At 38.2% G+C, this 57,671-nt stretch carries 58 protein-coding genes (2 of these 58 cut by a window edge); 39 read left to right on the plus strand and 19 right to left on the minus strand.

What is annotated here, in order from left to right; all coding sequences use genetic code 11:
• The 4 genes from IRQ78_RS04155 to htpX all read left to right on the plus strand — a co-directional run.
• A protein-coding gene (locus IRQ78_RS04155; protein ID WP_194441438.1) for an aminotransferase class I/II-fold pyridoxal phosphate-dependent enzyme crosses the window boundary here: on the plus strand, nucleotides 1–279 show its final stretch. The gene continues 855 nt to the left of window position 1, outside the view; only the last 279 of its 1,134 coding nucleotides appear in the window; its start codon lies beyond the left edge, outside the window; it ends in the stop codon at nucleotides 277–279.
• The gene (locus tag IRQ78_RS04160) at nucleotides 276–1,067 is read left to right on the plus strand and encodes a methyltransferase domain-containing protein (protein WP_194441439.1); all 792 of its coding nucleotides are present in this window, start codon (nucleotides 276–278) and stop codon (nucleotides 1,065–1,067) included. Before IRQ78_RS04155 ends, IRQ78_RS04160 begins: the two co-directional genes overlap by 4 nt.
• A gap of 13 nt (nucleotides 1,068–1,080) precedes the next feature.
• The gene (gene bioD, locus IRQ78_RS04165) at nucleotides 1,081–1,764 is read left to right on the plus strand and encodes a dethiobiotin synthase (RefSeq protein WP_194441440.1); all 684 of its coding nucleotides are present in this window, start codon (nucleotides 1,081–1,083) and stop codon (nucleotides 1,762–1,764) included.
• A gap of 174 nt (nucleotides 1,765–1,938) precedes the next feature.
• The gene (htpX, locus tag IRQ78_RS04170) at nucleotides 1,939–2,799 is read left to right on the plus strand and encodes a protease HtpX (RefSeq protein ID WP_054561446.1); all 861 of its coding nucleotides are present in this window, start codon (nucleotides 1,939–1,941) and stop codon (nucleotides 2,797–2,799) included.
• A 37-nt stretch (nucleotides 2,800–2,836) separates the two neighbouring features.
• Here the strand turns inward: htpX and IRQ78_RS04175 are convergent, their stop codons facing one another.
• Nucleotides 2,837–3,040, minus strand: coding sequence for a hypothetical protein (locus tag IRQ78_RS04175; protein WP_054561447.1), 204 nt, complete (start codon nucleotides 3,038–3,040; stop codon nucleotides 2,837–2,839).
• Between the two features lie 80 nt (nucleotides 3,041–3,120).
• Between IRQ78_RS04175 and IRQ78_RS04180 the strand changes: the two genes are divergently transcribed.
• The 9 genes from IRQ78_RS04180 (at nucleotide 3,121) to IRQ78_RS04220 (ending at nucleotide 8,917) form a co-directional block, all read left to right on the plus strand.
• The gene (locus IRQ78_RS04180) at nucleotides 3,121–3,600 is read left to right on the plus strand and encodes a GNAT family N-acetyltransferase (RefSeq protein WP_166340085.1); all 480 of its coding nucleotides are present in this window, start codon (nucleotides 3,121–3,123) and stop codon (nucleotides 3,598–3,600) included.
• A gap of 82 nt (nucleotides 3,601–3,682) precedes the next feature.
• The gene (locus IRQ78_RS04185) at nucleotides 3,683–4,114 is read left to right on the plus strand and encodes a DUF3859 domain-containing protein (RefSeq protein WP_138616765.1); all 432 of its coding nucleotides are present in this window, start codon (nucleotides 3,683–3,685) and stop codon (nucleotides 4,112–4,114) included.
• Nucleotides 4,115–4,135: 21 nt separating this feature from the next.
• Nucleotides 4,136–4,546 (plus strand): GFA family protein, encoded by a 411-nt coding sequence (locus IRQ78_RS04190; protein ID WP_194441441.1) that lies wholly within the window; start codon nucleotides 4,136–4,138, stop codon nucleotides 4,544–4,546.
• Between the two features lie 5 nt (nucleotides 4,547–4,551).
• Nucleotides 4,552–4,863 (plus strand): antibiotic biosynthesis monooxygenase family protein, encoded by a 312-nt coding sequence (locus tag IRQ78_RS04195; RefSeq protein ID WP_194441442.1) that lies wholly within the window; start codon nucleotides 4,552–4,554, stop codon nucleotides 4,861–4,863.
• 286 nt (nucleotides 4,864–5,149) lie between these two features.
• Nucleotides 5,150–5,509: a group I truncated hemoglobin gene (locus IRQ78_RS04200; RefSeq protein ID WP_054553893.1), complete on the plus strand. Its 360-nt coding sequence runs from the start codon at nucleotides 5,150–5,152 to the stop codon at nucleotides 5,507–5,509.
• Complete coding sequence (locus tag IRQ78_RS04205) at nucleotides 5,500–6,384, plus strand: GGDEF domain-containing protein (protein WP_194441443.1); 885 nt, start codon at nucleotides 5,500–5,502, stop codon at nucleotides 6,382–6,384. Before IRQ78_RS04200 ends, IRQ78_RS04205 begins: the two co-directional genes overlap by 10 nt.
• A gap of 502 nt (nucleotides 6,385–6,886) precedes the next feature.
• Nucleotides 6,887–7,066 carry a hypothetical protein gene (locus IRQ78_RS04210; RefSeq protein ID WP_194441444.1) on the plus strand — a complete coding sequence of 60 codons (180 nt, stop codon included), beginning with the start codon at nucleotides 6,887–6,889 and terminating at the stop codon, nucleotides 7,064–7,066.
• Nucleotides 7,067–7,259: 193 nt separating this feature from the next.
• Nucleotides 7,260–7,775, plus strand: a complete 516-nt coding sequence (locus IRQ78_RS04215) for a hypothetical protein (RefSeq protein WP_194441445.1) — start codon at nucleotides 7,260–7,262, stop codon at nucleotides 7,773–7,775.
• A 758-nt stretch (nucleotides 7,776–8,533) separates the two neighbouring features.
• Complete coding sequence (locus IRQ78_RS04220) at nucleotides 8,534–8,917, plus strand: nuclear transport factor 2 family protein (protein WP_138616756.1); 384 nt, start codon at nucleotides 8,534–8,536, stop codon at nucleotides 8,915–8,917.
• Between the two features lie 65 nt (nucleotides 8,918–8,982).
• Here the strand turns inward: IRQ78_RS04220 and IRQ78_RS04225 are convergent, their stop codons facing one another.
• Both IRQ78_RS04225 and IRQ78_RS04230 read right to left on the minus strand, forming a co-directional pair.
• Nucleotides 8,983–10,191 carry a porin gene (locus IRQ78_RS04225; protein ID WP_194441446.1) on the minus strand — a complete coding sequence of 403 codons (1,209 nt, stop codon included), beginning with the start codon at nucleotides 10,189–10,191 and terminating at the stop codon, nucleotides 8,983–8,985.
• Nucleotides 10,192–10,362: 171 nt separating this feature from the next.
• The gene (locus IRQ78_RS04230) at nucleotides 10,363–10,884 is read right to left on the minus strand and encodes a TetR/AcrR family transcriptional regulator (RefSeq protein ID WP_054553889.1); all 522 of its coding nucleotides are present in this window, start codon (nucleotides 10,882–10,884) and stop codon (nucleotides 10,363–10,365) included.
• A 204-nt stretch (nucleotides 10,885–11,088) separates the two neighbouring features.
• Between IRQ78_RS04230 and IRQ78_RS04235 the strand changes: the two genes are divergently transcribed.
• The 7 genes from IRQ78_RS04235 (at nucleotide 11,089) to IRQ78_RS04265 (ending at nucleotide 19,779) form a co-directional block, all read left to right on the plus strand.
• Nucleotides 11,089–12,675, plus strand: coding sequence for an ABC-F family ATPase (locus IRQ78_RS04235; protein ID WP_082389293.1), 1,587 nt, complete (start codon nucleotides 11,089–11,091; stop codon nucleotides 12,673–12,675).
• A 409-nt stretch (nucleotides 12,676–13,084) separates the two neighbouring features.
• Nucleotides 13,085–13,567 (plus strand): 5-(carboxyamino)imidazole ribonucleotide mutase, encoded by a 483-nt coding sequence (gene purE / locus IRQ78_RS04240; RefSeq protein ID WP_054561454.1) that lies wholly within the window; start codon nucleotides 13,085–13,087, stop codon nucleotides 13,565–13,567.
• Between the two features lies 1 nt (nucleotide 13,568).
• Nucleotides 13,569–14,717, plus strand: coding sequence for a 5-(carboxyamino)imidazole ribonucleotide synthase (locus tag IRQ78_RS04245; RefSeq protein ID WP_194441447.1), 1,149 nt, complete (start codon nucleotides 13,569–13,571; stop codon nucleotides 14,715–14,717).
• Nucleotides 14,718–14,903: 186 nt separating this feature from the next.
• Nucleotides 14,904–15,092, plus strand: a complete 189-nt coding sequence (locus IRQ78_RS04250; protein WP_228482543.1) for a DUF2798 domain-containing protein — start codon at nucleotides 14,904–14,906, stop codon at nucleotides 15,090–15,092.
• Nucleotides 15,089–16,021 carry a YeiH family protein gene (locus IRQ78_RS04255; RefSeq protein WP_194441448.1) on the plus strand — a complete coding sequence of 311 codons (933 nt, stop codon included), beginning with the start codon at nucleotides 15,089–15,091 and terminating at the stop codon, nucleotides 16,019–16,021. The genes IRQ78_RS04250 and IRQ78_RS04255 overlap by 4 nt, the downstream gene beginning before the upstream one ends.
• Before the next feature lie 35 nt (nucleotides 16,022–16,056).
• Nucleotides 16,057–17,181, plus strand: coding sequence for an endonuclease/exonuclease/phosphatase family protein (locus IRQ78_RS04260; protein ID WP_407681612.1), 1,125 nt, complete (start codon nucleotides 16,057–16,059; stop codon nucleotides 17,179–17,181).
• A gap of 105 nt (nucleotides 17,182–17,286) precedes the next feature.
• Nucleotides 17,287–19,779 carry a prolyl oligopeptidase family serine peptidase gene (locus tag IRQ78_RS04265; RefSeq protein ID WP_194441450.1) on the plus strand — a complete coding sequence of 831 codons (2,493 nt, stop codon included), beginning with the start codon at nucleotides 17,287–17,289 and terminating at the stop codon, nucleotides 19,777–19,779.
• Nucleotides 19,780–19,852: 73 nt separating this feature from the next.
• On the opposite strand, the gene IRQ78_RS04270 is transcribed toward IRQ78_RS04265, so the two are convergent.
• Nucleotides 19,853–20,446: a hypothetical protein gene (locus tag IRQ78_RS04270; protein WP_194441451.1), complete on the minus strand. Its 594-nt coding sequence runs from the start codon at nucleotides 20,444–20,446 to the stop codon at nucleotides 19,853–19,855.
• 51 nt (nucleotides 20,447–20,497) lie between these two features.
• Nucleotides 20,498–21,082 (minus strand): rhombosortase, encoded by a 585-nt coding sequence (rrtA, locus tag IRQ78_RS04275; RefSeq protein WP_194441452.1) that lies wholly within the window; start codon nucleotides 21,080–21,082, stop codon nucleotides 20,498–20,500.
• 85 nt (nucleotides 21,083–21,167) lie between these two features.
• Between rrtA and ggt the strand changes: the two genes are divergently transcribed.
• From ggt to IRQ78_RS04290, 3 genes are all read left to right on the plus strand, one after another.
• Complete coding sequence (gene ggt / locus IRQ78_RS04280) at nucleotides 21,168–22,925, plus strand: gamma-glutamyltransferase (protein WP_194441453.1); 1,758 nt, start codon at nucleotides 21,168–21,170, stop codon at nucleotides 22,923–22,925.
• A 174-nt stretch (nucleotides 22,926–23,099) separates the two neighbouring features.
• Nucleotides 23,100–24,794, plus strand: coding sequence for an NAD-dependent malic enzyme (locus IRQ78_RS04285; protein ID WP_054553942.1), 1,695 nt, complete (start codon nucleotides 23,100–23,102; stop codon nucleotides 24,792–24,794).
• A gap of 133 nt (nucleotides 24,795–24,927) precedes the next feature.
• Nucleotides 24,928–25,644, plus strand: coding sequence for an SIMPL domain-containing protein (locus IRQ78_RS04290; RefSeq protein WP_194441454.1), 717 nt, complete (start codon nucleotides 24,928–24,930; stop codon nucleotides 25,642–25,644).
• A 6-nt stretch (nucleotides 25,645–25,650) separates the two neighbouring features.
• Here IRQ78_RS04290 and IRQ78_RS04295 read toward each other — a convergent pair whose 3' ends face one another.
• Nucleotides 25,651–27,003, minus strand: coding sequence for a DUF2254 domain-containing protein (locus tag IRQ78_RS04295; protein ID WP_194441455.1), 1,353 nt, complete (start codon nucleotides 27,001–27,003; stop codon nucleotides 25,651–25,653).
• Between the two features lie 119 nt (nucleotides 27,004–27,122).
• On the opposite strand from IRQ78_RS04295, the gene IRQ78_RS04300 reads away from it, so the two are divergent.
• The 5 genes from IRQ78_RS04300 (at nucleotide 27,123) to IRQ78_RS04320 (ending at nucleotide 30,219) form a co-directional block, all read left to right on the plus strand.
• On the plus strand, nucleotides 27,123–27,497 hold the full coding sequence (locus tag IRQ78_RS04300; protein ID WP_166340113.1) for an MAPEG family protein: 375 nt from the start codon (nucleotides 27,123–27,125) through the stop codon (nucleotides 27,495–27,497).
• A gap of 1 nt (nucleotide 27,498) precedes the next feature.
• A complete protein-coding gene (locus tag IRQ78_RS04305) occupies nucleotides 27,499–28,404 on the plus strand; it encodes a substrate-binding periplasmic protein (protein ID WP_194441456.1) in 906 nt (301 codons plus the stop codon).
• Complete coding sequence (locus IRQ78_RS04310; RefSeq protein WP_194441457.1) at nucleotides 28,401–29,033, plus strand: sulfotransferase; 633 nt, start codon at nucleotides 28,401–28,403, stop codon at nucleotides 29,031–29,033. The genes IRQ78_RS04305 and IRQ78_RS04310 overlap by 4 nt, the downstream gene beginning before the upstream one ends.
• 45 nt (nucleotides 29,034–29,078) lie before the next feature.
• Nucleotides 29,079–29,651 carry a tRNA-(ms[2]io[6]A)-hydroxylase gene (miaE, locus tag IRQ78_RS04315; RefSeq protein WP_054553873.1) on the plus strand — a complete coding sequence of 191 codons (573 nt, stop codon included), beginning with the start codon at nucleotides 29,079–29,081 and terminating at the stop codon, nucleotides 29,649–29,651.
• A gap of 196 nt (nucleotides 29,652–29,847) precedes the next feature.
• A complete protein-coding gene (locus tag IRQ78_RS04320; protein WP_187489592.1) occupies nucleotides 29,848–30,219 on the plus strand; it encodes a hypothetical protein in 372 nt (123 codons plus the stop codon).
• Here IRQ78_RS04320 and IRQ78_RS04325 read toward each other — a convergent pair.
• A complete protein-coding gene (locus tag IRQ78_RS04325) occupies nucleotides 30,211–30,918 on the minus strand; it encodes a metallophosphoesterase (RefSeq protein WP_228482519.1) in 708 nt (235 codons plus the stop codon). The two genes, IRQ78_RS04320 and IRQ78_RS04325, sit on opposite strands and share 9 nt — an antisense overlap.
• 245 nt (nucleotides 30,919–31,163) lie before the next feature.
• Between IRQ78_RS04325 and IRQ78_RS04330 the strand changes: the two genes are divergently transcribed.
• Together IRQ78_RS04330 and IRQ78_RS04335 are read left to right on the plus strand one after the other, a co-directional pair.
• Nucleotides 31,164–32,741: an ATP-binding cassette domain-containing protein gene (locus IRQ78_RS04330; RefSeq protein ID WP_194441458.1), complete on the plus strand. Its 1,578-nt coding sequence runs from the start codon at nucleotides 31,164–31,166 to the stop codon at nucleotides 32,739–32,741.
• A 59-nt stretch (nucleotides 32,742–32,800) separates the two neighbouring features.
• Nucleotides 32,801–33,172 carry a hypothetical protein gene (locus tag IRQ78_RS04335; protein WP_194441459.1) on the plus strand — a complete coding sequence of 124 codons (372 nt, stop codon included), beginning with the start codon at nucleotides 32,801–32,803 and terminating at the stop codon, nucleotides 33,170–33,172.
• 391 nt (nucleotides 33,173–33,563) lie between these two features.
• On the opposite strand, the gene IRQ78_RS04340 is transcribed toward IRQ78_RS04335, so the two are convergent.
• On the minus strand, nucleotides 33,564–34,391 hold the full coding sequence (locus tag IRQ78_RS04340; protein ID WP_194441460.1) for a hypothetical protein: 828 nt from the start codon (nucleotides 34,389–34,391) through the stop codon (nucleotides 33,564–33,566).
• Between the two features lie 368 nt (nucleotides 34,392–34,759).
• On the opposite strand from IRQ78_RS04340, the gene IRQ78_RS04345 reads away from it, so the two are divergent.
• From IRQ78_RS04345 to IRQ78_RS04375, 7 genes are all read left to right on the plus strand, one after another.
• Complete coding sequence (locus tag IRQ78_RS04345; protein WP_194441461.1) at nucleotides 34,760–34,921, plus strand: hypothetical protein; 162 nt, start codon at nucleotides 34,760–34,762, stop codon at nucleotides 34,919–34,921.
• A gap of 174 nt (nucleotides 34,922–35,095) precedes the next feature.
• A complete protein-coding gene (locus IRQ78_RS04350) occupies nucleotides 35,096–35,602 on the plus strand; it encodes a hypothetical protein (RefSeq protein ID WP_228482521.1) in 507 nt (168 codons plus the stop codon).
• 698 nt (nucleotides 35,603–36,300) lie between these two features.
• Entirely contained in the window at nucleotides 36,301–36,696 is a 396-nt protein-coding gene (locus IRQ78_RS04355) for a response regulator (RefSeq protein ID WP_194441462.1), read from the plus strand.
• 7 nt (nucleotides 36,697–36,703) lie between these two features.
• Nucleotides 36,704–37,597: an AAA family ATPase gene (locus IRQ78_RS04360; RefSeq protein WP_194441463.1), complete on the plus strand. Its 894-nt coding sequence runs from the start codon at nucleotides 36,704–36,706 to the stop codon at nucleotides 37,595–37,597.
• A 3-nt stretch (nucleotides 37,598–37,600) separates the two neighbouring features.
• Complete coding sequence (locus IRQ78_RS04365; protein ID WP_194441464.1) at nucleotides 37,601–38,560, plus strand: DUF58 domain-containing protein; 960 nt, start codon at nucleotides 37,601–37,603, stop codon at nucleotides 38,558–38,560.
• A gap of 2 nt (nucleotides 38,561–38,562) precedes the next feature.
• A complete protein-coding gene (locus IRQ78_RS04370; RefSeq protein ID WP_194441465.1) occupies nucleotides 38,563–40,503 on the plus strand; it encodes a transglutaminase family protein in 1,941 nt (646 codons plus the stop codon).
• Nucleotides 40,504–40,511: 8 nt separating this feature from the next.
• On the plus strand, nucleotides 40,512–41,834 hold the full coding sequence (locus IRQ78_RS04375; RefSeq protein WP_166340133.1) for a Na+/H+ antiporter family protein: 1,323 nt from the start codon (nucleotides 40,512–40,514) through the stop codon (nucleotides 41,832–41,834).
• Nucleotides 41,835–41,875: 41 nt separating this feature from the next.
• Here IRQ78_RS04375 and IRQ78_RS04380 read toward each other — a convergent pair whose 3' ends face one another.
• A complete protein-coding gene (locus IRQ78_RS04380; protein ID WP_194441466.1) occupies nucleotides 41,876–43,849 on the minus strand; it encodes a response regulator in 1,974 nt (657 codons plus the stop codon).
• Nucleotides 43,850–44,015: 166 nt separating this feature from the next.
• Here IRQ78_RS04380 and IRQ78_RS04385 point away from each other — a divergent pair, with 166 nt between their 5' ends.
• Complete coding sequence (locus IRQ78_RS04385; RefSeq protein WP_138602262.1) at nucleotides 44,016–44,921, plus strand: gluconeogenesis factor YvcK family protein; 906 nt, start codon at nucleotides 44,016–44,018, stop codon at nucleotides 44,919–44,921.
• Here the strand turns inward: IRQ78_RS04385 and IRQ78_RS04390 are convergent.
• Nucleotides 44,886–45,218 (minus strand): Hpt domain-containing protein, encoded by a 333-nt coding sequence (locus IRQ78_RS04390; RefSeq protein WP_054553841.1) that lies wholly within the window; start codon nucleotides 45,216–45,218, stop codon nucleotides 44,886–44,888. The two genes, IRQ78_RS04385 and IRQ78_RS04390, sit on opposite strands and share 36 nt — an antisense overlap.
• Before the next feature lie 20 nt (nucleotides 45,219–45,238).
• On the opposite strand from IRQ78_RS04390, the gene IRQ78_RS04395 reads away from it, so the two are divergent.
• Nucleotides 45,239–46,273: a glycosyltransferase family 4 protein gene (locus IRQ78_RS04395; protein ID WP_194441467.1), complete on the plus strand. Its 1,035-nt coding sequence runs from the start codon at nucleotides 45,239–45,241 to the stop codon at nucleotides 46,271–46,273.
• Here the strand turns inward: IRQ78_RS04395 and IRQ78_RS04400 are convergent.
• From IRQ78_RS04400 to IRQ78_RS04440, 9 genes are all read right to left on the minus strand, one after another.
• Complete coding sequence (locus IRQ78_RS04400) at nucleotides 46,242–47,690, minus strand: sigma-54-dependent transcriptional regulator (RefSeq protein ID WP_194441468.1); 1,449 nt, start codon at nucleotides 47,688–47,690, stop codon at nucleotides 46,242–46,244. The genes IRQ78_RS04395 and IRQ78_RS04400 overlap by 32 nt on opposite strands.
• Nucleotides 47,691–47,790: 100 nt before the next feature.
• Nucleotides 47,791–49,248 (minus strand): SpoIIE family protein phosphatase, encoded by a 1,458-nt coding sequence (locus IRQ78_RS04405; protein WP_054553838.1) that lies wholly within the window; start codon nucleotides 49,246–49,248, stop codon nucleotides 47,791–47,793.
• A gap of 7 nt (nucleotides 49,249–49,255) precedes the next feature.
• Nucleotides 49,256–49,960, minus strand: coding sequence for an AAA family ATPase (locus tag IRQ78_RS04410; RefSeq protein ID WP_054553837.1), 705 nt, complete (start codon nucleotides 49,958–49,960; stop codon nucleotides 49,256–49,258).
• Nucleotides 49,957–52,023, minus strand: a complete 2,067-nt coding sequence (locus tag IRQ78_RS04415) for an SLBB domain-containing protein (RefSeq protein WP_194441469.1) — start codon at nucleotides 52,021–52,023, stop codon at nucleotides 49,957–49,959. The genes IRQ78_RS04410 and IRQ78_RS04415 overlap by 4 nt, the downstream gene beginning before the upstream one ends.
• 1 nt (nucleotide 52,024) lies before the next feature.
• Nucleotides 52,025–52,882, minus strand: a complete 858-nt coding sequence (locus IRQ78_RS04420; protein ID WP_138602250.1) for an OmpA family protein — start codon at nucleotides 52,880–52,882, stop codon at nucleotides 52,025–52,027.
• An 8-nt stretch (nucleotides 52,883–52,890) separates the two neighbouring features.
• On the minus strand, nucleotides 52,891–53,211 hold the full coding sequence (locus tag IRQ78_RS04425) for an STAS domain-containing protein (protein ID WP_138602248.1): 321 nt from the start codon (nucleotides 53,209–53,211) through the stop codon (nucleotides 52,891–52,893).
• A gap of 158 nt (nucleotides 53,212–53,369) precedes the next feature.
• Nucleotides 53,370–55,205, minus strand: a complete 1,836-nt coding sequence (locus IRQ78_RS04430) for a sugar transferase (RefSeq protein ID WP_323741529.1) — start codon at nucleotides 55,203–55,205, stop codon at nucleotides 53,370–53,372.
• A gap of 9 nt (nucleotides 55,206–55,214) precedes the next feature.
• Nucleotides 55,215–56,291, minus strand: coding sequence for a glycosyltransferase (locus IRQ78_RS04435; protein ID WP_138602246.1), 1,077 nt, complete (start codon nucleotides 56,289–56,291; stop codon nucleotides 55,215–55,217).
• Nucleotides 56,288–57,671, minus strand: partial view of a GumC family protein gene (locus IRQ78_RS04440; RefSeq protein WP_054553831.1) — the 3' portion only. Its footprint extends 92 nt past the window's final position; 1,384 of the gene's 1,476 nt are visible here — the last part of the coding sequence; the start codon falls outside the window, past its right edge; the stop codon is at nucleotides 56,288–56,290. Before IRQ78_RS04440 ends, IRQ78_RS04435 begins: the two co-directional genes overlap by 4 nt.

Here is a 57,671-nt window from a genome sequence, read left to right on the forward strand (position 1 = left end):
GCTCAGCTTTCAGAGAATATTGCCTACTTTAGAGCGCTTACCAAAGAGCATAACTTAGCATTGATGGAATCAACAACGGCTATTCAGCCTTTGGTATTGGGCGATGCAGAACACACGCTTGCCGTTGCTAATAAGCTTAAAGGTAAAGGCGTGTGGTTAACCGCTATTCGACCACCCACGGTTCCTTTTAATACGGCACGACTAAGAGTAACCATAAGTAGCGCACATCAAGCAGACGATATAAAACAGCTGGTTGATTCGCTAGTGGAGTGTTTATGAGTGTTCAACTGCAAGCGCCTTTAAGCTTTCAACACAGTAATAAGCTAACAACACAAACTAAGTTCTCTAAAGCAGCTGCAAATTACGCGAGCCATGCTAATGTTCAAAAACAAGCGGCTGCGCACTTATTTAAAATGATGGCAAGTAAACATCAGCAGGGTACTTGCCTTGATTTAGGGGCTGGGCCTTTAGTTAACACAGCAATGCTTAAAACACATTTTGATACTGTATTAGCAATGGATTTAAGTCATTCCATGCTAAGCACAGAGCAAAACCCGCGTTGTTTAAAAGTGTGTGCTGATATGGATAACCTACCATTACAGCAAAACTCCCTTGATTGTGTGTTTAGTAATTTTGCAATGCAATGGTCTGCTGACTTAGAGGCACTATTTAAAAATCTTTTTTCTGCATTAAAAGCGGGCGGTAAGGTTTATTTAAGCTGCGTGGTAGATGGATCGCTCAAAGAGATCAAACAGGCTTTTGCTTGTTTAGACGAGCAAAACCATATTAATCAGTTTCATAGTGCTAGTCACATTATTGAGTATGCAAAATTGGCGGGGTTTAAACTGAATTTTGCAGCCGATAGATGTTATATAGATGCCTATAACTCTCCCTTAGAAGCACTGCGCTCGATAAAAGCGATTGGTGCTACTTCATTGCAAACTAAGCAAAAGCGCCAAGGGTTATTAACAAGGCAGGCACTTAATAGTGTTTGTAAGGCATACCCTCTGGTTGATGGGGATGCTAGAGTGAGCTATCAAGTTGTCCTTTTAGAACTAGAAAAATAGAATTAACTGAAAAATGAAAGAATTTTTTATCACGGGTACAGACACCGATGCCGGAAAAACCCATGTCACCAGTTTATTATTAAAGTTACTAGCACAACATAAACAGCGTGCGGTTGGATTTAAACCCATTGCAGCAGGTGCCGAAGAAGCATTTGGGCAGCTAGTCAATGATGATGCATTAACCTTAATGGAAAGCTCATCAATTGGTGTTAAATACAACACAGTTAACCCCTTTACCTATGAGCCACCCATTGCACCGCATATTGCAGCTGCCCAAGTAGGCGACAGACTGACATTTGACAAGCTCGATGCTGCTTATGCGAATGTAAAAGCACTCAATACCGATTATATTCTTACAGAAGGTGCAGGCGGTTGGTGTTTACCTATCAACGAAACTGATTTGCTCAGTGATTGGGTTAAATCACAGCAGCTTGATGTGATTTTAGTCGTGGGTATGAAACTAGGATGCCTAAATCATGCTTTACTGACAGCAGCTCATTTTAAAGCGCTCGGTGTAAATTGTGTGGGTTGGATTGCAAATCATGTAGACCCAAATATGCGTGAACAAGACGCCAATTTAGAAACCTTAAAAACCGCATTACCTTTCCCACTTTTGGCGATTAGTCCGTATACAGACGGCACCCCAAAATTAAAAATTTACAAAACCTTACTTGAAATTTTATCTATCAACCCATAATAATTGAGTTGTTACTTTTGACATACTCTGTCACAATTGGTTGCAATTAGTTCCTTGCAACCAATTGCATAAGCCCTAAACTAAGTTGGTAGAACACCCAGATAATTTTATTAACTAACGATTTTTAACCATGTCGTTAGTTAATACAATTGGTATGTTTATTCTGAGGTTTTTATGAAGCGTGTATTTTTGTTTCTACTGACTAACTTAGCGGTAATGCTAGTGTTAGGTATTGTGTTGTCTATTGTGATGAGCGTACTGGGTATTAGCCATCGCAGTTTAGGCGGCATTTTAGTTATTTCAACGGTGTTTGGTTTTGGTGGCTCGTTTATTTCGTTATTTATGTCGAAATGGATGGCAAAAAAATCAACCGGTGCACATGTTATTGAACAGCCTCGTTCTGAAACAGAACAATGGTTAGTTTCGACGGTAGCAGCGCAAGCGAAAAAAGCAGGTATCGCGATGCCAGAAGTGGCTATTTACGATAGCCCTGAAATGAACGCATTTGCGACCGGCCCAAGCAAGAACAACTCGCTGGTGGCTGTGAGCACAGGTTTATTACATAACATGAATCAAGATCAAGCTGAGGCGGTATTGGCTCATGAGGTGTCACACATTGCAAATGGTGACATGGTAACGCTGACACTTATCCAAGGTGTAGTGAATACCTTTGTTATCTTTATGGCGAAAGTATTGGCAGGTATTGTTGATAACTTCCTTAATAGTGATGAAGAAGAGGGCGGGAGTAGCTGGACATACTTCTTGTTCGATATGATTTTCCAAATGTTATTTGGTGTTCTAGCAAGTGTGATTGTTGCTTACTATAGCCGTAAACGCGAATTCTCTGCGGATGCCGGTGCAGCAAAACTAGTAGGTGCAGATAAAATGCGCAGCGCCCTTGAGCGTTTAAAACAAAACCACCCATCACAACTTGAAGGTTCAATGATGGCATTTGGTATTGCAAGCGGTAAAGGTGTTGCTGAATTATTCTCATCGCACCCACCACTTGATGAGCGTATTAACGCATTACGTTAATTTAAACACGAAAAAGCCAGCTTGATGCTGGCTTTTTTTATTGTTGGTTTTTCTCTCGCTCGAGTTGTTGTGGCAATAAAACCTCAACAATTTCACGGGCCGGTAAGGTATACCTTACGCCATCAAACATCACAGAAGTATGTTCATCAATACTTGTGATCCCTGTTAAGGTCCAGCCTTCCCCGCGTTCTTTACAGTATACTGTGGTGGTAGGTTGAATTACTTTAAATTCTTCACTCATCGAACTTAATCTAATTGCTTGTAATTGCGTTTATAGTAAGACAATAATGCCAGCTCATAAAGCAAAAAGAAGAAATTAACGTGTCTAGCCACGATGACTTAGCCTTTGACTTACGCCCCATTCGTCATAGAGATTGCCAAGCGATATGGGATATTTTAAAAGATCCGCAAGTACAAACGTTTAATGATTACGGCGCTGATATAACGAAAGGTGACGTGTACGACTTTATTCAAGGCGACATAGAACGTTTTTATAATCAACAAGGCATTCGTTTAGTTATTGTTTTACGAAGTAGTGGGCAGGTTATTGGCAGCGTAGGCATATTTAACATAATTGACGGGCAGGGCATGTTGGGGTTTGAGTTGTCGTCACAATACTTTGGCAAAGGAATAATGCAAAAGGTACTAGATATGCTATTTGAAAAACTGACGACCTTTGTACCTGCTCCGTTAAACAGTGTGTTAGCTTTAGTTAACCCAAATAATAGCGCAAGTATTAAACTTTTAACTAAATGTGGCTTTCAACAACATGACACTCACTGGGTAAAATACGTTAGCTAATTACTATAATAGTACAATCTTGTTCTGCTAGGGTTGCTACTATAAAATAGCGCCTCATTTTTAAAAAGGAGCGCTTGCAGCTATGGCAAAAGCAAAGCCAATTACCACTATTGAAAGTTACGGCATTTACAGTCATTGGGATGCAAAAGAGAAAGACCTGCCACAAATCACCGAGTTTACAACAGACGTTCCTGCACAGTTAGATATTGAATTTGGCTTTATAGTTAACATTAAAAAGGCCAAAGGACAAAAAATTAAATTTTGCGTTTACCACCCAGATATTCCGGATGAAGATGGCGAGATCATGCCACCGTTTGAGGGCGAACAGTACGTTAAAACAAACGATTGGCAGTTTTATTTAGGTGATACGATATGGGCACCTGTTGACAATAAAGTAGGTATTTGGCGCATGACTATTGAGTTAAATGGCCATATAATTGCTGATAAATCCTTTAACTTATTAAAGGAAGCCGAAGGCACTGCCACTGAATTTTGGAAGCATCGCGGTTATTAATCTTTAAACCTGAGAGGGACTATGTATCAAGGAAGTTGTTTATGCGGCGAAGTAAAAGTAACTATTGCTGGTGGTATAGACTCAATTATTCATTGTCATTGCTCCTTATGTCGAAAAAACTCAGGCACAGCCTACGCAACCAATGGCTTTATTCAACGAGATGGTTTTAACCTCACAGAAGGAAAGCAGCATCTAAGCGCGTTTGAATTTAAACCCGGTAGAATTCGTTATTTTTGTAGCTGTTGTGGCTCACCTATTTATAGCGAGAATAAAGATGACCCAAGCCGCTTACTTATTCGCTTAGGTTTATTAGATAGCGATATAAACGAGCGCCCAATCAGTCATAACTTTGTAAGCTCTAAAGCAAATTGGGATACATTTGACGAAAAAATTCCATGTTATGATGGTTTTGAACCAAGTAGGGGGAAGTAACAGCCATGATAGCGAATACACCAAAACCCCCTTATTACGCCGTGATTTTTACGAATACCTTATCTGACGATACCGCCGGTTATGAAGAAGTGGCAAATAGAATGGTAGAACTTGCAGAGCAACAACCTGGGTATTTAGGTATAGAGTCTGTTCGTGATGGTTTGGGAATTACGGTGTCGTATTGGCAAAACTTAGATGCGATAAAAGCCTGGAAACAAAACGTTGAGCACTTAAACGCCCAACAGCTCGGTAGAGACAAATGGTACAGCGCTTTTACAACGCGTATTGCTAAAGTAGAACGTGATTATTCATTGTAATAGCCATTAACCACTAAAGGAACACATCATACTGTTTTGAGGTTTATTTCAATCTCGGCAAATATCTTTGAATTTAAGATTTTTAAATCTACAGGTATGGTGTGTAAGAGGGGCTATTAATATTCACGTGCAACAAATGAGAATAATCCCATAATTTGCTTATTCAAAAATGCAAAATCTCTTTTCCTTTCTATAATCTAAATATCAATAGCTTGCAGACTTTATTGTCATCTTTTGTGGTGCCTTATTAGCTACTTAAATATTTATCGATAATACAGGACTCGATGTGGAATCTTCTTTGTTTATCAAATACGGTGGTTTTTCTCGAATTTATAAAGTCATAGAAAAGTTTTATGACAATATTTTAAAGTCAGAAACCCTTAATGCTCATTTTAAACATACCAACATGGAAAGGTTAATTCATCATCAAACAAGTTTTATCTCTTCTTTAATGGGTGGACCTGATTACATCAGTGATGAACAGCTAGCACAAGCCCATAAAAATTTAGGTATTAATCTTAAAGATTGGCAAGAAATGATAAATATCTTGTCGCTTACATTTTCTGAACAAGGAATATCAGAAGACGACGCGAAGCAAGTTATAGCTAAGCTTGAAACAAAACGAGACTTTATCGTATGTCATTAGAACAAAACAACGCGGATTATTTTGTTTTAAATTATTTGCAGTTACCTGTCGTTGTTTTGTCGGCTAATGAACACAAGGAAGTATTTCAAAACAACTCATTTCACCTTGTTGCACAGCATTACCTAAATGCATCTAATAACCCAGTCAATAGACACTTAGCGCAATTAATCAGCTCAAAATTATTAAAAAACGATATAGATAAGATTGAAGTGGAAATTAATGATGCTTCATATCGTCATATTTTTAGATTTACTGCCAATGTAGTGGGTGAGCACGTCATTGTTGAAGGTGAGGATATAACCGAACTTAAGAGAAACCAGTTTTTGTTTAACCGAACAAACACTCTCTTAGAAGACTACAGTAAGCAAATGTTTGAACTTGCTCATACTGACCAATTAACAAATGTGCCAAATAGGCGAGCCTTATTTGCAAAATTCAGTCAGTTACAATCAAATCATAAAGAATTTAGTTGTACTGTTTCACTTATCGATCTTGATCACTTTAAGCATTTTAATGATTCATTTGGCCATGATTTTGGCGACCAAGTATTAGTCACCTTTGCAAAGCATGTAAAAGATAGCATTGATGATACGTGTTATTTTGCAAGACTTGGCGGCGAAGAGTTTTGCCTTATCCAAATAAACAATAAAGACACGGTTTGTTTTGCCAATACAGAAAAACTATTGCAAACAACAAATACCATAAAGCTTATGACACCTAATAACTCAAATATAGGTATGTCGTTTAGCGCAGGTGTTGCTGTGTATGGTAAAGACGGCATTTCACTTGATGAGCTTTTGAATAAAGCTGATAAAGCACTTTATTTTGCCAAAGAGAATGGCCGTTCGCGTGTAGTAAAGTTTGAAGGTACTTAAAACGCTAAATTGATTACTGATACTTAATACATTTTAGATTCGCTAAAAGTTTAACTGCTGACTTTATATCTAACTCCTATTTATCACAACATATGTAACGTATAGGCTAAGTTCTAAAGTAAAGTATGATCCAACACTTGGTTTTATCTGAAATTAGAACCCTCTATTGTAAATCTTTCATTTGCCTAGCAATTAGCTAATTACTCTGGTAGGAAGAAATATTCAAAAAGTGAACTGTCATGTTTAAATAAACACGCTATAAGTTAGCTATAAGCATATTTTTGGACATAGTATTATGTGTATCAACCTAGATTCATTTGAAGTTTTTAATCTTGTGTTGGGTAGCCGTTCAAGTTTACCTGCTGAAAATCATGAAAAAGGAAGTGTTAGTTATCATATTCAAGGTTCAATTATCAAATGTATATCTGTACGTTTAAGTGAATTTTACTCTAGAGGTGAAATTTATACTGGCGATTTGTTAGTTAATTAAGAAGTTGTTGCTATGAACCGACAATTTAAACCTGAAAATATTACGCATAAGTTCTCTAACCAAACTGAATATTGGGACGATGGGGTTGAAGTGAATTATCAATTTAAAGTTGAAAACTTTAATATTGAATTTAGCTGGCATCGGCTTGCTGATAAATTAGTGCCAAACTATATCTGTATTGAAAGTGATTAGTGTACGATATGCTAACAAGCTAATTAATGTAGACAAATATTGGTTATCAGCTTTTTTACTATGTATCCTTTGCAAGAAACTAGAAATATATTTGATAATTAAATGCTGTTGAAAAGTAGTTAAAGTAGATGTCAGTTAGGCTGTTACATGCCTTAGAATAGATTTTCGCTTCTTAAGCTTTACAGGAGTTACTATGAGTCTGGAAAAAGGAATCCATATTAGAGAACTTCATAATTTTTTTAATCATATCTTCGAATATGATGTTTCAGTTTATGAAGCGTATTCAGATTTTGATAGTGACCTGAAACATTTTTCCTCTTTAAATGAAATAAAAGATTACGTCACTTATAGACTTCAGAAAACTGAAGACCATCACAAAGATATAAATTTATCATTACATTATAGAGATTCTTGCGGCCAAGTATTTATTGAAAAGCACGACCTCAACGCAGATAATTGTAATGGTGCTAAATACCGATATACCAGCGATGGGTGGGGCATTATTAACTTTAACGTATTTATTGAAGGCGACTATTTTTGTTTGTTTTGCTTAAACTGTCGTTGTGAAAAAGAAGCTAAGGAGTGGGAAGATACATTACCTGAATTTGGCAATCCTAGTTCTTGGGATTGGAAAAAAGTAAATTATCATATTAAGAGACTTACCAAATCTTATAAAAATATTCATAAAAAGCTAGCAGTAAAACTCTAAATAGACCGTGCTCTAGGGCGTATTTTAGTATGCATTGTGTTCATTCTTCACTTTGTTTAGTCTATTATTTATAGCTTGTTATTTGAGCATTAAGTTTCAATTTTATGAATAAATAGAAATTCCTTCGTATTGCTTTAATAACCTGTGTAGCAGTCTCATGTCTATTTACAGCGCTTGAGCCGAAAGCTAACCCGGCTATCAATTTGAGTGCTTTAGGTGTTATTTTTGTATTTACCATTTTGGCTCTTTTATTTGTTGTTGGCATGCAAGTTGTTAATCCACTATCAGCAAAGGTATGGCACAAGCCAGATTGGAAACGCAATCCATTCAGCTTGTAAGACCCAATACAGCTCTTTCAATCTTGCTGCGTATATAATGCTTGTTCAAGGCGCTGTTGTTTTATTTCGAAAATATTCCATTTTATTTAGAAAGCCTACTCCCGCTCGTTATAGGCGCTGGGGTACTAATTGGAATCAAGCTTGCTATGCATCTTTTTAAGGTGAAATATGCTGAAAACATCTAATAGCAGAGTATAGATCGCTCACTATGATGCTGCTATTTCAGTCCTACCTATGCATTTTTTCTCATGTTAAGTGCTTGATAGTCGTACTTTCTTTCGTCTAGCAAATATTTAATAGCTCTGATAGAAATATCTTGTTTAGAAAAGCGAGCTTTTTTCCTTTAGTAAACTGTGTAATTAGCTTGTCTTACATTTCTTAAATACAAGCATAATCAACAAATTTGTGAAGAGGTGCTAAATGTCGGTTGATTTAGAATTAAATAAGAGAAATGCTATTGAGTTTTACAAAACCGCTTATCTAGGAAATCCATCTCTAGCGGTTGAAAAGTATGTAGGCGAAGTATACATACAACATAATCCTTTAGTTGGTGATGGAACAGCCTCATTCATTACCTATTTTGAAAAAATGCATAATGAATATCCAGATAAGAAAATTGATTTTGTTCGTGCTATAGCAGAAGGTAATCTTGTTGCGCTTCATACTCACCAAATATGGCCTGGTAATGATCAATATGTCACCATGGATTTCTTTCGGTTTGATGAAAATGGCAAGATTGTCGAGCACTGGGATTCAATACAACAGATCCCACAAGAGACTTTGAATGGTAACTCAATGTATTGAATATGTACGTAAGTGATTTATCGCGAGTTTAAAGCCCACAATAGTGGGCTTAGTGTTTATGGTAACTACAAAGTATAATTAAATCCAATAGCTATACCGTCATCTTCGGTTTGAGACATCTGTGCTTCTTGCTCTGCGTCATTACTTGAAAAGTCACTAAAATCCTTACGAGCTTCGATATATAAAATGGTATCCTCAGCCATAAAGTAGTGCACACCTAAAACTGCAAATTGGCGTTTAAACACATCTTCAGGGTCGGCATTAAAATTAGGCTGAATAACATAGTCACTACCTGCATCAAATACGTTATAGGCAACAAAAGTACGAATGTCATTATCAAAGCGATAACTTAGAATTGACTCTAAACCAACGGCATCTTTGATTAAGCGTCCTAAGTTGTCGGTGTCGTGGTTTTCGTTTTTATTTATATTTGCTGATGCATACCAGCCTGGTTTATAAAAATCACCATAAGTAACACCAACACCATAGATAAGATCTGTAACGAGTTGATCGCGACCGTTTGCATAAACAATATCAAATTCACCTCGGTTAACCCCTGCAGTAAATTTTAAATTATTTGTTGCATTGTAGGTGATAGCCGCACCATAGGTTGAATTAAACTCTACTCTTTGAGCTGCGGCATTACCTTGATTAAATAACAGTTCACATGAACTTCGTGATATGTCTGCAATGTCGCAGGTATAAAAGTCATCTGATTTTAGTTGCGCTTGTAGGGCAAGATGAAATTTTCCCCACGTATTACGATACTGTAGTACTTTATCACCGCGACCAGTACCATTTACTGCACCGTCATCTTTATTGTAGGTATAAACACCCGCGGCGTTACCATCCCACACTAAACTGTAGTTGGTGTTATAAACAACGTCATACCATGCACCCCATTGTTTGCCTAATGTAATTTGACCATAGTCTTCATGTTTAAGGCCAACATAGCCAAGTCGGTTATATAAAAACTCATCTTGAATCGATTCAAAGCGATTATTATAAATAATGTCACTACTACCAACAGGGTTTACACCCCATTCTAATAATGCCAAGGCTTGCCAGCCATTTTTTAATTGACGCTTAAAATCTAAATTGATTCGTGATGCACCATTAACTACCTCTGTTTCACCTTGTGTATTAATAACCCTTGCATCTATAAAGCCACCTATAGTGACACTATTGGTTTGATCGTTGTAGATCTCGATGGCATTCGCTGTAGGCATGCTTATCATGCCCGCAACAAAAAAGGCAGCGTGTGTTCTTTTCATAATGTACCTTGATTAAATATTGTCCCTAATAGGTATAATTTAGTTAAGAGTCGGAGATTATCAAAGCTAAAATTGGGTCAAAAGTGAAAAATTATCATGCAACAAACCTTGTTTGAGGAAAAATTATTCACTTTAGGTTCACAATATCGAATTATCAATGAGTTAGTGAGCTTAAAATATAGACACTTTCTGACTCAGCGTTCTCAGCATCAATTTTGTATTCGGAGTTTCAGCGCCCAATCCATACAATAAGGTCATAAAATAGCAGTCGAGTAATATAGCAGCTTTAACTTTATTAAATTGGGGTTGATCGGCAAATACTAATGATTGAATTAGTTCCATGTGTTGTTGTTGAAAGGTTTTGCAGAACAAGCGTTGGCTAAAAAGCACTTTATAAAAGCGGTGATGTAAACAGTAAAATTGATAAAAGTATTGAGCATAATGATTGATTTTAAGACGAGGAGGGCGGTGAATGTCGGTTTCTTTGGCAAGTTCTAATACGTCATGAAACCTTAGATCAAGACATGCTTCTAAAATCGCAATTTTACTATCAAAATGTTTAAACAAAGTACCGATTGCAATACCACAAGTAGAAGATATTTGCCGTGTAGAGGTTTCATTGAATCCATGTTTAGAAAAAAGTTGCCAAGCAACATTTAAAATATGCTGATGTGTCTTATCGTAATTACCCATAGCTAATATCTTAATTTTTAAAGTTAAATTTAAAAGTGAGCGCGTTCACTAATAAAAGTGAGCGTGTTCACTAAATGTATACCTAACAATTTCAGTTGTAAATTGAGGAATTGATTTAACTAATCTTTCATGGCGTGCCAAGCGGCTTTAGTTTAAAATTGCCCGCAGTTTCGTTTTACTTTTTACCCGCTGGAGGGTACCGCTATCATTAGTACAGCTAATATCACCATGCAATTTGGTGCTAAACCTTTATTCGAAAATATTTCAGCAAAATTTGGCGATGGTAACCGTTACGGTTTAATCGGTGCGAATGGCTGTGGTAAATCAACCTTCATGAAAATCCTAAGTGGTGAACTAGAACCATCTTCAGGCAATGTCAGCACAGATCCAAACGAGCGTATTGCTAAACTAAACCAAGACCAGTTTGCTTACGAAGAGTTTTCTGTAATCGACACAGTAATCATGGGTCATAAAGAGCTGTGGGAAGTAAAAAAAGAGCGTGACCGTATTTACAGCTTACCTGAGATGAGCGAAGAAGACGGTATGCGTGTAGCAGACCTAGAAACTGAGTTTGCCGAAATGGATGGTTACTCAGCAGAAGCTAAAGCAGGTGAGTTATTAATTGGTGTAGGTATTGGCACAGAGCAACACTACGGCCCTATGTCAGAAATTGCACCGGGCTTTAAACTGCGTGTGTTACTTGCGCAAGTGCTGTTTTCTGATCCAGATATCATGCTACTCGATGAGCCTACCAATAACTTGGACATTTACACCATCAAGTGGTTAGAAGACGTACTAAATCAACGTGACTGTACCATGATCATCATTTCGCATGACCGTCACTTCTTAAACTCAGTTTGTACACACATGGCTGACATCGATTACGGTGAGCTTCGTATTTACCCAGGTAATTACGATGAGTACATGTTTGCTGCAACGCAAGCTCGTGAGCGTCTACTAAGCGAAAATGCCAAGAAGAAAAGCCAAATTGCCGAACTTCAACAGTTCGTATCGCGCTTCTCTGCGAACGCTTCAAAAGCAAAACAAGCCACATCGCGTGCTAAACAAATTGACAAAATTCAGCTTGAAGAAGTTAAAGCATCTTCGCGTCAAAGCCCGTTTATTCGTTTTGAGCAAGAAAAGCAATTATTCCGTAATGCCTTAGAGCTAACAAATTTAACGCAAGGCTTTGAAGAAACACTATTCACTGGCCTTGAAGGCCTAGTTGAAGTAGGCGAGCGCATTGCAATTATCGGTGAGAACGGTGTTGGTAAAACCACACTATTAAATACCCTTGCTGGTCGTTTAGCACCAAAACAAGGTGAATTTAAATGGTCTGATAACGCTAATATCGGTTACTACGCACAAGACCATGCTGACGAGTTCGAACAAGATATGAACTTATTCCAGTGGATGGAACAATGGCAACAAGAAGGTGACGACGAGCAAGTTGTTCGTAGTTTCTTAGGTCGTATGCTGTTTTCACAAAACGATATCAAAAAGTCAGTAAAAGTGATTTCAGGCGGTGAGCAAGGCCGTATGCTGTTTGGCAAAATTATGATGCATAAACCAAACATCTTATTAATGGATGAGCCAACCAACCACATGGATATGGAATCTATCGAAGCGCTTAACTTAGCACTTGAAGCATACGAAGGGACATTATTGTTCGTATCTCACGATAGACAATTTGTATCATCACTAGCTAACCGTATTTGGGAAATCAAAGACGGCAAAGTTATCGACTTTAAAGGTACATACACTGAGTACCTAGCAAGCAAAGAAGCTTAATTAGCTGATGAGTGATTAAAAGCCATGCATGTCATGGCTTTTTTGTGCTTCTAGAGTCGCATCTTGATGTGAGTTAGGGGATATACCCAAACCACATCAAGATACAGAATTCAGCGTTTCACAGGTGCTTAATATCAAGGCGTTACTTTGTAGAAATGGCAGTCCCTTTTAAGAAGTAACAACGATGAGAGTGAGTGCCTGTGAAGCGCCCAACGGGTTGGTTTAAAGCGATTTATACTGCGTTATCGATTTTAACAATAGAACCACTATTATTTGCAATCAATGCCTTGCCTAAATCGCTTTTAATTCCAACTGAAACTCGCATCTTGATGTGGTTTGGGTATATAATACCGCCACAAAATAAGGACAAAAGTCCGCTTTTTAGAAAACAATTTACTGAGGTGTATTTATGACAGTTGGCATTATTATGGGTTCCAAATCAGACTGGCCAACGATGGAACATGCGGCGTTAATGCTAGAAAAATTCGGCATTGAATACGAAACTAAAGTTGTTTCTGCTCACCGTACCCCTCAATTACTTGCTGACTATGCAAGCTCGGCTGCAGAGCGCGGTATTAAAATTATTATTGCAGGTGCCGGTGGTGCTGCGCACTTACCAGGTATGGCTGCGGCGTTTACATCACTGCCAGTTTTAGGTGTACCAGTTAAGTCTAAAACACTTAATGGTGTAGATTCGTTATTATCTATCTGCCAAATGCCTAAAGGTGTTGCGGTCGGTACATTGGCTATCGGTGAAGCGGGTGCTGCAAATGCTGGCCTTTTAGCGGCACAAATTTTAGGTTGCCAACAGCCTGAAATCTTCGCAAAAGTTGAAGCTTTCCGTAAAGAACAAACAGACACTATCTTAGCTAACCCTAATCCTGCAGAGTAATATGAATATTCTAATTTTAGGTGCAGGTCAGTTAGCTCGCATGATGAGCTTAGCGGGTGCACCGCTTGATTTAAATGTTGTTGCCTACGATGTGGGTAGTGAAAAAATCATTCATCCATTAACTGGTGAAGTTCATAACAGCACATTACAACAAGCTATTGATAAAGCAGACGCAATTACAGCAGAGTTTGAACACATTCCTGATGATGTACTTACATTATGTTGTCAAAGCAATAAGTTTTATCCGGGTAAAGCGGCAATTAAAACAGGTGGCGATCGCGCACTTGAAAAAGCATTACTTGATAAAACAGATGTTGAATGCGCGCCTTACCAGCTAATTACAGAAAAAGCGCACCTTGTTGCTGCCGTAGAGCGTTTAGGCAAGCCGCTTGTGATCAAAACTTGCCAAGCAGGTTACGATGGTAAAGGTCAGTGGCGCTTAAAGTCTGATGATCAAATTGACCAAATCTGGTCAGAAATGGCAGATTTCATTGCATCAGGCACTGAAAGTGCGCCGCATTCTATTATCGCTGAAAAGATGATCCCATTTGACCGTGAAGTATCTATCATTGGTGCACGCGACAAAGCGGGTAACACCGTTATTTATCCATTGACTGAAAACCAACACACCAATGGTGTACTTACGCTTTCAGTTGCGGGTAAAGAAAAAGCAGCAATTCAAGAACAAGCAGAGCTTGCTTTTAACAAGCTTGCGCAAGAACTTGATTATGTAGGTGTATTAGCAATTGAGTTTTTTGACGTACAAGGTACGTTATTAGTTAACGAAATTGCGCCACGCGTTCATAACTCAGGTCACTGGACACAGCAGGGTACACATTGCTCACAGTTCGAAAACCACATGCGCGCTGTTGCAGGTTTACCATTAGGTAGTACAGCGTGCCTTCGTCCTACTGCTATGATCAACGTACTTGGTCAGCCTTCAATCCCACACTCAGTACTGGCAACGCAAGACGTTACAAGTCACTGGTATGGTAAAACGGCTAAACCAGGTCGTAAGATGGGTCATATCAATGTATCAGCTGATAACCTTCACCAATTAGGTGAACGTTTAGCGGCACTGGCCGAAATCTTGCCTGAGCAAGACTACCCAGGAGTAGCTGATACCAGCACTCAACTTATTTTAAACTAATCAGTTTAAATTCTTAAAAGCCGAGTTTATCTCGGCTTTTTAATTACCCGCAAACTTCGCTAATTTTGTTCCTCTTGTCTCAAAGCACTTGCGTCAGGGTCATCTTGCTATAGACTAATATTTTTATATTAATATTAGTTCGTTATGTTACATCCTCGATTAAGAACAGTCGTATTTGCGTTCTTTATGGCGCTGTTTATGTCTGGATTTATGTCTTTAGTGATCAGCATTTTTAACGTTGGTTTAATCGATAACATTGCAACCATTTGGCTTAAAGCATGGGCTTTTGCATTTTGTGTGGCGTTTCCTACTGTTATATTTGTTGCACCTGTGGTGCATAAGCTAACCAATAAACTTATCAGAGCACCGTTGTGATAGCCGAACGCCCAAAGCAGTTTCTATTTATTGCACTATTTTTAGTATCAGCATTACCATTTGTTGGCTCTGCTACGGCACTTGTCGTCGGTGCTTTATTTGCCATGATATTAGGCAACCCATTTGCATTGCAGTCACAAAAAATAAGTAAATGGATGCTAAAGTTGGCGGTGATTGGCTTAGGCTTTGCTGTTGATTTTAATCAAGTTATAGAAGTAGGTCGCAGCTCTATTGTGCTTACTATTGTTAGTATTACCGCTATTATTGGCCTTGGTGAAATTTTATCTCAGTTATTTAAGTTAAATAAAAACACCGGTGTACTTATTTCTTTTGGTACCGCCATTTGTGGTGGTAGCGCCATTGCAGCAATGGCGCCGGTTATAAAGGCCAAAGATCACGAAGTAGCTATATCACTCGCTGTGGTGTTTTTATTAAACGCCCTTGGCTTAGTGTTATTCCCAATGATTGGTCATTACTTTGGCCTGACTGAGCAACAATTCGGTGTTTGGGCTGCACTTGCTATTCACGACACCAGTAGTGTAGTGGGGGCTTCCGCTGCGTATGGGGCATCAGCACTTGCTATTGCCACAACCATTAAACTAACTAGAGCGATGTGGATAATCCCTTATACAAGCATTGCGGGTGTGTTTTGGAAATCAGACGAAAAAGCCAGTATCCCATTGTTTATATTTGGCTTTTTAGCGGCGGCACTGATTAATTCAAGCTTTCCTGAATATCAAGCATTGTGGCATGCACTTAATGTTGGTGCTAAACAAGTGTTAGTAATGACCTTATTTTTGATTGGTAGTGGTTTATCTATTTCAGTCTTAAAACAAGCGGGCATTAAACCTTTTATCATGGCGATGATCTTATGGATCATTGTCAGCAGTATTATTTTACTACTTATAGTAGACGGATTTATTTCATGAAAAACGCTTTATTAACTTCTTCAATAGCACTGGCCATGGGCCTTTTTGCTAACAATATATCGGCGGCTGATTTACGTGTTGCTACCTTTAATGTGAGTATGGATGCCACTAACTATGCTAAAAAAGGCGAAGCAATAGATAAAGATGCTCTAAGTAAAGCATTAGCCAGTAACCACCAGCAAATTCGTAACATTGCCGAAATTATTCAGCGCGTAAGACCTGATGTAATTTTACTCAATGAGTTTGATTATATTGATGCCGACAAAGGCATTAACGTATTTCGTAAAAACTACCTGCAAGTATCGCAAAATAAGCAAGTTGCCATCGATTACCCGTATTACTTTATTGCACCTGTTAACACTGGTTTACCTACTGAGTTCGACCTAGATAACGATGGTGTAAAGGGGCATTACAAAGGCGACGCACACGGCTTTGGTTTCTTTGAGGGGCATTATGCAATGGCAGTATTGTCGCGCTACCCAATCGATTTAGATAAAGCGCGTACATTACAAACATTCAAATACAAAGATATGCCAAATGCACAAATGCCTACCGACCCTAAAACAGGTAAAAACTGGTATTCAGCTGAAGAGTGGCAAGCAATTCACCTAAGTTCTAAGTCTTTTTGGGATTTACCAATAGATGTAAAAGGTAAAACGTTTCACTTGCTTGCATCGCACCCAACGCCGCCTGTTTTTGATGGTGACGAAGACCGTAACGGTAAGCGTAACCACGATGAAGTACGCCTAGTTGCAGATTACATCAACAATGCTAACTACATTTACGATGATAAAGGTCAAAAAGGTGGCTTAAAAGCGAAAAGCCGTTTTGTTATTGTTGGTGACTTAAATGCTGCGCCAGAAGGAGGTAAGGCACGCCCGAATACAACAGACCAAATTTTAAAAAATCCATTAGTGAATACCTCTTTTACGCCAACAAGCAAAGGTGCAAAAGAATCGTATAAAGAAGATTACGCTAAAAACTATACCGCTTATTGGCAGGCTCGTGCTGATTACGTTTTACCTTCAAATTATGGTATTGAAATAAACGGTGGTGGCGTTTTTTGGCCACAGAAAAACTCTGAACTGTTCCGTTTAATTAAAGATCGTAACGCATCATCTGATCACCGTATGGTATGGCTTGATATCAGCTTAAAATAAGCTGTTATTAAACGGAAAAGTTTGGCTGTTTATCCTATAAAAATTGCTATTTCATCAGTGCTTCTGCTTAAATAGGGCGAATTATAATAACCCGTAAGAAGCACTATGAAATTCAAAACCACTGCTAATAAAACGTTAGTGGCTCTCGCAGTCGCATCTAGCTTCATGCTAGCAGGTTGTCAATCAACCGCCTCAACGCCTTCTGAAGAACAAGTTACCAATGTAGCACCAGTAGTTGCTACTCCTGCTGATACAGGTTCAGCTGAAATCACGTTAGAGCAAGCAATGGCTCACCCTGATTGGTTAGGCCGTCAGCCTGAGCGTGCTTTCTGGAATGGTGATTCTGACAGCATCGTTTATGCACAAAAGCAACAAGGTAATGAGTTACGCGATTTATACGTTCAAGCGGTAAATAGCCAATCTGCATCACAATTAGCGTTAAACAAACTACACACTGTAGGCGCTAAAAATGCCGTTTATTCTGCAGATAAGAAGCAACAGGCTTATGCATTTGAAGGTAATATCTTCGTTAAAAACCTAAGCACTGGGCAAATTACACAAATCACTCACGATAGCGCACAGCAATCAAAACCACAGTTTTTAACTGATGGTAGCCTTGCATATCGCCAAGGTAATGCATTTTATAAAGTTGATTTAGCAACGGGTCGTCAAGTTGAATTAGTTAACTTACACCTAGACGATGCACCTAAAGGTGTACAAGAGCCAGACACTTACATCGCAAAAGAGCAGCACAAACTAATTGATTACATTGCGCTTACGCACAAAAACAAAAAAGATCGTGAAGAGCGTAAAGCACAAATCAACGAGCAAAACGACAGCATTGCTAATGCACAATTTTATTTAGGTAAAGGTAAGCGTTTAGCAGATGTACAGCTTTCACCAAATGGCCAAGCACTTGTTGCAGTAACCACAGAAAGCCGTTCATGGCGCGATGAAGGCGATATCATGCCTAATTACATTGCCGATGATGCACGCGTAAAAGCAGAAAAAGTACGCCGTCGTGTTGCTGATGAAAAACCAATCAGCTCAGACGTTGTTTACATCGACCTTAAATCAGGCGAGCAAACAACGCTTGCATTCGATACCTTACCTGGTTTTGATGAAGACGTACTTGCAGCTGTTAAGAAAGAAAACTACGCCCGTGATGGCAAAACTTATAAGTCTGAAAAAGCACCACGTGCCATCAATTTAATGATGGATTGGGGTTGGGACCAAAGTGCAATCCAATGGAACACAGATGGTTCACAAGTGGCACTAATGCTTGAAGCATGGGACAACAAAGACCGTTGGTTAGCGACTGTTGATACACAAAACAATAAACTTGTTTCGCAGCACCGCTTACACGACGATGCATGGGTTAACTATGCATATAACGATTTTGGTTGGTTGAACAACTCAGACACGCTTTACTACTTATCTGAAGAGTCTGGTTACAGCCACATTTATAAAAAGCCACTTAATGGTAAAGCAACGCAGCTAACTAATGGCCAATTTGTTGTTTCTAACTTAACGTTAACAGCTGATAACTCAGCGATTTACTACAAAGCGAACGTTGAGCACCCAGGTCTTTACGAAATCTATCGTGTAAACCCTGCAAACGGTGAATCTGAGCAAGTAACCAACCTTGATGGTATGACTGATTACCAGTTAAGCCCAGATGAAAGCAAACTATTGCTAACTCACTCAAAAATTATGTCGCCGCCTGAGCTTTATGTTGCTGATGCAAAAGCAAATACTCAAGCGACGCAGTTAACGCACACGGTTTCTGATGAGTTTTTAGCCAAGAAACTGATCGCACCTAAGATTGTTGCTGTGCCTTCAAGCCACACTGATCAGCCAATTTACGCAAAAGTATATTACCCAGCTGATTATAAAGAAGGTGAAACAGGTAAAAACCGTAAAGCGGTTATCTTTAACCACGGTGCTGGTTACCTACAAAACTCACACATGGGTTGGTCTGGTTACTTTCGCGAGTTTATGTTCCACTCACTACTGGCTTCAGAAGGCTATGTAGTAATGGACATGGACTACCGTGCATCGAAAGGTTATGGCCGTGATTGGCGTACAGCTATTTATCGTCAAATGGGTACACCTGAGATCCAAGATTTAGCAGACGGCGTAAGCTGGATGGCAGACAACGCAAACGTTGATACACAAGCTGTAGGCACTTATGGTGGTTCTTATGGTGGTTTCATGACGTTTATGGCGCTATTCACGCAACCTGATTTATTCAAAGCAGGTGCTGCACTTCGCCCGGTAACTGATTGGGCTCACTACAATGGTCCTTATACGTCTAACATCTTAAACCACCCAGATGTTGACCCAATTGCCTATGAAAAGAGCTCACCAATTTACTTTGCTGAAGGGCTTAAGAGTCGTTTATTAATTAATGCGCCTATGGTTGATGACAATGTATTCTTCCAAGACTCAGTTCGCTTAGTACAACGCTTAATTGAGCTTGAAAAAGAAAACTTTGAAACAGCGATCTTCCCAGTTGAGCCGCATGGTTTTGTACAACCATCAAGCTGGTTAGATGAATACCGTCGTATTTATAAGCTATTTAAAGAAACGCTTTAATTCAATAGCGTAAATTAAAAACAGCCACTTTAAGTGGCTGTTTTTATTTGTAATCGAATTTATCTATAAAGGGTTATTTGCAGTAAAATTCACTCACATCGAGTACTGTCTTACCTTCTTCTGAGTCGTTTTCAAAAATTAAATTATCACCCTCTAAACTCATTTTATAGTCTTTCATCCATGATAGATTAGCTATTAACTCCAATTCATAGCGGTTAAACGAAGCAGGGCACTTTAAATACACATAATGGTGAGCAGTTCCAAAAGCTCCAGGGCCTGATGTGTAGACATAAAAGGTGCGATATTCAAATGCCTGCTCTTGGTGAACGTAATCAGTATTTGAGTTAAACATGTTGTTGAATAATATAAGTAAACCAATACCAAAGAACATTAAGCATGAATACAAAATACTAAGAATAAGGGTCAAATGAGCAATAATTTTATTTTTAAACGATTCTTTAACGATTCTGTATTTTGCTAACAATAGACAAAACCCAATACAAAGTGAGCAAAATACTATGGTGTAATAGATATTATCAAGGCTTGCCATAAACGTTGGTGAAACAAATTTTAAGTTTACCAATTGGCCAAATAGCCCAGCCAATAGAGGCCCGTAAAGGCAAAATAGGATAATGCGAAGGTAAATATCTCCTTTATTTTCATTCATCTAAAATTCCTTTTCTAGTTAACAAAGAGCAGTTGTAAAGAGCCAGTAAGGTTACTCGCGATTTTTTATTATTTTAATGAAGATAGGCAAAGCCAGCAGTGTGCCGCCAACTGCGCCGATAAAGTGGGCGTCAATGGCAACATTAGAGGCGATTAGCTGACTCACCGATTCACTTGGGCCTGCTATTTGCTCCCAAATCACTTTAGCCCAAGTACCTGCGAACAATAACCAGCCTGATAGCATGCCTGCTTGTACATCTTTAACTGCACCCCAAATGATCACACCGTGCAACAGGGCACTTAATCCGGTGTAAATTTGGATATCTGAGCAAAATAGCCACACACCTAAGCCACACCATAATGCAAGAATGGCAATATTAAACGCATAGCGAGCAGGGCTTGTATGCTCAGCGTGTAGAGCCCAAATTAATAAAATTCCGGCGCAATTTAAGCCTAAATGTGGCCAATTAGCATGCACAAATTGGCTAGTGAAAATGCGCCAAAATTCACCATTTGCAACTAACTCACGGTTAAATTCAAGATATTCATTTAAGTTGAAAAGTGCAAACAAGGAACTAAGTAGTACTAAACACAGTGGCGGCAGAATATATTCTAGTTTCAGGGGCAGGTTTATCATGTTATTTTTGGTGTATCTGAGATTGTCGCCTATTGTGCACGTTTAATTTTAAGATGCCAAATACACTACGGGATTAAGTTTATTTATGTTATTCAAAACCAAAGCGCTGTTAGCTCTGTCCACCTCATTAATTTATTCAACTGCTATTTTCGCAGCCCCTGCAAAAGTTGAAACTCGCGAACCTGAAGCTGCAACGGGATTTGCTCATAAACAAGTTGTTGAAGGCGATAAATACATGGTCGCTGCAGCAAACCCTTATGCAGTAAAAGCCGGGCAAAAAATGCTTGAACTAGGCGGCTCAGCGGTTGACGCTGCTATTGCAACGCAATTAGTACTGACACTGGTAGAACCGCAATCGTCGGGGATTGGTGGGGGTACATTTATGATGTACTTCGACAACAAAACAAAGAGCCTAACTAGCTTTGATGGCCGTGAAACGGCTCCAAGCAATGCTGACGAAACGTTGTTTTTAGATAAGCACGGTAAAGCCGTAAAATGGATTGAAGCCGTTGTAGGTGGTCGTTCTGTTGGTGTACCGGGTATTTTAGATGCCTTTGCCACAGCCCATAAGCGTTACGGTAAGTTAGAGTGGCAAACCTTGTTTGCCCCTGCCATTGAATTGGCTGATAAAGGCTTTATTGTGTCGCCACGTTTACATCAATTATTGGCTAAAGAGTTAAACCCAGGGGTTACTAAGCTACCTGTTATTCGTGACTACTTCTTCCCTGATGGTAAACCGCTTGCTGTAGGTGCCGTGAAAAAGAATCCTGAACTTGCCGCGCTTTATAAAGATATAGCGAAACAGGGCATTGATGCATTTTACAAAGGTGAAAACGCTAAAGAGCTTGTGCATGCAGTGCAAAACTCAGCAGTCGCACCGGGTACATTGACGGTTGAAGACTTAGCCAATTACAAAAGCAAAGAGCGCGCACCTGTGTGTGTTGATTATCGCCAGTACGAAGTGTGCTCAATGGCACCACCTAGTAGCGGTGGTGTAGCTGTGTTACAGATTTTAGCCTTACTTGAACATAAAGATATGGCTAAACTTAAACCAAACTCTGTTCAAGCTCTACATTACTTTACCCAAGCATCACGTTTAGCGTTTGCTGATCGCAACGTGTATATGGGCGACCCAGATTTTATGACAATCCCGACACAAGGATTACTCGATAAAAACTACATTGCTGGTCGCGCAAAACTTATTTCTGAAAAAGATACTCACGCAGAAGCAGGCACACCGCCAAACTCAGTTGCATACGCGCAAGATGATGCATACGAGCTGCCATCAACGACCCATGTTTCGATTGTCGATAGCCAAGGTAACGCTGTGTCGATGACAAGTTCTATCGAAATGGCGTTTGGTTCAACAGTAATGGTGAACGGGTATATTTTAAACAATCAACTAACCGACTTTGCTTTATCGCCAACTAAAGATGGTAAGCCATTGGCTAATCGTGTTGAAGCAGGTAAACGTCCGCGTAGTTCCATGTCGCCAGTCATGGTGTTTAACAAAGACGGCAGCTTACGTTTAGTGGTTGGTTCGCCGGGTGGTAGCCGTATTATTGATTATGTAGCTCAAGTGGTTGTAGGAGTGCTTGATTGGAACCTAGATGCGCAAACAGCCATTAACTTACCGCGCATTACTAATCGTAATAATTACACAAGCCTCGAAAAGGGCACTGAGCTTGCCAACGCTGAAGCTGATTTTGTTAACCGCGGACACACAGTTCGTATCCTAGATTTAAACTCTGGTTTACATGCTGTTGAAGTTAAAAACGGTAAACTTTATGGCGCAGCCGATCCGCGCCGCGAAGGCATCGCTTTAAGTGATAAAAGCCACTAAAAACAAGCTCAGCAGCCTTAAAGCTGCTGAGTTTTCATGTATACTATCTGCTATGCTATTTAGAGCATAAAATTCATTTTCTTCAATGGTCTGACAAGGTGAATTGTCATTGCAATTTCGCCTTCAAGAGTAATAATGTCAGGTCATAATTATGACGCATCAAAGCTTGGAAATATGACTACAAATACCGATCCAAATTATCTTTATATTCCTTATTCAGGCCCAGGTCTGATTGAAACGCCACTATTAAATAAAGGCAGTGCTTTTTCACAAAAAGAAAGGGAAAATTTCAACTTAGCCGGATTACTGCCACCGCGTTATGAAACGATCGAAGAACAAGTTGAGCGTTGTTACCAGCAGTATTCAAGCTTTAGCGATAATTTAAATAAGCACATCTACCTACGTGCTATTCAAGATAACAACGAAACACTTTACTACCGTTTAGTGCGTGATCATCTTGAAGAAATGATGCCTATTATCTACACGCCAACGGTAGGTGACGCTTGTGAAAAGTTCTCAGACATTTACCGCAGTGCCCGTGGTCTATTTATTTCTTATGAAGATCGTTTCCAAATTGATGATATTTTACGTAATGCCACTAAAGGCAAAGTAAAAGTAATCGTTGTGACTGACGGCGAGCGTATTCTTGGTCTAGGTGACCAAGGTATTGGTGGTATGGGTATTCCAATTGGTAAGTTATCACTTTATACAGCGTGTGGTGGTATTAGCCCTGCATATACGTTACCAGTGATGCTTGATGTTGGTACGAATAACGAAAAACTACTTAACGACCCTATGTACATGGGTGCTCGCCATAAGCGTATTTCGCAAGAAGAATATGACGAATTTTTAGATCTATTTATCAAAGCCGTTAAACGTCGTTGGCCAAGTGTTTTACTTCAGTTTGAAGACTTTGCACAACCAAATGCCATGCCATTACTAAAACGCTACCGTGATGAAATCTGTAGCTTTAACGATGACATTCAAGGTACTGCTGCGGTAACTGTAGGTTCTTTACTTGCTGCATGTCGTGTTAAAGGCGCGAAGCTTTCTGAGCAAAAAGTGGTGTTTGTTGGTGCAGGCTCTGCAGGCTGTGGTATTGCTGAGCAAATCATTAGTACTATGGTTGCTGAAGGTATTAGCGATGAGCAAGCGCGTTCGCAAATTTTCATGGTTGACCGCTTTGGTCTACTTACTGAAGGTATGGAAGGTTTACGTGATTTCCAACAAGCACTTTGCCAATCTAAAGATGGCTTAAGTGAGTGGACTTACAGCGGTGAGTACGCATCACTATTAGATGTAATGCACTGTGCGCAACCAGACATCCTGATTGGTGTATCTGGCCAGCCAGGTTTATTCACTGAACAGGTTATTCGTGCAATGCACGCATCTTGCCCACAACCGATTATCTTCCCGTTAAGTAATCCGTCTAAGCAAGTTGAAGCGCTTCCTTCTGATGTAATCGAATGGACAAACGGTCAAGCGATTGTTGCTTCTGGTAGCCCATTTGATCCGGTTGAGTATAACGGCCAAACATTCCCAATCCCACAATGTAACAACAGTTATATTTTCCCGGGTATTGGTTTAGGCGTTATCGCTGCTAAAGCAACACGCATCACTGATGCAATGCTAATTGTATCAAGTGAAACACTTGCTGAGTCTTCACCACGTGCAAACACTGGTAAAGGCAGCTTATTACCTGCACTGACTGAAATCCAAGCGTTAAGTAAACGTATTGCATTTGCGGTTGCGAAAAAAGCGATGGAAGAAGGTGTGGCACTTGAGCTGAGCGATGAAGCGCTATGGGCAGCAATCGAGAAAAACTACTGGCTTCCAGAATATCGCAACTACAAGCGCCGTAGTATCTAAGCTATAACGCTTTTAGTGAATGAAAAAACAGGCTTTTTATGCCTGTTTTTTTATATCTGTAAAATGGCTTGTTCATATTCAATTAACCCTTTAAGGTGATAATGAACGGAGTTTTAAATTAAGGAACAGTATTATGCGTAAGTTAGTTTTTACCGCTATGGCGGCAGCACTTAGTTTTAATGTGTTAGCACAAGCAACACCTGATGCGCCACATATTTATATACAAGGTAATGCAACGGTTAAAGCGACCCCTGATAACGTTAAACTAACGGTAGGTATTGTTGAAGTAGATAAAGATTTAATTGCTGCGAAAAACAAAGCCGATGCAACCATGGCGAAAGCGATTAAGCTCGCTAAAAACCAAGGCGTAGAAGAAAAGGGCATTTATGCGTCTAATATCTCGATTAATCGCCAAACAGAATATAACCGTGAAACGGGTAAGCAAGAGTTTGTAGGTTATAGAGTAACGCGTAGCCTGTCTGTAACTTTAAGTGATATAAAAAAATACCCAATTATGCTTCAGCAACTAGTGAATTCGGGCATTAATGAAATTAATCAAACGCAATTTGTATCAAGCAAGTACGAAGAGCTACAAAAGCAAGCGCAAAAGCTAGCCATTAAAGATGCCCGTGCTGCGGCGAAAGAATTTGCCAATGACTATGGGGTAGAGCTTAAAGGTCTTTATACAGCTTCAAGTAGCCCACTTGATACAGGTAGCCAACCTTATATGCGTGCCAGCAAAATGGTTATGGCAGAAGCTGCACCAGATAACTATGTACCTGATGCATACAATGGTGGTGAGCTTACGATTACCGCAAGCAGCTATGCGGTTTATTTAATCGAAAACTAAGTTAACTTATTGATTGCTGGCAAACCTTGCCAGCAATTTTTCACCTTGTTGCTCTGAAATACGAGCAATCGCTTTTAGCATATTAGTGATTTGCTCACGGTCGTATTCATTACTAATATGCTTATCTATATCTTCAATAATTGCCCCTAAATAAACAAATAGGCTATCAGTTGCTTTATCGTTATCAGATGCTCTAAATAATATGTTTTTAAATGCCTCAAGCACGTTGACCATGACATAAGCGTCATTTTTTGCATAGTTACGAATTGGCGTGAAGTTATCATGCAGCAGCTCATCGAATGAGGTTTCGTGAATAAACAGGTGCGGTTGATTGTTCTCACAACGTTTAAGCGAGTAGTTCACATCGTAAATATCTAAGCGCAATATCAGTAATATACTCAACATATCTATGGCTTTTACCGCAGTACCGGGATCGTTAATACCCGGGCTCATAGCTTTAACAGCGATTTCTGAAATTTGTGTCATACCGTAGCGGTAATGGTCACTAATATATTCTTCGATATAAAAGATAAAGCAGTCTAGTAATTGCTCTACCAGTTCAGGTTTGTCAGATAAGTCAGTATCACACTTTAAAAACGGGTATCCCTTTACTGTAAAGAAGCCTTGTTTAACCGAAATATAAATTTTAATACCGTGCTGTTGGCATAATGCACACAACTTATCGCTATGTGCCCCTTTAAAGTAACCTTCTGTTTTACTTTTGACACTATGCCAGTCATCAAACTCAGGAAAATGCTCAACAGGATTTTGTTGTTGCATGTCAATTATGCATTTAAGCTCGCCTTTGGTATTTTTAAATAAGTCGTTTAGTACATTATCGACTTGAATTGCTTTTGAAATTGAGTGAATAAAAAACACAAAAAAACCAAGCGAAATTAAACCAAACACCAATGAAAAGAAGATACCAAGCGATGGAATACCCATATCTCCATCACCAATGGTGCGTATGTTTATCAGCATTAATATGGTGTAGATAATACTACCAAGATAAAACCCCAGTACTAATTGGTGCGACTTACGGGTAATAAGGCCCGGCAACACACGCGGCGAAAGACTGGCACTGGCACTATTAAGCACCACCATAACCATAGAAAAACTAAAAACCGTTAATGAGATAATGCTGCCGGCAAGTGTGCTGAGGATGGTACGGGCATTCTCTTCGCTATCGACCAATAACACACCAATCAGCTTTTTAAATTCCATTGATAATGACGAGTACTCGACCGCAGTAGTAATTAATCCAAAAACTAAAAACACCACAGAGAGCATTGATGGGTAAAATCCGATACTACTGATCATTTCACGGTAGTTATCGGCGATTTTTCTTGGCGTAAACATGCACTTCCTTAAGAACTGTTAGACATTAAATATCATACTGAGCTAACCTAACTACTTACTTAACAGCCTAGCAATAAATTATGCTAAGCGTCTAACTTTAAATAAAAATTGGAAAAACTGTGATTGTTTCAACATTTGCTGCCATCTTGGCCATTTTATACATTCAACTTAGCTTTCGCGTGATCAAACTACGTAGAGCAAAACGCATTTCACTTGGTGACGGGGGAGACAAAAGCCTACAAGCAGCTATACGAACTCATGCAAATTTCATTGAATATGTGCCTTTTTCGTTGATCCTGCTATTTTTATTAGAGTACCAAGGCCTCCCAAGCCATTATTGCTATATTTTAGGTGCAATGCTGGTTGCTGGTCGTTTTTGTCATAGTTACGCACTTGCTGATAATCTGATGAAATTACGTGTATTAGGTATGATGCTTACTTTCATTACTATTTTGATTAGCGCTGTGATGTTATTAGTTACACAGGTTTTCTGATATGCTAAAAATTGTTTTTCCATGTTTGTTGTTCTTATTTTCAACTTGTTTATTTGCCAATGTAAAAACAATTAATGCCAAGAAAAATCGCGTAACACCACCAACCACTTTGCATGTTGTTTATCCTAAAACAATGGATAGCTTAGACGAAGAAGTACTTTATCCTTTAATACTTCTTCGTACAGCTTTAAAAAGAAGTGGTTATAAGTTTACCTTATCACCCGCACCTGAATTATTAAGCCAAAATCGTGTTTTAAAAGAAATTGAAACGACTGGATCTATCAATGTTACTTGGAGCATGACAAACCAAGAGCGTGAAGACACTTTGCTCCCTCTACGAGTTCCTATATTTAAAGGCTTGTTTGGTTGGCGATTAATGTTTACTACAGAAGATAAGTTACCGAGGTTGAAACAGCTAAAATCTCTTGATGATTTAAAATCGATTAACTTAGTTCAGGGTACAGATTGGCCAGATACACGAATTCTAACAAGTAACGGTTTAACAGTGGCAACGGCAATGGACTTTGAATCATTGTTTGTAATGTTAGATAGAGGAAGGGGGGATTTATTTCCTCGTTCAGTATTAGAGATCCAAGATGAACTTGCGTATTTTAAAGAAGAAATGCGGTTGGTCGTTCTGCCGCATCTAATGCTCAAATACAAAAGCCCAATCTATTTCTTTTTTAATAAACATAATACTAATATTGCTAAAGCCGTGTCTCAGGGGATTAAGGTTATGCAGCAAAGTGGTGAATTTGACGAGTTATTTTTTAAGTACAACGGAAACTTTATAAAAAACGCCCACCTACACGACAAAATTGTTATAGAATTGCACAATTATGATTTACCAAGGTTAACCCCAGTCAACGACAAATCGCTGTGGTTAGCATTTGATCAGGTGCCATGAGCTCTAAAATTTTTATAATCGGTTTACCACGAACCGGCACAACTAGTATCTGTAACAGCTTTTTACAACTCGGTTATAAAACCGCCCACACAGCCTATACCCAACAAGCCATTACAAGTGCAGATGTTATTGCTGATACTCCAGTTTTTAGTGAATACGCCTTGCTTGATGAACACTTTGCAAATAGCCGTTTTATCAACCTCGAGCGCGATTTAACTAAATGGTTGCCATCTATAAGGCAGTTATTAGCACGCATGCACACTAATTTAATGCGCCCTGATGGTGGTTTTAATAGCCATTTAAAGCGCTGTTATTTTGATGTGTTTGGTCAGTATAGCTTGGCAGAGTTAGAATCTGATGAATACTTAACAGCGTGTTATCAGCGTCACCAACAGCAAGTGGCAGACTACTTTAAAGGGCGTGAACAGCAATTATTAACACTGGATGTAGCAGACTCAAACAGCCCGCAATTACTTCAGCAGTTTTTAAACACTCAGCAGCCAATTAGCTTTAAACAGCTGAATATGGGTGGCAAAGTCACAGCGTGGAATGACATAAAACACCCAGATAAAGTATCATCTACCCGAAGTGGTAAAATTGATAAATCTCTTGGTTATAATCACACGTAAAATACGTTAAAATCGCCGCAATCATAAGTTTAGTTGTTCCTCATCATGTTTGAATTGAAATACCACACGCCATTTGAATGGACAGAAGGTGTCTTAGCTGACTTCGATACCTTTTTACAAGATCATGCTGCAGCAGAGAAAAAAGCATCAGGCATGGCTATGTCTATGCTTTCTCATTACCCAGATCGTCGTAAGCTTGTTAGAGCCATGACAGACTTAGCACTGGAAGAAATGATCCACTTTAAACAAGTTTTAAAGCTATTAATGGAACGTGATGTATCACTTGGCAATGACCAAAAAGATCCTTACATCAAACAAATTCGTGCGGTATTTAGAAATGGTCGTGATGAATTTTTAATGGACCGTTTATTAGTAGCAGGCGTTATTGAAGCACGCGGACACGAGCGCTTTTCGCTTGTTGCAGAAGCTTTACCTGCAGGCAAAGAAAAAGAGTTTTATGTCGCGATTGCAAAATCAGAAGAAAAACATAAAAACTTATTCGTTGAACTTGCTTACGAGTATTTCGATAAGCAAGAGGTTGATACACGCCTTGAAGAAATCCTTATCGCAGAAGCCGAAATCTGTAAAAATATTCCATTTACAGCAGCGCTTCATTAACTTGATGCTTGTGTATTAGGCCTTTTAGCCTAATACACAAATTTATGTTCAAACCCCAAAGCAGTAAATTAGGGACTAAAAACAATAATTAAGTATCCTGCAAATAGTTACGCTAATTCTAATTGATTAAATAAACAGCATACATTCATCTTTCTCTCCTATAGTTAAATTAGTACCTAACTGAGAGGAATAGAGCATGAAATGGATGATGACTCTTACGACGTTGTCGTTAATAGGGATTGTATTCACCGGTAATTCTATTTATACCGAAGTGAAGCTCTTTCGTTCAAATGATAAGCCAACCGAAATAACTGCTAGTATGTATCGCTCGCTTATTTGGCATAGTGATATTTATAAAGACGATGAATTTCTACATACCGCACAAAGCTACTTTAGCGATGGCAAAATTGATACGCGTGAATACAGTAAACTAACTAGCCTGGCAAGTAAAACTGCTGGCCCAATCATCTACATTCAAGAAACAGATGAGCAGTTGTGGCACGCTAGGCTAACTTACAAAAAATACCTTGAAGAGAAAACGGTCGAACGACTGGCAAGTTTACATTGAGGAAAACTGCTTGATCAGCGTGCTAAGCTCAACAATGGTGGGCTTACCGCTGAGGTAATTAGTATCAAGGTGGTAACTATTGCCAAGCCAATAGGGCTTTTTGGTTGTGTTATGACCATGCACTGAAAAGTCGATACTAGGGTTTATTAAAGGTTTTTTCGCTTTGGTTAAGCTCCTATCCCAAAGCAAAGTGCCAATCGCTTGTTGTATATCTTGAGTAGGATTTTGCCAATCCCAATCCGCATGTGTTGTATGTGATAAACCAACTTTAACTTTGCCGTATTCAACATAGTAAGAAAGCGGGCATTGAAGTAGCTGCTTACAGACAAATGCGAGCTCTTCATCGGTTGCATCTAAATGCCAACGGCCGCCATTCTCAACCCATAAACGGTAGTAACTTTTATCGCCTGCAAGTAAAGACTCAAGCAACATATGCTCGTGGTTACCAAGGCACATATGTACACCAAGCTCTTTAAAACGCGCAAGTAACGCAATGCTGTGCTCCCCCCGATCAATCACATCACCCAGTGAAAACAAAATATCTTCGCTTGGATTAAAATTAACAGAGCAAAGCGCCTGTTCAAATTTAGTTAAATCTGCATCTAAATCGCCAATAACAAATACACGTTTACTTTCATTAATTTCCATCTTAACTTGAATGGGGTTTTGCGAGGCAAGAGGGCTTTTAACTAAATTCAAAATACATTCCTTTAAGCAGCTAATAATTTAAGACTATCATAACTCGTTGCTATTTGAGCACTGGGTGGTTATTATCTAGCCTCACTTTTTAGGAGTTACCGCCAACATGAACAACTAAACCTGTTATCCAATTTCATTTTTATCTTTTTGGACCAACAGGGTTAGTAGGCGTTGCTCACTATCACTTTTATAATATTACTTTTCGTGTGATCAAGCGCTTATGCCCCTGTAATACAGGAGGCACTATGCCACAACTTCAAGCTTTTAATTTATGTTACCAACATGGCAATGGCGATGTTGTATTTAACGACCTTTCATTTTCACTTACTGCTAAAGTCACCGCGTTAGTCGGCAGGAACGGCTGCGGTAAATCTATATTAGCGTCAATACTTGCTAAGCAAAAAGAGCCTAGCTCTGGTACGGTTGTTTGTAATTCAACCCTTGGCGTTTACCGACAAATGAACGATGTAAATCAGGCTGATAACAAAACAATTGCAGAGGCTATTGGGCTAGAGCCTGTGTTTAAAGCCCTTGATGCAATAAACCAAGGGCAAGTTACAGAACAAAATTTATCTTTACTTGAAGGCAATTGGGACTTAGCAGAGCGCTTTAATACAGAACTTGTCAGGCTTGGCATAAACAACAAAACCCCTTACTCATTAAGCAAACATTTAAGTGGCGGTCAACTTAGTCAATTAAAACTTTGGGTACTATTTACCTGCATAAAGCCCGACATTTTAATACTGGATGAGCCATCAAACCACCTAGATGCAAAAGGTAAAATCTGGCTTATAAAGCAAATACACAACTTTAAAGGGCAATTATTACTAATAAGTCACGACCAAGAATTATTAGAACAAGCCAATGAAGTTTGGGAGCTAACAACCCTTGGCTTAACACAATATGGTATGCGTTTTTCTGAGTACCAAATACAAAAACAGCAGCAAGTTGCTGCCCTTGAAAATAAATTAAACCACGTTGTTAAACAGCAAACTAAGCTCAAGGCAGCAGAGCAACTACAAAAGCAAAAAGCACAACAACGTGCAGGACAGGGCGCAGCGCTAAGAAAATCAGGCAGCCAGCCTAAAGTGCTGATGGATGCTAAAAAAGATAAAGCCAGCGCTAATTTATCATCACAAAATAAAAATGCCGCTAAGCGAGAAGGTGAATTCATTCGCAATAAGCAACAACTTTCTAGCCAGCTTGAACAAACTAAAGCGCAGCAATTTTATTTAGCGCAGTCAGATGATGCTAAGCACCAAAAAGTACTTAGCCTGGAGGATGTGGTATTAGCACACGGCACACAAAAGGCACTTAATTTTCAGGTGTTCAGTGATGATAAAATTCATTTAGCAGGCGCGAATGGCACTGGTAAATCAACCTTACTTAAAACCCTGAACTACGACATACCAGTAAAAGCAGGGCAGTTACATTGCAATCAAGCACTCTATTATTTAGACCAACATTTTACATTAATAAACAACGAGCTAACCCTGCTTGAAAATGTGATGACTTACTGTAAAAACCTAGATGAGATCACCGCGCGTACTCTACTTGCTAGTATCGGCTTTAGAAAAGACGCTGTTTTTAAATATGCCGCACTTTTGAGTGGTGGCGAGAAAATGAAGCTCGCCATGTGTATTGTCAGTAATAGTGAAAGCACCGCATTTTTGTTACTCGATGAGCCCGATAATCATCTCGACCTTGAATCAAAACAGATCTTGGCTCAGTCATTACAGGGTTATAAAGGCGGCTTTATACTTGTAAGCCATGATAAATATTTTGTAGAAAGCATCGGCTTCACTAGGCAAATTGGTTTATAAAATAGCCATTTATAAATAAGCGTGCTAGGGTGGTTGTAGGTGCCTTACAAGGAATGACTATGAATTTTACAGCCGCTTACCGCATTTTTACTGCTTTATTCTTGCTGATTGTAACTATTGGTTTAGGCATGACACTGAATGATTTTACTTCAGTGATCTACGTGTTCGTGCCGTTATTAATAATGCTAGGCAGTTCATTTATGCCATTCTTTAAACAGCGAAAACTGCGTTTAATACTGTTTTCTGCCCCAATTGTTATTCTTTACTGCTTTGGTTTTTATCCTTGGCTTACAAATTACCAAGAAGTCGCTGTTTCATCATCTACCTCAACCCTCGATTTTATCATCATCCTGGTATGGGCTATTTTATTTGGCGCGGGTTTTGTTGTATTGCATGAAATAGCGCTGGGTGTTGCTAGGGTGTTTGATTGAGAGAAGTGAAAAAGTTATCAGCTCTGGATTGTTTTAAATGTTCTCCTAAAGCCTTGCGTATAATTTATATTAAAAATAATAACAAGAAGGGGCGAAAGCCCTTTCTTGTTATAGTTTTATGAAGATTCACACATGAGAAACTAAAAATAAGCCAAAGAGACGAACAATCATATATTTTTTAACGATCATTCTTTAGTGTTATTTCAGGTGGAATGCCTGGTATCATTATTTATTTATTAACTTTTTATTCTGGTTTGCAAAGGAAAGTGAAAGTCACACAGCTCTTTTGCAATTGTAACAAGCTTTAGTAAAAGGCTTGTTCCGTAATTATTCTCATAACTTGAAAACGAAAGCTCATCTAGTAATTTGGAAAAATATATTTCGGTTATGACTAATTGTTGCTATCTTTATTAATTTTATAAAAATTGTAGATAGACCAGAAATTTAAACCTATAAGTTTTGAACCGAACGCACCATTAAGAGCACCTATATTTTTGTTCATTATGTCATCATTAAGGCGAACTATTTGTGAAAATTTTTGATATTTATCATTTTCAGTCTGCTCTAAAAAAAAGGAGAGTTTTAAATCTGTTTGAGAATATCTTAGTGGGATATTGAAATATATATTATTCACAATTTGATTTAAAGCGTTAATAGAATTATCTAGGTAACTTTTAGCAAAAGGCACTGACAAAATTAGTAGTGCATGCCTGCGCATAAGATCATGAACATCTACAGAAAAGCGCCTTAACTTATCTTTATTAGAAATAAAATTTGCTGCTTGATCATAATAATAATTCATTAAAAAATTTTGCTTTTCAATGCTGATACCACTTTGGAGTTCAGAAGTACATTTAACTAGAGCATTTGCATAAATTTCACACTCGACTGCTGCTTTAGAGCTTTCGATAAACATCTGATTTATTTCTAATAATACTTGTTGTTTTAAACCCTCAGTTAATTGAGCTTTAGAATTTGACATAGCACTAGCATAAGCTATTAAAAAACCTAAGATGGTAATAAGAGAGCCTAAAATTGTATTCTTAGTTTGTTCAGATTGTTCTATGTACCAGTTCAATAATTCAGTAAAGCTATATACACGAATTTCGAAAAAATAATCAGCAAATAAATAAAGTGTTATAGATAAAATAAATGAACCATAAAGAGTGCTTAAGATGAACCTAATAAAATATATAAATATTAAGAAATATGATTTCATCGTGAAACCTATTGTTATTGAGTTAAGACCTGTAAATTTGTCAGTTATTGGTATAATTTAGTGTGCGATTTAACTTCCTGTTCGCTCAGATATTTCCCCAATAATATCTAGTAATTAGCTTTGAAGATCAACTAAATATTTATCTTGTGTAGAAGTCTGCATTTTAAGATTACGGTACATTTGATCTGATTTTTTAACTGACCCATTGTAACGCTAAATAGGTTGTACTTCAGACGGTTTGACCTTCCCTTGTACCTACCTTGATATTCTACATTCTGACCACGGGCCAGTAAGTGGAATGTAGCTGCGATACATAATTTCTACTAGTTTTCTATCGGTTTAGTTGATTTGTTAACTAGGGGTAGGGCATGACAGTCGATGCAAACTCAATAAACTTATTTTTCATTGTCATTGTGCAAATTGGTGGCGCGTTCGCCACCGTTGCAGCAGTGAAAACAGACATCACTTGGATAAAGCGTGTAATTGAAAAACACGGTGAAGATTTAATGAAACTACATGATAAAAGTTAATAAACAGATAGTTTGAGTAGACTTTGATTTAGAAATAACATTAAGTTAAATTGAGATTTAATTATAAGGAAAAACATTACACTAAGGATAGTTTTGAATAAATTCATAATTTTTCTCTTTTTATTGCCCCTCGCTATTATCTCTTTTGGTGCTTCAGCTAACGCTGGACTACCTATGATTATGCTTGCAGTGCCTGTGTATTCGATCTATTTGTTACCAATAATTGCTATTGAAGCAATATATCTTCGAAAGAGCCTAGATTTAACCAAAGTACTATCGGTAAAAACGGCATTTGTTTCAAACTTAGTATCTACAATTGTTGGGGTTCCTTTAACTTGGGTTATTCTTGTTTTAATACAAATGCTGACAGGTGGTGGCGGAGCGTATGGCGTAGATACATTTGTCGGCAAAATGTTAGCAGTAACGTGGCAAGCACCTTGGTTAATCCCTTATGAATCTGACTTACATTGGATGATTTTGTTTGCGGGGTTATTCCTACTTATTCCTTTTTATTTTGTATCATGGTGGTCTGAATTTTTAGTTTCGAAGAAAATTCTTGCAGATACAGGGCTTAGTAAAAATGACATTAAGATTAAAGTAAGGAATGCAAACCTAATCACATATAGTTTGTTGGCGTTTTGGCCAATTGGCTGGTACGTAGTTGGCTACGTATTAAAGTAACAGGCAATTCATAAAAGTCTAAAATTAATAAATCATTTTTACATTCAGAAATAGTAATTTCTTACAGAGGAGTTGAACACTAATCTTGATTAAGTCATTACCAATGATATTCAGCGTCTAGCTTACTTAAACCAAATCGTACAGCTATCTAATTTGAGCTTGAAGGGCATCTATGTGGCTTTCGTAATTACGAACAGTTTGTTGTAGAAATAAATCATAGTTAATGAACTTAAAGCCATATCGGTTACAGGCAGTGAAAACAAAATTTTTGGAAGCCATACAAGAAAGGCACTTCAAATCTAGGTTCGTAAAATTCACAGTTGTAGTCTTATTGAAATGAAGTAAGTTTGGTGAAAACTTACAAAGTAAAAATGAGAACTGCATAAAAAGCTATAAAACCGTGAAAACCCAAATTAAGCAAAAAAGGGGCTAAAAAACCTTAAAATCTAACGACCAATGAACCTGATTATAAAGATAAACACTTTATTTAACATAATATAAATTATAGGAAGTTAAGTATCTATACATAGCTATACCTATTCTCTGCGCATATTAAGTCCAATACTAGACGGTATCGGACATTAAGGTGGTGTTTTATCATATTATTCATTTTATTAGTGCTTGTTTCTTGAGCTTAGTTATCTCATGACTTATATTAAAACTATCAACTTGAGATGTAACGATAAGATGTAAACGATATGGAATTTGTGAAGCCGTTAGAACCTATTCTGATAATCGATGATATGCAAGATATCCGCGACTATCTAAATCAAATTTTAACTGGTCTTGGTTTTGACGATATTTTAGAAAGTCGAGATTTTGAATCAGCTAAAACCGTAATTGAAGAAAAGTCGCCTAACGTAATCTTTCTTGATATTGAACTACCTAACACTGACGGTACACAAATTCTTGAATACTTAAATGACCACCATCCTCATACGCACGTTGTTATGTGCTCTGGTCATAATAGTCTTGAGAATGTGCAAAACACCTGGGAATTAGGTGCTAAAGGTTTTATCGCTAAACCATTCAACGCAAAAAAAGTCGACTCAGTTATGAAACGTCTAGAATTGATGGAAACCATAACAAATTAAGTAGTTTATGAATTCGACAATCCAACTCATTATCGATGACCTATCAACGGTCATTTTTGGTAAGCAACAACAAATCAAACTCGCCCTTACGTGTTTATTTAGTGAAGGCCACCTGTTAATTGAAGATTTACCAGGTATGGGCAAAACCACTTTATCTCATGCACTTGCCGCAGTTCTTGGCTTGTCATATCAACGTATTCAATTTACTAGCGATTTATTGCCTTCTGATATTCTTGGTACAAACATCTTTGATGCTAAAAAACATAGTTTTTCATTTCATCAAGGCCCAGTATTTAGCCAAGTTGTTTTAGGTGATGAAATTAACCGTGCGGGTCCTAAAACACAAAGTGCACTGTTAGAAGCAATGGAAGAAAAACAAGTGACGGTCGATTCGGTTAAACACGCCCTACCATCACCATTTTTTGTAATTGCTACGCAAAATCCTGTACATCAATCTGGTACTTATCCGTTACCTGAGTCGCAATTAGACCGCTTTTTTATGCGTATTAGTTTAGGTTTTCCTGATAAACACGCTGAGAAAAACCTCATTTTAGGCTTAAACAATCGTAATTATGATGACTTACCTGTGCGCATTAACCCTGAGCAACTTGCTGTTATTCAAAAAGAAATAAACACTGTAACGATAAGCAACGCGGTGGTTGATTATATTCTTGAGCTCGTTGCGTTTACTCGCCAAGATAACCATTTTGTAAACCCATTATCACCAAGAGCGAGCATTGCGCTTGCCCGAGCTGCAAAGTCATGGGCGTATATTGAAGGTCGTGATTTTGTAATGCCTGAAGATGTACAAGCGGTTTTTCCAAGTGTGACTGATCACAGGCTTGGCTTAAATGCTGGTGACAGCGGCTATGCACTTAAACATGTGCCCGTAAGCTTATAAAACATGTTTAAGCGCCCTGCTTTTGTTAATCAATTTCGTCAGTCAGTTTTTAATAAGTTATTAAAAAACAAGCATAAAACTAACGAAATTGAGCTTCAGCATAAAACAATTTATGTATTACCCTCAAAACTTGGTGGGCAGTTTTTACTAATTGCCTTACTGAACTTTGTGATGGGCATTAACTATCAAAACAACTTGATTTTAGCCATGGCGTATTTAATGGTGGTTGTTTTAGTATTTGCGATACTCACCGGCTATAAAAATGTGCGAGGTTTGTCGGTTAAATACCAATCAGTTAATGAAAGTTATGCGCCAAAAGCCCCTTTTGCGCGTTTTCAAATTCACGCACGATCATACTGTGAGCTTATAAAACTGGTTAATGACAACCTTGAATCTGAAACTGTATCACTGCAAAACAATGAGAAAAAGACCGTTGAAATAGCGCTTAAATGTAGTGAACGTGGTGCTTATGGCTTTGATAGAATTAAAATCATTAGCCACTTTCCATTTGGTTTAGTGTCTGTGTGGAGTTACATTGAACCAACCGAAACCGTGTATGTTTACCCACAACCTATCACCGCTGAAAAGCTTGATACTCAGCTCCATGACAATGACGAACAAGACGGTGATAACGCTCAAGTTAAAGCGGGTAATGATAACTTTTATCAACTTACCCCTTTCGTACAAGGTACAGCACTTAATAAGGTATCGTGGAAACACTTCGCTAAAACTCAGCAACTATTAACGAAAGAATTTACCAGTGATGCATCACAGGAATTAGCGCTTAATTTCAATATGTTAGGTGGCAATAATGAGCACAGATTAAGCCAGTTATGTTTTTTAGTTAATCAATTAACTGACCAACACATGGCGTTTTCGTTAACCTTACCCAATAAACACATTGCAAAAGGCCAAGGGATCAATCATCAAAAAGCCTGCTTGCAAGCATTAGCGGAGTTTTAATTATGAATACACCGCTTATAAATACCGTTTTATCACTGCTGTTTATTGTTACCAGTGGCTTTTTGTTTACTGAAGTAGCGACTCCATTCTTAGCCATATTGGCTGGCCTTAGCTTTTTAAACCTGTTTTTAGGTAAGTTTTATAAAAAACTAAATGGATTGGTGGCGAATATTTTGGCTGCGGTTTGCTTAGTTGCCTTATTTGTTCTGGTTGGCGTGGGCGATACGGTCAAGTTATTTGTATCCATGATGCTACTTGCTAGTAGCTTTAAATTGCTACAAGCGAAAACCGTTAAACAGTATCAAACCGTTTGTTTACTGGTGTTTTTTAACCTTTCAACCGTGTATTTGTTTCATCAAGGGTTATTTGAAACCTTGGTAGTCAGTGTACTTTATATTGTTAACTTCGCGGTACTTGGCTATTTAACTAGCCCGCAAAGCTTTAAGGCAGCTAACAAACAAAGTTTTAAAACCATACTACTAGCCTTACCCATAGCGGCGTTTTTGATTTTATTTTTACCTAAAATTCCAGCGTTTTGGCAGCTACCGGGGCCAAAGCTTGCTAAAACGGGTTTATCAGAGCAAGTTAACCCCTTTTCTATTGCGAAATTAGCGGAATCTGATGACTTAGTTTTTCGGGTAGAGCAACAGCCAGGGCAAAACTTACAAGCCCCCTATTACTGGCGCAGCCTTATTCATGATGAGTTTAATGGTAGTGAATGGCTAATATCGGACATTTTGAAATCGCAACAATATAACCCAATTCGCCGTACAATTACTCAAAGTAATGGTGTTAATTATCAGGTTATTGCAGAGCCCTCATCTTCTAATTGGCTTTTTGCACTTGGCTTTGCGCAAAGTGATAATTCTGATGTGCACTCAACCTACAATGGTTTGTTAAAGCGCAAAGGTAACTTAAACAAAAATATTAAATACGCGGTAACCAGTAGTGAGGCTATGCTGAGCCTAAATGAATTTGAAAAACGCTTATATACCCGCTTACCGAAAGCAACTAATCCACAAACAACAGCTTTGGCAAAAGAGCTGGCTGCTGAGCATATAAATGCCCAAGGTTACTTTAATTCGCTACTTGATTACTTTAATCAGCAGCAGTTTGCTTACACATTAACACCTACACCCATGTATGGTGATAATACGTTAGACCAGTTTGTGTTTGATACCAAACGTGGCTTTTGTGGCCACTATGCCAGCACCGCTGCATTTATGTTTCGTGTTGCCGGTTACCCTGCCCGTGTTGTGTCGGGTTATTTAGGCGGAGAACAAACTAAAGCCGCTACGCTTAACATTTACCAATATGATGCACATGCTTGGGTCGAAGTGTTCTTTGATGAAAAGTGGCATATTTTTGATGCTACCTCTGTTGTTGCCCCGGAACGTTTAAACGGTTCGTTATCACAACTGGGGGATTTAAACGAAAGCTTTAACGACAATCTTAACTTTGGTTTAAAACGTTGGAGTCATTTTAAAGCAATAAACTGGCTGCGAATTCACCTTGAAGAGCTCGACTATAAATGGACTAACTGGGTGCTTACGTTTGACCAAGAATCACAACAAAGCTTATTTGATTCACTGTTTGGTAATAAGTCAGCATGGCTAACACCTTTAATTGTGTTAGGTACATTATTACTAAGTTTTATTGGCTATTTCTTATATAACAAACGCCCTATTCGAAGTAGAGAGCCGCTGGTTGATGACATCACTAAGCTATACCTGTGGGCAAAAAAGCAAGGCATTGAGTCAGTTGATACCAACACGCCACTACAAAATATTGCTTTAATTAAACAGCAAAAACCTAGATCAGAGGCATATTTAAGTGAGTTTGAGCAAATAATCATCGAAGTACGTTATCAACAGCAATCATATAACCAAAATCGCAAAAACCGCGTACGAGTTCTGTTAAACTCTCTCAAAACAGCCAAATAGAGAACAATATGAATGCAGTAATTGTCGGCGTTATGTTGATGCTGATCCTGACACTTTGTCGAATTAATGTCATTGTGGCGATGACGGTAAGCGCAATTGTTGCGGGTTTGACCGCAGGCCTTGGTTTATCACAAACCGTTAATGCATTTAATGATGGCTTATCGGGCGGCGCTGAAATAGCACTGAGCTATGCGATGTTAGGTGCATTTGCGGTGGCTATTTCTAAGTCGGGTTTAACCCGTATTTTAGCGTCTAAGTTACTAAAGCAAGTAAACGACAATAGCCATAAAGGCGAAACGACGCTTAGTTATCTTATATTAAGTATTATTTTACTGTGTGCGATCTCGTCGCAAAATTTGATACCCGTACATATTGCTTTTATACCAATTCTAATACCGCCCCTACTTGTTGTATTCAACAAGTTACGCCTTGATAGACGTGCTATTGCGTGTATCTTAACCTTCGGCTTAGCCACCTCTTATATGGTGCTACCTTATGGTTTTGGTGGCATTTACTTATACTCGATACTACACAAGAACCTCACTGAAAATGGCTTAGAGATTGTTAATACTCAAGTGCCGATGGCAATGATCATTCCAGCCATTGGGATGTTATTTGGTTTATTGGTTGCTGTGTTTATATCTTATCGAAAACGCCGTAGTTACGAGTCTCACAGCCTAACAGAGCAACAGCAAGAGGTTGTCATTGAACAGCCTAAAAAGGTGTTAGCAGTGGGAATTACCGCCGTACTTTGTTCATTAGTGGCACAAAATATTAGTGGCTCTATGATCCTAGGTGGTCTTGTTGGGGTAGCTATATTTACCTTATTTGGTGTTGTAAAACTTGAGCAAAACGGCGATGTATTTAGTAAAGGCATTGCTATGATGGCGATGATTGGCTTTATTATGATTTCGGCGCAAGGTTTTGCTTCAGTGATGAAAGCAACGGGTGATGTTGCTTCATTAGTTAGCTCTGCCGCAGGAATGATTGAAGGTAACAAACCCCTTGCTGCTGCGTTAATTTTACTCGTTGGCTTATTAATCACCATGGGCATTGGTAGCTCGTTTTCGACAGTGCCAATTATAGCCACCCTGTTTGTACCACTTTGTATGGAACTAAACTTTTCTGTTATGGCTACTGCGGCACTGGTTGGAACTGCTGGTGCGCTAGGTGATGCAGGTTCCCCTGCCTCTGATTCAACACTTGGCCCAACATCGGGCCTAAATGCAGATGGGCAACACGACCATATTTGGGATTCAGTGGTACCTACATTCATCCATTTTAATATACCACTACTGATTGCTGGCTGGGTTGCGGCAATGGTGTTGTAAAATTAGCATTGTTTATTTTAAAGCCCCAATTTGGGGCTTTTTTATTGGCTGAATAAAATACGTAAAGCACGATTTAAATCATGAAATCTGATTGGTTTAGTAAGCACTTTGTCCATTCCTGCTTCTAAGCAAGCGCTCTTATCTTGTTTAGAAGCATTTGCAGTTAATGCCACAATAGGTATGGTGAGGTTTAGTTTCTCGCGCATGTACTTAGTTGCACTTATTCCATCCATAACCGGCATCATCATATCCATAAGAACCAAATCAAAAGTACTTGCTTGCACTTTTTCAATTGCCTGCTGGCCGTTATCTGCAAGTGTTACATGATGGTTAAGTTTTTCTAGGAATGTCTTAATTAACACCTGATTCGTTTTATTATCTTCTGTTACTAAAATAGAAATCGGCTCAAGTGACTGTTCTTGTTCCTGTGTGTGAGTAGTCTCTTTTACCAAGGTAAAGGGTATCACTATCGTAAATTTAGTGCCTACGTTAGGCTCACTAACAACAGTGATAGTTCCTTTCATAAGATCGACCAGACTTTTTGTAATACTCAGCCCAAGACCTATCCCTTCAGCTTGCCTGTTGACGCCATCATCATGTTGTTTGAAAGCGTCATAGATTGTCTCTAGTTGAGACTGAGACATACCTTGCCCTGTATCTGAGATCTCAAAAATAAGTTCTTTTTCGGTACTATCAACTTTAAAATTAACAGTACCAACTTTAGTAAATTTAATCGCATTATCTAAAATATTAAATAGGATCTGTCCAACGCGAGCACTATCTATATCGATAGTTTTGGGTAATCCCGTTTTTATTTCAGATGAAAAAATAACGCCCGTGCTTTGGCTTGTTTCTAAGAATTGAGAAGCGATATTTTTAACCAATGTGTAAATGTCTGTCGCTTTGACATCAAGTTGCAGTGAGCCACTTTCGATTTTTGAAAAATCTAAAACATCGCTTATCAGATCTAGAAGAAGGTCTGCACTAGTATTAGCGTAATTTAACCACCTACTCTGTTTTTCATTTAACTCAGATTCAGCGAGTAGTTCTAACATGCCAACAATGGCGTTCATTGGGGTTCTTATTTCATGCGACATAACAGTTAAAAATTGCGATTTTGCAAGACTGGCTTCTTCAGCCTTGTTCTTCGCTAGATTAAGTGCATACTCTCTATCTTTATTTACTGTTATATCTTTTGCAATACCCATATAGCCTTTGAAATGGCCATTTGCATCATATTGCGGTTTACCACTAAAAGACACCCAAGCTTGAGGTGATGAATTTATCTCAAATTCAAAATCTATAAATTCATTTTGTTCTGACAATAAGTGTTTAAATTGAGACCACTTTTTTAACTGCGTTTGTTCATGTTCAGTTATTACATCGTCAAATGTTTTATTCAGGAAATGCCTTTTGTATAGATTGTTTGCTACGTTTGAGGTTAATACGTTTGTAAACAGATTATTTTCTGTGGTTTTCCAAAACCATTCACTGGCAAAGTCATTAAATAGATTTGAAAGCTCAGCTAAACGGCTTAATAGTGAAGTCGAATGAAATTTTTGCCTGTTAAGCCTCGTTTGATGTTCTAATTGATGTGCAACTTGTTGAAGTAAAATTTGTAATGGCATTGATTCAAGTTCGTTAAAACAAGCTCCTGGTTCAATAGATAAAAATACCAGGCATTGAGCTTTACCAAATCCTGTTTTTACTTGAAAGACTAAAGCACTCTCTACATTGCTTGGGGTTCTAAACATGCTGCTATTGTTAATCTCAACCCATAAGATTGAGTCATCAATCAATGCATCAATAAACAATGTTTCTTCAAAATCGAAATACTTCATAGTACGCATTTCGACTGATGCTTTATTGTTTTCAATATTAATTAAACAAAGCTCATTAAAACTAAAATAAGGATTCAGTAAAACTTGAAGTTCTTTTTTAACAGTTTGATTTTCTGTTATTCCATTAAACTGTCTTAGCACAATTGGTAATTGCTCTAAGTTAATACCCGCCATGGCTTTTCCTATCAAAAATTGCATCGCATAATGCAAATATAGAAAAAAGAATTAGATTCATCCATATATTTTTTAAAAAATTATTGATATTTCATAATATTAGCTAAATCTTAAAAATGGTATGCCTTATGCTTTTAATTGGTATGAACTAATTAGGGTGAATCAAATGAAAATTGTATGTATTGGTGGTGGCCACGGCTTATCTCATATGCTTAGTGCAATTAGACCACATTGCGCAGAACTCACTGCAATTGTCGCAACAACTGATAATGGTGGTAGTACAGGAAAACTAAGAAATAGTCAGGGGGGCGTTGCTTTAGGTGATATAAGACGTTGTTGCCTACAACTTGCCGATGATGACTCATTAGTACATAAAGTATTTCACCATCGCTTTGAAGGCGGTGAGTTAGATGGTCATAGTTTAGGTAATTTAACACTGCTAGGGTTATCACAACAAACTAACTCTGCGACTCAGGCAATTGCTTGGTTCAATGCGATGTTGGGCAATTCTGAAACCATTTTGCCAATGTCTGATGAGCCAACCGATTTATTAGCTGTTTTACCAAACGGTGAAAAAATTATTGGTGAATGCCAGATAGACTCGCTAACTCAGTTACCTGAATATGTCACTCTATCTCAAAATGTAAATGCGGCTCCAGGTGCTGTTGAAGCAATACATAATGCTGACTTAATTTTAATTGGTCCTGGTAGCCTGATAACCAGTGTTATGCCAGCTATGCTTGTAGAAGATATCGCTCAAGCAATTAACATGACTTCAGCGTGTCGAGTGTTTATAGAAAATATTGCAAAAGAAACAAGTGTAATTAAATCATTAGATTTAAAACCCGTTGATTGGCTTGAAAGTATGCTGGGATATTCATTTTGTGATTTAAGTATTTCACACGACGCACTTAGCGAAATTGTTTCACATTTTGATGATGTGATTAAAACACCAAATCAGCAACATGATATTGAACAACTTAGTACAGTTTTTGGTGAGATACTTAAAATGCCATTAATTTTGGAGGCTGATAAATCAAGCCGAACTGATCAAGCTATTTCCATGCTTTAGTGTTAGTGAAAATTGATCTTGCAGTGTCTCGATTAAATCATGCAATTCATGATCGAATTGTTCAGCTTTGGCTTTGTGCTCAATTTGTTCAGCAATAGAACCTACAGAAAGCGCGCCATAGCTTCGGCTACTGCTTTTCAGACTATGAGCATTTAAAGAAATAGTTGCTTGTTTTGTTGTATCAGCAATATCGTTAACAATTTGTGTGGATTCAGTGAGGTACACTTGTAGTAGCTGTTTTGCTAGGTCTTCACCAACATCCTGTTGCAATTGTGCAAATGTAGCAGTATCTATCATGTTTTTTCCTTGGAGTAGATATGAAGTACAGTGTTATTTTATTTGTAGATTCAAGCATCATTGGCGGCATCGAAAGCCATATCATCGCCCTATGCAATTTGCTTGAACAATATAATATTAAAAGCTCAGTTTTGTTTTATCAAGATCATAATAACATCGCATTTTACAATCGTTTAGATAATGCAAATATTGACTACCAATTTGCGGGCGGAAGTTTTTTTGATTTTTACAAAATTATCAAAGGGTTACCATCTAGTTCGTTACTTCATACTCATGGTTATAAAGCAAGTATATTAGGCAAGCTCGCTTGCTTAATGCAAAATCGCCGTTGTATATCTACTTACCATGCCGGTGAGCAAGGTCAGGGGCTCGTTTATTTATATAACAGGCTTGATAAGCTTTTAAGCTACTTTTCATTTAATTTTGCCGTTTCAGATATTCTTTCAAAACAGATTTACAAAGCAGAACTACTGGAAAACTTTATCAGTTTGAATAATAAATCTAAGCACTCATTAAACATTGAGAGAGAGCCAATTAACGTTGGCTTTGTTGGCCGCTTATCTTACGAGAAAGCCCCTGATATATTTATTGAAACAGCTAAACAGTTTTCATCTGAATATCTTAATTTTCATATGTTTGGTGATGGACCAATGGCAAGTGAATTAGATTTAACAGCAATAACTTATCATGGACAATGTGAGCCAGAACAAATATGGCCACATTTAGATGTATTGGTTGTTTGTTCAAGGGCCGAAGGTTTACCTATGGTTGTCCTTGAAGCAATGTCTAATGGTGTACTAGTGATTTCTGCACCTGTTGGCCAACTTGTTAAAATCATTGAACATTTAAAAAATGGCTTACTAATGACTGATTCAAGCACTGATGCATTAGTAAACCAATTAAATTACTTACGATCACTCAGTGCTGAACAAAAGCGCAACATGCTCAAAAATGCTAAGCAATTAGTTGAGCAACGTTTTTCAGGTAAACAGCAATTTGAACAATTAAATAAGGTTTATACCGCTAGCTTACCTGCATTTCCTCCCAACTCTTGATTTTTCTGTAAAGTGTTGAAGGACTCACATCTAACAATGCCGCTGCTTTTGGAATATTGTTATCACAAGCATCGATAGACTGTTCTATATAGCGTTTTTCAACTAACCAAAGGGGTTCTATATCTGACTGAGAAAACTCTGCTGGTTTTTCATCAATTGAAATTATTTCTGAAGATATAGGTGTACTATCCTCAAATTGTGTTTTAACCATATGACTTGGTTCAGAAGCTGCCGTATCGACTGACTGGTTTTGGCTATGAGGTAAAGCAGGGATCATATTTGTTTCTATATAATCCTCATTGTGAAGTACGAGAATATTTCTAATTGTATTTTCTAGCTGTCGAACATTACCCGGCCAACTGTATTTTAAAAACATGTTTTTAACAGCATCAGACATGCCCCTGTAACTACGCCCTTCCTCTTTACTAATTTTTTTGAATAAGGCATCTGCTATCTCAATAACGTCTCTGCCACGTTGATTAAGAGGTGGTAAAGTGACAGGAATAACATGTAAACGATAATATAGATCCTCGCGGAAACGCCCTTCTTTAACCTCAAGCAAAGGATCACGATTTGTTGCACAAACAAAACGTACATCAACTTTAACCTCTTTTTCACTCCCTACTTGCTGATAACAACCAGTTTGAATAAAGCGCAAGAGTTTACTCTGAAGATTAATATCCATTTCGCAGAGCTCATCTAGAAATAAAGTTCCTCCATCAGCTTGGCCGGCAGCCCCTTCACGGTTTGCAATGGCCCCTGTAAATGCGCCTTTTAAATGTCCAAAAATCTCACTTTCAATTAAATCTTTAGGAATTGCGGCACAATTCAAAGCAACAAAGGGTTTATTTGCACGCGGAGATGCCAAGTGCACTGCACGGGCACATAATTCTTTTCCTGTACCACTTTCACCAGTAATAAAAACGGTTGCTTTGCTTGCTGAGGCAGATTTAATAATTTGGTAAACAGATTGCATTTCAGCAGAGCTGCCAATCAAATCAAAGTACTGTCCATTCTCATAGGTACTTTTGTATGTTTTTACGGTTTGCTTTAAGTCTTTTAGTTTTAATCCGTTATTTACAGTGATCCGAAAACGATCCGCTTCAATGGGTTTTTCTAAAAAGTCACTTGCACCTAATTTAATTGCTTTAATGGCCATTTCTTTTGTTGCATGGCCTGTTAAGACAATTACCTGCGGAGAGTTATCACCATTTAATGATGATAAAATATCAAGGCCATTCATATCCGGCAGCATGACATCTAATATGATCAGGTCTGGTTGAAATTCTTCTAAAGCAGCTATCGCCTGCTCGCCGGTGTAAGCGATGCGCGTATTTACACCCGTGGGTATTAAGTATGACTGGTACATTAAAGCCAGTGACTCAGTATCTTCAACAATGAGAATTTTAGGTGGCATTGGTATGTCCTTATTTTAATAGCTGTTGAGATAAAGTGATTATGATACAAAACCTTACTAATAGCTTAGTGTGAAATCGCTCAGTTTGTAAACTCAAACTTTAGTGTTTGTTGATCACAATGAGTGATGCATCATCAACTTCTTCAGATAACTTCACTTGACTGGCTTGCCATAAACCATATGCAAAATCTTCATTGTAGAGTTTGTTTGCGTTTAATTTCGATACTATTTGATCCACTTCATCTAAGTGCTGGTTATCTAACCAACCATCTGTAAAGATTAATATGTGCTCAACCTCAGCTAGTTCATATTGGTAATGCTTAAATTGATGTTGATCATTAAGGCCAAGCAAAGGATCTGTGCCAACTAGCTGCTCTAAACGGCCTTGTTTATTAATAACACAAGGCGCAGGATGACCCGCATTGAACCAATGTAAACGGTTATCTTCGATATAAATTATCAACAAGGTTACTAAGCTTGATTTACATAAGCGCTGCTCAGAAAGGGCTCTATTCAACATAGGTAGTACGGTCTCTAAAGGGATCTCTGTTGCTAAACAACCACTTAAAAAACCTTTAATAGCAAAGCTCTCTTTTAAAGCGACTAGACCATGTCCCATCATATCGCCAATTACCACGGCGTTGCTATGCTGGTGGGGATACAAACAAAAATCTCCCCCCATTTGGCTTATAATTGAGCCAAAATTATAAGCGTTATACGTTTCTAGCTCACGTTTGGTTGGCGCTCTGTCCTCATTAACAAAGTACTTTAAAGCAGAGAACCGATGAACAATTCTTTCAATACTTTGCAGTAATCTAGTCTTGGTAACGGGTTTAACTAGATAATCATCAACGCCGAGCATATTAATTCTTTTGATCAACTCTTCACTGTCATCCCCCGTGAGCATAACAACTGATAAATTAATTTTTAGATTTGACTGGTTTAGTCGTTTTAATAGCGGCTCACTAGTACCATTTTTAAGCTTGTGGTCTAACAGTAAAATCGTCGCACCTGAGGTCAGGATCTCTTGCCAACCTGATTCAATGTCTTCGCAACAAATTACTTGAAAATGTTCGGATAAATAGGCTTTAAGCAGAGCCAATTGTGACTTATCATCATCAATGTATATCAATGTTGGCCGCTTATCGATATTGTTTAAACAGAAAGAAAATGTATTAAATTGATGATGAGTATTATAGCTAGCATTAGGAAAATAATGCTTGATAAGCGCAACCCCCATCCCCCCTTCAACAAGCTCACCGCTGTCTATTTCCCAATTTGATGAGTGATTATTAAAAATATCATAACTTTTAAATGAATCTTTAAATTCAATTCGTAACTGCTGGTTTGATACTTTAAATATACTAAATAACAAAGGCTTATCATTTTTCTTTGTGTGGCGTAGTAAATTAGTTAAATACTCGGTTGCGACAAGGCCTGCAGCATCAATGTCTTGGTGCTTGACACTAATTGCAGTAAGGATATGTTTTAAAACATGCCGTATCTCACTCACTATCGGCCAATCTAGCGTATAACTCTTTTGATAAAGGCAGTCCATTTGTCTCTCAATATGCAGTAAACAACCAACGTTGTTTAATTATTTTATTTATTAGGTAATTAGAAAGTTTAGGCCATTTATGTTGGCGCGTTTTAAGTGACTCAATCAAACGTGTACCCAGTGGAGCAAAGTTATGCTGTGCGACTACAATTTTAATCTCAGTCAATCCTGCTTGCTCTAGATTTGTAATGCCATGGCACAGTGCTTCTTCATCATTTAAACCTAATGAAACAGTCAAAAATGTCATGTCAGTACATAAGCTTAGCGCATGTAATGGTACATTACCTCGATTACACTTAAGTGCTGGGCTCATATCAATAAACACATAGTCATATTCTTGTTTTATTCGTTCAATTGCATCGTTTAGGATTGATTTGTTTTTAACTGATTCCAGCTCATTTAGATGCTGCATAGTTAAAATATCAACGTGATCTGTGCTAATAATATTCAATTGACAACTTATATCACTAAAGCACCATGGCCCAACGTCAGTACTTTGGTTCTGATCAAGTTTAAAAGGCGAAATTGGGTTCAAATCAATGATCAAAACTTTTTTTGATTGATTGCATAGTCTTGTTGCAACGCTAGTACATAAGGAAGTTGACCCCTCACTTCCTGTTAAAGATATAAAACAAATACAGCGAGCTTTAAGGTTATCAATTTCATTACAAACTGCTTCAAGCTCTTGGTATTGAGAAGGTATCATTTTCATAGGCCCACCACTAAAGCGATTACTGTTATGAAGTCGAGAAAGTTAGATTTAAATTGGCTAATTAAATCCTGACCTTTATCTGGCACATAAAGCGTATCGCCGGCACGTAACACAGGGATATACGCTGAATTCGGATTCTTAACAAACTCTTCTAAATCAAATACACGAGACTGCTCTTTACAACATGAATGATTAACTACCACAATTTTGTCTATGAGTGCAGAGCTTGATGGACCGCCTGCTTCTGCTAGTACGTCAAGTACCGTCATAGTGTCATCGAAGCTGTAACGACCAGGCTTTTCAACAGCCCCCATAATACGCACTACTTGCTCTTTAGGGGTACGTAACCAATCTTTATCTTTTTCAGGAATGTAAATGGTATCGCCTGGTAAAACGTGTGGAAAGAGTGTTTCATCGCCTGTTTCAAAATAAAGTGCGAGGTTTAACTTACTAACCTTTGCAGTGTTTCCATTACGATGGGTAATACGAATATTACGTAAATCTGCATTATCTGTAGGACCATCAGCCGCGGCTAAAATATCAATAAAATGCATATTAGTATTAAATGCATAGCGGCCTGGAGAACCAACTTGCCCCATTATATAAATAGATTTACTTGATTCTTGGCGGATCCATTGCGATTTATTATCAGCAGGATCAACTGGCAGTTCCTCAACAATTATAGTATCGCCAGCAATCAAGTTGGGTAATTCATAGTTTCCTGCATCATTAATTGTATACTGCTCTAAATCGAAACGTTTTGTGACTTCACCGTTACGAACGATCTTTATATCATTGATATTTGCGCCTTTAGTTGGCCCGCCTGCATGCGCAAGTAAATCTGTGAAATCCATTTCGGGACTCCATTCATAACGGCCCGGTGATTGGATTGCGCCGATAATTTTAATTGCGCGTTTTGGTGGCACTTTCAACCAACTTTTTTCATTTTGGTCAGTCTTTTCTGGAACAAAAATCACATCTCCTGGGTTTAAGTTAGGCACTTTTACAGTCACAATTCCTTCACTGTAGCCTTGCAGATCGAATAAAATACTTTCGCCCGATGGCGTTAAAATCTTAATCTGGCGAGTTTCTGCAAAGCGAGTCGGCCCGCCGGCATTCGCAAGAATATCTAAAAAGCTGGTACTATCACCGGCCTCATAAGCGCCCGGCTTTTGTACTTCACCCATGATGTAGACGGTACGTGATGTAGTGTTTACATCATCAACCATGATAGGCACGTAAATCGTAGAACCAGCTTTTAGTGCAGGCATTGTATCGTTGTTAGGTTTATCCAAATACGCTTTTAGGTCAAAAACAACAGGTGTTTTGTCTACGATAACGCGAATTTTGGTTACATCTGCGTAGCGAGTTACGCCTTCAGCTCGCATCAATGCATCTAATACACTCATATTTTCTTTGAATGAAAAACTACCTGGATTGTGGACTTCACCAAGTAAGGTGATTGCACTGTTATCGCTGGCATCACCGGATGCACTTAATGTTTGAGCATCAAAATCGATTTGTACATTGCCTAATAGTGGTGATACAGGTACGAATACTGTGTCGGCACTTTGTAATTGGGGTAATAAGTCAATGTTGCCTGAATCTAAATAGGCTTTGTAATTGAATTCTATTACATCGTTACCGCGACGAATTTGTAGTCTGTCTAGCTGTGCCCCTGGTTTCAAGCCACCTGCACGTGCAATGACCATTTGGATATTACCATCACGGGGAATACTGACTTGAGATGGGTCGTTCACATAACCCATAACATTAATAAAAATATCTCTAGAACGAATTTCGACATAAAAATCGTCCATCGCAACATAGACTTCGCTTAATGCAGCACGTAGTTGCTGTTCAATTTCAGCAAGTTCAGCGCCAGTTACTTTAAACTTGCCAAGCTCAGGTAAAGTGATGGTGCCATCTTTGGCAACTTCAAATGGTTCATCGAACTCTACTTCACCCGGTAAGTATAAATATATTTTGTTTCCGACTTGAACTTGCTCTGCAATAGCGAGTGTTGAGAACATAAGTAAGCATATTAAAATTAATTGTTTCATATTATTGCCCCTTAGGACCATTTAAAACTTTGGTCCAACTGGATAATGCATGTACTTTTTTGTTCGTATCTTTGTCAGTAATATCAATAACTATCGCTTCTACACGTCTATCTGAGTGGCGTTTAGCATTTGAGTCGGGCTCATTGCTATAAGGTGATAAACTACCTTGTGTGAGCGTTGTAATCGTAGCTGGATTAACCCCGTAAATTCCTAACCAATGTTTAACCGTCTCTGCACGTTTCAATGCTAATTCATAGTTATTGGTTTGTTGCCCGCTAATATCTGTATGCCCTACTAGTAATAGATTGATTTTATCTACTTGTTTTATTAAGTCAGCCGCCTGTGATAAGCGAGAGATGTATTTAGGTGTTACTTGAAAGTCATTAAAAGAGAATTGATTGTCACTATTTAGCAGCTCAGTGATCTGCTCTTTCAATGATGCAGTCATCACCTGCTCATTTTCCGTTGGGCCAGCACATTGCGTCATCGCATTAACTGTTTCAAAGTGTTTTGATAACTGGTTTAGGCCGTGGTAATGGATCAAAAGATCATGCTCTGCGTCTTCCCACATTTGGGCTGCGATTAAACGACGTATACGATTTTCATAAATTTGAGCTTTAAGCAATTGAGCGGGCATACATTGTTTGATGCCTTGAGCTTTCAACAAATCTAATTTCAAAACGTGATGTTCAAACTCACTCAAAACCACTGTTTCTTGTGTATCGTAAATAAGCTCATTTTGTTCATCGGTTAATGGGTAATTTTGGTATTTTTCGGCCCAGCCTCCTTGTCCTTCATCAGGCCAAGAAGCACATCCGCCAATTATAATCAGTAAAACTGTTATTAGTATGTGCTTCATAACTCACCTCACGCGATGTCAGCTTGCTCAATGAATGGGATGGTTTTATCTACTCTTAGTAAACTCATTAATTTATGTGGTTGACCTGAAACGTTCAGTAAAGAAAGCTTTTGGCCTTTTTTCTCAATTCGTTTATATAAAAATACCATGGCACCAATACCTGAGGAGTCGATGAAGGTGGTGTCACTAAAATCAAGAACCACATTAGATTGTTCACTCGTGGCTACCGTTTCGAACTGATCTTTGAAGCTATCGACTGCTAAGCCAGAGAAATCATTTGGTAAAGTGATGAATGTGGTATTTGCATCAGATTTAGTTGTATTAGTCATGATTTTCTACCTTTAAGATGGTTTGGTTAATCTTACTGTTACAACTTAAATGCCAGAATATAAGATATTGATAATTTTAAGTTTTTATTTGCTTTGTGCATAATGCAATTAATTTATAGGAATTAATTTGCATTATGCAACTGATTTTGACCATAAAACTATTGGCCTTTTCCTGTAAAAACAACCATTAGCGTTTTGACAATTATTGAGCATTCTAATTTTAGCCATGCTAATGGCGTAGACATACTAAGTGAATAAGCATAATCCCAACCAATTTTACTGCGAGCATCTTCTATTGATTCGTCGTAGCCATTCATTACTTGGGCAAGACCCGAAATACCAGGTTTTACGCCATAAGTTCGTTGACAAAAATAAGGGATATTTTTTTCTAACTTTGCATAGAAAACTGGACGCTCTGGTCTTGGACCAATTAATGACATATCCCCTTTAAGAACGTTTATTAATTGCGGTAACTCATCAATACGCGTTTTTCTCATAAATCTGCCAATAGGAGTAATTCGTGGATCATCCTTACTCGCCCATACGGCACCTGATTTTAATTCAGCATCAACAACCATAGAGCGAAACTTATATACATTAAATAATTTGACAAAGTCATCTGAGCTTTCACCGACACGAAGTTGGCTAAAAATAATCGGGCCTTTAGAAGTTAATTTAATTGCGATAGCGGCAAATAAACAAATGGGCCAAACGAGAGCGATTGCAACTAACGCACCGATAACATCACAGCCACGCTTTATAACCTTCACAACCGACTTACCAGATATCTCATAAGAAGAACGATTCACATTGTTATCCCTCACACGTCGCCAAGGAGCATTAAAGTACCCTAGCTCGTAGCGTATAATTCCATATAAAGACAGAAAATAACTGTTTAAAATATAGTTTATTTTATCCAAAATGGGTACGCGTATTTTAATATTAAAAACACTCTTTAACAGCTCAACACCGTGTAAGCTTAAAATGCCTATGGCTAAAAACACTGCCCATGTGGTTTTCATGAATGCAGCTTCGAATAAAATACACAAGTAGATACACGCTAAGATAATCGGCATCACGCCGCGCAGTACTTTATGCGAAAAAAAGTTTAAACTCGTCCAACCAAGTTGAGGCTTTAGAAGCTGTTTTAGGGACTTAATTTGTTGCCAATTCCCTGCTCCAAGGCGGATACGACGTTTGTAGTCTTCTTGTTGTAAATCGCATTCACGCTCATAAATAACAACGTCTTCATCTAATACTGCCTTACCGCCTTGTGCAAGCGCATTCATAGATAAAATAAAGTCATCATTAATAGTGTTATCATCAAGCTCTATTGCCGATGTTGAACGCATCGCAAACATGGCACCAGGCACACCAATTACTGCACCTAGCTCGGACTCAGATAGTTTTACTTGATTTTGATACTTCCAATATGCTTTTTGTGCATCTGGAGCCCTATCATCAAGTGTGTACACTCCCGTAGAAATTGCAACTTTTGGATTACTAAATTTATCGGCGACCTTATTTAAAGCATCAATGCTCAATAGCGCACTCACGTCAGTGAACAATAAAATATCATTTTGAAATTTTGCTAACCCCATTAATGTATTTAATCCATGCACTTTACCTTTGTTCTCTTCCCTGACATGGAAAAAACATTGCACACCATGGCTCAATAAAACACGTTGAGCCTCATAAGCTCTGTTTACCGTCGCATCTGTGCAACCATCAAAATAGACATGTATGCTGTAATGATCATTGTCATATAACAATGAGGCTAAGTTATGTAACTTTTCTGCTATGTGGTCTTGTTCGTTATACGCGCACATTAAAATACCAATATTTGGCTGATAGGTTTTAGGGTCAGCCTTGCTATTTTTGTGTTTAGATTTGTGACTTTTTGCAGCCCAATTAACCATGATTGGATATCCAACATGGTGGTAAATTGCAACGAATACTAATACTAAAAATACGATACTGAAAATTGTCATCATAGCCTCCCATCACGCTAACGCTGTGTATAAATTGTCATATTGACTGCTCATGGTCCGTGCATCAGCAACAGCAATAGCATGATGACGAATAGGATTTCCGTTTGGTAATTGCAAAGTACGTAATATTGCAGGGGCAATTAGCTTGTAGTTATTTGCTGCAATCAACTCCCCCTCTTTATCAGTTACAACTTCGTGAATACCACCTACATCAGATGCGACAATAGGTACCCCACATGCCATCGCTTCAATGATAGACAGGGGCAGACCTTCTCGTTTCGAATATAGACACATAACATCGATGCTAGAGTAAAAAACTCTCATGTCGTGTATATTTCCTAAGAAATGTACTCGCGATTTTAAATCATAGCTTTCAACAGCTTTGTGGAGTAAATCTCTCTGGTCACCATCGCCTGCAAATACAAGGTGATAATTCTCAGGCAAATAAATGAGAGCATGTATTAAGTCTTTATGCCCTTTACCTTCAATTAGTCGGGCTGCACACCCGATCAACTGAACATTTTCTGGTAAGTTTAATTGCTGGCGTGCACATGATTTATCTATTGCTTTAAATTGCTCGCAATCAATACCATTTAAAATTGTCTGTTGAGGTATGATTGACGTTTTTGATTGAAACTCATTGGCTACGATGTTTGCATCTGCTACCCAATGAATATGTGTTAATAAGTTAAGAGCTCTGGTGAAGAAACGTTGCTTAATATTGTTTAAATACCAAGCATCATGAATAGTCGAAACATGGCGAATACGCTTAGTTGTTAATGAACACACAATACCAGCGTACAGTAATGGACCTATATGATGACTATGAATAATATCTATTTGCTGCTCTTTTATAAGCGCCTTTAATTTTTTTATAACCGAACCTTTAAAGCCAGGTGCTTTATTTAAACAAAAAACACTGCTTTTATAATTGCTAAGTTCCGGCCATTGTTTGATTGCTGACTCCTTATCACCTTCTAACGAGACGATGATGGTTGTTTGGCTATATTGACTATTCTTTAATAGCGTAATTGCCATTTTTTCTAGGCCGCCAACTTCTAAATGCTGTACTAAGTGCATTACCTTCATAAAGGTTCTCCTTCAATATGCTTGTTAGATGCACTGCTGTTTATAATTGGCAGGACAGTTACTACGTGTGCATTACTAAGCTTTTCAATAGTTTGAATATCTTTTAGATGGCTGTCGCAAAGTGAAGCAACAAATACACTTGCTCCACCTGTAAACATTCCAAGCACAACTCCAATCACGATTGTCATGACTAAAGAGGTATTGATTGGTTGCGTTGGGCTATAGGCGCGTTCAATTGTTTTTACTTTGTCTGGGCCTTCATATTTAACAAGTTTTCCTGTTACTTTTGCCATTTCGTATCGGCTTAACATATCTTTGTACAACGATTGTTTAACTTCGTAATCTCGTTCTAATTTTCTTAGCTGTTTTTCTACATCGCTGGTAATTAATAATCTCTCGCTTACCTCTTTTACCTGTTCTTCTAGCATTGCAAATTCTTGTTCCTGTTGAAGCAGGTTATTTTTAGCCTCTTCTAAGGCAAGCAGCTGAGAAACCAATACACTGGATTCTTTATTTTCACCCGAAGGCAAGGTATTAACCATTTGCCAAAGTTGATCTAAATTCGAGGTATCTAAGTCTTCGCTTGATTCAAGTAATGACTGCTGACGCGCTTTTAAGTTTTTTAAAGTACGTGTTTTTTCAATAACTTTACTGTGCTTATCTGTATAACGAGTGCGCAGTAGACTTAATTCAGATTCTGTACGAATAATTTTTTCTTCTAACTTCCCTAGGATTGGATTAGCTTGCCCTACTTTATTTTTTAGTGCATTGAGCTTTGCTTTAGCACCAGAAAGAGCAATTAATTTCTGCTGTTTTTCCGATAATAATTTATCGAATGTTTCGCGGTTGCTATGTAAAACCGTTGGTAATGTATTGCTATTTTGGCTTTTAAATTTAGCAAGAGATTCTTCAGATACTTCTAACTCTTGGCGTAACCCTTCAAGTTGTTGAAAGAAAAATTGTTCTGACGTATCTAAAGAGGCTTTAGTTGGCGCAAGTAAGCGTTCAATAAATTTCTCTACCACTTTTTCAAGTACAGGTTTCATTTGACTTTGGTCGTGCCATATAAAGTTTATACGCACTAATTCATCGCCGATTAATGACAAAGAGAGAGCTTTAGAGAGCTTTTGATGAATTTCTTCAACTTGTTTTGGCGTTGCATCTTCTGCGATTAAATTAGTTTCCTTTGCGACAGCAATAAGTACTTTTCTGCTTATAACTAAAGTTCTAAGTGCTGCCATACGATCTGATAACTGAAATGAAAAAGACAGATCATCTAAGTACGGATTTAAAAGTGCAGATTCTTCAATCAAAATGGTTGCGTGGTTGGTATATTGTTTTTGAGCAGTCAGCCCCATGAAAATAACAACAAGAGGCACA

The sequence above is a fragment of the Pseudoalteromonas simplex genome, from assembly GCF_015278155.1.
Classification (GTDB): domain Bacteria; phylum Pseudomonadota; class Gammaproteobacteria; order Enterobacterales; family Alteromonadaceae; genus Pseudoalteromonas; species Pseudoalteromonas simplex.

Coding starts and splice junctions, on each gene's coding strand:
- IRQ78_RS04160 (WP_194441439.1), top strand. CDS start 276: ATGAGTGTTCAACTGCAAGCGCCTTTAAGCTTTCAACACAGTAATAAG.
- bioD (WP_194441440.1), top strand. CDS start 1,081: ATGAAAGAATTTTTTATCACGGGTACAGACACCGATGCCGGAAAAACC.
- htpX (WP_054561446.1), top strand. CDS start 1,939: ATGAAGCGTGTATTTTTGTTTCTACTGACTAACTTAGCGGTAATGCTA.
- IRQ78_RS04175 (WP_054561447.1), bottom strand. CDS start 3,040: ATGAGTGAAGAATTTAAAGTAATTCAACCTACCACCACAGTATACTGT.
- IRQ78_RS04185 (WP_138616765.1), top strand. CDS start 3,683: ATGGCAAAAGCAAAGCCAATTACCACTATTGAAAGTTACGGCATTTAC.
- IRQ78_RS04190 (WP_194441441.1), top strand. CDS start 4,136: ATGTATCAAGGAAGTTGTTTATGCGGCGAAGTAAAAGTAACTATTGCT.
- IRQ78_RS04195 (WP_194441442.1), top strand. CDS start 4,552: ATGATAGCGAATACACCAAAACCCCCTTATTACGCCGTGATTTTTACG.
- IRQ78_RS04205 (WP_194441443.1), top strand. CDS start 5,500: ATGTCATTAGAACAAAACAACGCGGATTATTTTGTTTTAAATTATTTG.
- IRQ78_RS04210 (WP_194441444.1), top strand. CDS start 6,887: ATGAACCGACAATTTAAACCTGAAAATATTACGCATAAGTTCTCTAAC.
- IRQ78_RS04215 (WP_194441445.1), top strand. CDS start 7,260: ATGAGTCTGGAAAAAGGAATCCATATTAGAGAACTTCATAATTTTTTT.
- IRQ78_RS04220 (WP_138616756.1), top strand. CDS start 8,534: ATGTCGGTTGATTTAGAATTAAATAAGAGAAATGCTATTGAGTTTTAC.
- IRQ78_RS04225 (WP_194441446.1), bottom strand. CDS start 10,191: ATGAAAAGAACACACGCTGCCTTTTTTGTTGCGGGCATGATAAGCATG.
- IRQ78_RS04230 (WP_054553889.1), bottom strand. CDS start 10,884: ATGGGTAATTACGATAAGACACATCAGCATATTTTAAATGTTGCTTGG.
- purE (WP_054561454.1), top strand. CDS start 13,085: ATGACAGTTGGCATTATTATGGGTTCCAAATCAGACTGGCCAACGATG.
- IRQ78_RS04245 (WP_194441447.1), top strand. CDS start 13,569: ATGAATATTCTAATTTTAGGTGCAGGTCAGTTAGCTCGCATGATGAGC.
- IRQ78_RS04250 (WP_228482543.1), top strand. CDS start 14,904: ATGGCGCTGTTTATGTCTGGATTTATGTCTTTAGTGATCAGCATTTTT.
- IRQ78_RS04260 (WP_407681612.1), top strand. CDS start 16,057: ATGGGCCTTTTTGCTAACAATATATCGGCGGCTGATTTACGTGTTGCT.
- IRQ78_RS04265 (WP_194441450.1), top strand. CDS start 17,287: ATGAAATTCAAAACCACTGCTAATAAAACGTTAGTGGCTCTCGCAGTC.
- IRQ78_RS04270 (WP_194441451.1), bottom strand. CDS start 20,446: ATGAATGAAAATAAAGGAGATATTTACCTTCGCATTATCCTATTTTGC.
- rrtA (WP_194441452.1), bottom strand. CDS start 21,082: ATGATAAACCTGCCCCTGAAACTAGAATATATTCTGCCGCCACTGTGT.
- ggt (WP_194441453.1), top strand. CDS start 21,168: ATGTTATTCAAAACCAAAGCGCTGTTAGCTCTGTCCACCTCATTAATT.
- IRQ78_RS04285 (WP_054553942.1), top strand. CDS start 23,100: ATGACTACAAATACCGATCCAAATTATCTTTATATTCCTTATTCAGGC.
- IRQ78_RS04290 (WP_194441454.1), top strand. CDS start 24,928: ATGCGTAAGTTAGTTTTTACCGCTATGGCGGCAGCACTTAGTTTTAAT.
- IRQ78_RS04295 (WP_194441455.1), bottom strand. CDS start 27,003: ATGTTTACGCCAAGAAAAATCGCCGATAACTACCGTGAAATGATCAGT.
- IRQ78_RS04305 (WP_194441456.1), top strand. CDS start 27,499: ATGCTAAAAATTGTTTTTCCATGTTTGTTGTTCTTATTTTCAACTTGT.
- IRQ78_RS04310 (WP_194441457.1), top strand. CDS start 28,401: ATGAGCTCTAAAATTTTTATAATCGGTTTACCACGAACCGGCACAACT.
- miaE (WP_054553873.1), top strand. CDS start 29,079: ATGTTTGAATTGAAATACCACACGCCATTTGAATGGACAGAAGGTGTC.
- IRQ78_RS04320 (WP_187489592.1), top strand. CDS start 29,848: ATGAAATGGATGATGACTCTTACGACGTTGTCGTTAATAGGGATTGTA.
- IRQ78_RS04330 (WP_194441458.1), top strand. CDS start 31,164: ATGCCACAACTTCAAGCTTTTAATTTATGTTACCAACATGGCAATGGC.
- IRQ78_RS04335 (WP_194441459.1), top strand. CDS start 32,801: ATGAATTTTACAGCCGCTTACCGCATTTTTACTGCTTTATTCTTGCTG.
- IRQ78_RS04340 (WP_194441460.1), bottom strand. CDS start 34,391: ATGAAATCATATTTCTTAATATTTATATATTTTATTAGGTTCATCTTA.
- IRQ78_RS04345 (WP_194441461.1), top strand. CDS start 34,760: ATGACAGTCGATGCAAACTCAATAAACTTATTTTTCATTGTCATTGTG.
- IRQ78_RS04350 (WP_228482521.1), top strand. CDS start 35,096: ATGATTATGCTTGCAGTGCCTGTGTATTCGATCTATTTGTTACCAATA.
- IRQ78_RS04355 (WP_194441462.1), top strand. CDS start 36,301: ATGGAATTTGTGAAGCCGTTAGAACCTATTCTGATAATCGATGATATG.
- IRQ78_RS04360 (WP_194441463.1), top strand. CDS start 36,704: ATGAATTCGACAATCCAACTCATTATCGATGACCTATCAACGGTCATT.
- IRQ78_RS04365 (WP_194441464.1), top strand. CDS start 37,601: ATGTTTAAGCGCCCTGCTTTTGTTAATCAATTTCGTCAGTCAGTTTTT.
- IRQ78_RS04370 (WP_194441465.1), top strand. CDS start 38,563: ATGAATACACCGCTTATAAATACCGTTTTATCACTGCTGTTTATTGTT.
- IRQ78_RS04375 (WP_166340133.1), top strand. CDS start 40,512: ATGAATGCAGTAATTGTCGGCGTTATGTTGATGCTGATCCTGACACTT.
- IRQ78_RS04380 (WP_194441466.1), bottom strand. CDS start 43,849: ATGGCGGGTATTAACTTAGAGCAATTACCAATTGTGCTAAGACAGTTT.
- IRQ78_RS04385 (WP_138602262.1), top strand. CDS start 44,016: ATGAAAATTGTATGTATTGGTGGTGGCCACGGCTTATCTCATATGCTT.
- IRQ78_RS04390 (WP_054553841.1), bottom strand. CDS start 45,218: ATGATAGATACTGCTACATTTGCACAATTGCAACAGGATGTTGGTGAA.
- IRQ78_RS04395 (WP_194441467.1), top strand. CDS start 45,239: ATGAAGTACAGTGTTATTTTATTTGTAGATTCAAGCATCATTGGCGGC.
- IRQ78_RS04400 (WP_194441468.1), bottom strand. CDS start 47,690: ATGCCACCTAAAATTCTCATTGTTGAAGATACTGAGTCACTGGCTTTA.
- IRQ78_RS04405 (WP_054553838.1), bottom strand. CDS start 49,248: ATGGACTGCCTTTATCAAAAGAGTTATACGCTAGATTGGCCGATAGTG.
- IRQ78_RS04410 (WP_054553837.1), bottom strand. CDS start 49,960: ATGAAAATGATACCTTCTCAATACCAAGAGCTTGAAGCAGTTTGTAAT.
- IRQ78_RS04415 (WP_194441469.1), bottom strand. CDS start 52,023: ATGAAACAATTAATTTTAATATGCTTACTTATGTTCTCAACACTCGCT.
- IRQ78_RS04420 (WP_138602250.1), bottom strand. CDS start 52,882: ATGAAGCACATACTAATAACAGTTTTACTGATTATAATTGGCGGATGT.
- IRQ78_RS04425 (WP_138602248.1), bottom strand. CDS start 53,211: ATGACTAATACAACTAAATCTGATGCAAATACCACATTCATCACTTTA.
- IRQ78_RS04430 (WP_323741529.1), bottom strand. CDS start 55,205: ATGATGACAATTTTCAGTATCGTATTTTTAGTATTAGTATTCGTTGCA.
- IRQ78_RS04435 (WP_138602246.1), bottom strand. CDS start 56,291: ATGAAGGTAATGCACTTAGTACAGCATTTAGAAGTTGGCGGCCTAGAA.